Genomic DNA, 57,671 nt, shown 5'->3' on the forward strand with positions numbered 1-57,671 from the left:
CGGCCGCCTCCTCGGTGTGTGCGGACCCGCTCGCCGCCTACAACTTCTTCAAGGCCTTCCTCTCCTCGCACAAGGCGCTCCAGAAGTCGCTGGAGGCGCGGCGCCGCTATCTGGCCGGGCCCGCGAAGGGGAGGAAGGGCGAGGACCCGGCCGCCCGCGAGGCCGCGCTCAAGGTCGAGCGCGAGGCGATCGTGGAGCTGGAGCGGCTGGCCGGTGAGCTCGGTGACGAGGACTCCGCGAAGCTGGACGCGCTGGTCGAGCAGCTCGAGGAGATCGGTCTCGGCCCGGGGTCGGACACCCGCGTCGTCGTCTTCTCCGAGCGCATCCCCACGCTGACCTGGCTGGCGGAGACCGTCCCCGCCCGGCTCGGGTTCCAGAAGAGCGGTGCCGTCGAGGCGGGCGAGAAGAAGGACCGGCCCTGGCTGGCGTACGGCGGGGCGGTGCAGGTGATGCACGGCGAGGCCACCAACGAGGACGAGCAGAAGCGGATCGTCGAGAAGTTCGGGCTGCGTGACGACCCGGTGCGCATCCTGTTCACGGGCGACGTCGCCTCCGAGGGCGTCAACCTCCACCAGGAGTGCCACCAGCTCATCCACTACGACCTGCCCTGGTCGCTGATCCGTATCGAGCAGCGCAACGGCCGCATCGACCGCTACGGGCAGAAGGAGAAGCCGCAGTTCCGCGCCCTGGTGCTCACCAGCGACGTGGAGTGGCGGCGCGTTCCGGAGACCGGCGAGGCCCTCCCGCTCGACGACCGGCTGGTCGGCGCCAAGCTCCTGAAGCGCGAGGAGGAGGCGCACCGGATCGACGGCTCGGCCGAGACGGTCACCGGCCTGTACCGGGCGCAGGAGGAGGAGAACCGGCTCACGCGGGACCTGCTCGCCGGCCGCACCGTGGAGGAGTCCATCAAGCAGTCCAGCGGCGGCTCCTCGTCGCTGCTCAGGAAGATGATGGGCAACATCGGGTCCCGGTCGGCCCAGGACGACGTGGCGTCCGCGACCGTCCCGAGCGTCTTCCGCTCGACCTCCGCCTACTTCGAGGAGGCCCTGCGCCAGATCTGCCCGACGGGGCCGGACAACGAGCTGAAGCTGCGCCACGAGGACGACGGCACGATCGCGTTCGAGCCGCCGGCCGACCTGCAGTACCGCTTCAAGGCGCTGCCCAAGTCGTATCTGACCGAGCAGCACATCCTGCCCACGGGCAAGGCCCCCGGACGGCTGCGCATCACCTTCGACAAGGGGCTCGGGGAGAAGCGGCTGAAGGCGGCCCGCGAGTCGTCCAAGACCCAGTGGCCCAACGTCAGTTACGTCTCGGATGTGCATCCCGTCCTGGACTGGGTGACCGACAAGGCGCTCGCGTCCCTGCGGCACGACGAGGCGTTCGTCCTCGCCCACCGCCCCGACGCCGCGGCGGCGGCCAAGCTGGATCCCCGCCTGCCGGCGGAGCTGTCCGGGCCGGTCTGTCTGGTGCAGGGCATCCACTCCAACGCCGTGGGCCGCCCCACCGTGGTGGAGTGGATGGCCGTCGTCGGACTGCCCGACGCGCCCCGGGTCGTGCGCATGGACGCCGCCTTCCTCGCCGCGTGCGGTGTCGGACCGAAGATGCCTGGCCGCGCCGTGTCCGAGGAGGAGCGCAAGGCGCTGCGGGGGCTCGTCCCCCGGGCGGTCGACGAGGCCGCGCGCCACCTGCGCGAGCAGGAGGCCGAGTACGCGCGGCGCATCGACGACATGCTCGCCCCGTACGAGAAGCGGGTGACGCGGTGGCAGCAGGACGCCCTGTTCGCCTCGGCCCGCTCGGCGAAGGACCGCAACGACGTGAACCTCACGGCGAGCCGCCGCAAGACCCTCATCAAGTCGCTGAAGACCTCGGGGGCGCCCATGCTGCGCCTGCTCTGCGTCCTGCAGCCCCTGTCCACCGCCGCCACCGCCGCCGCCGCTGGGGAGACCACCCGATGAGCACCGACTTCGACTCCTTCTCCAACCGCGGCGAGTACCTGTCCGCCCACTACTTCGCCGAGCAGCTGGGCCAGGACCTCAAGAAGGGTCTCCTCGCCACCTGGACGGTCCGGGAGGGCGACGAGAAGGACCCGCGTCCCACGCCGAGGGAGATGCTGCGCGCCCTGCGCGGCACGTACCTCTCGGAGGAGTACCGCAACTTCTTCGCCGAACGCGCCAAGCTGGACGCCGAGGACGACGCCGACGAGAACAGCGCCGCCGCCGGAGCCCGCCTCAACACCTACGACGACGGCGACTGGCGCGAGCGGCTCAGCGCCTGGCACGACAAGGTGCTGGCGGCCCTCGGCTTCGCCGGCGCCGCCGAGCGGCGCCGGCTGACCGTCCACCGCGCCGGGCGCGAGCACACCGTGGCGACGGCCTGGCACGGCGACGGCATCGTGGCCCTCGAGTGCGGCTGGGCCGCCGGCAACGACACGGCCCTGGACGCGGACGGCCCCGGCCGGCTGCAGCACCCGCTGCGGGTGAGCGGCAGCGAGGTCTACGAGAGCGGCCAGTCCCTTGCCACCTGGCTCTTCCAGAGCGAACTGGGTGAGCCGGGCGGGGAGCCGCCCCGCTTCGTGCTGCTGCTGTGCGGCGGCGTGATCGTCCTGGCCGACCGCCAGGTGTGGGGCGAGGGCCGCTTCCTCGCCGCCAACCTGGATGCCGCGCTGGAACGCAACGACCGCAAGCAGGGCGGCGAGCTGGCGACCATCGCCGCCCTCTTCAGCCACGAGCTGCTCGCCCCCGCCGAGGACGGCAAGGGACCGGGCATCGACGCCCTGGTCAAGGCCTCCCGCGACAACGCGGTCGGCGTCTCCGGGGAACTGCGCGAAGGGCTGCAGCGCTCGGTCGAGATCATCGCCAACGAGGTCCTCGCCCGGCTGAAGCAGGCCGGCCTCGAGCCCCGGCGGATCGAGGACCCGAAGCTGCCGTTCGCCAAGGAACTCACCCGCGAGTCGCTGCGCTACCTCTACCGCATCCTGTTCCTGCTGTACGCCGAAGCCCGCCCGGAGCTGGGCATCCTGCCCGCCGACGACGGCACCTACGAGGCCGGGTACTCGGTGGCGCGGCTGCGGGAACTCGTCGAGCGCGACGAGCAGCTCGTCGAGGAGGAGGCCAGGAACGGCCACCACCTCTTCGCCTCCCTCGACGTCCTGTTCAACAAGGTCAACCGCGGCCACCGCCCCTACGGCACCGAACCCGACGATGACCTGCCGGACGACGACGAGGAGACCCGCAAGCTCAAGGCCAAGCGGCGCAGCGAGGACCGCGGCCTGCGCTTCGAGCCCCTGCGCAGCGAACTCTTCGAGCCGAAGTCCATCCGTCTCATCGGCCGGGGCGTCCTCGACCCCCGCAGCGACGAGGACACCGACCCGAAGTGGCTGGACCTGCGGCTGCGCAACCACGCCCTGCACGAGGTACTGCGGCTGCTGACCATGAAGAAGGCCCGGCGACGCGGGGAGCGCGGCGGCTTCATCTCCTACCGCAACCTCGGCATCAACCAGCTCGGCGCCGTGTACGAGGGCCTGATGTCGTACACCGGCATCATCGCCGAGGAGGAGCTGTGCGAGGTCGCCAAGGGCGGTGACCCGGAGAAGGGCTCCTGGCTGGTGCCCGCCCACCGGCTCAAGGAGTACCCGGAGAAGACCTGGGTCGAGTACGACGAGCACGACGCGGTGAAGGGCCTGCGCGGGCCGAAGAAGTACAAGGTGGGCGAGTTCGTCTACCGGCTGGCCGGCCGCGACCGCGAGACCTCCGCCTCCTACTACACCCCCGAGTCGCTGACCAAGGTGACCGTCGAGCTGGCGCTCAAGCACCTCCTCGACCAGGAGCGCGACGAGACCGGCGAGATCGTCCGGACGCGGGCGTCCGAGCTGCTGAAGTACAAGATCTGCGAGCCCGCGCTGGGTTCCGGCGCGTTCCTCAACGAGGCGATCAACCAGGTCGCCGAGGAGTACCTGCGCCGCCGCCAGGACGAACTGGGCGTCTCCCTGCCTGCCTCCTCCGCGCTGACGGAGAAGCAGAAGGTCAAGGCGTACGTCGCCCTGCACAACGCGTACGGCGTCGACCTCAACGCCACGGGCGTGGAGCTGGCGGAAGTCTCCCTCTGGCTCAACACGATGCACCCGGGGATGCGGGCACCGTGGTTCGGACTGCACCTGCGGCGCGGCAACTCGCTGATCGGCGGGCGGCGGGCGGTGTACGCGGGCGAGGACGTCGTCTCCCCGGCGAAGGCCTGGCTCGCGGCGAAGAACACGCTTGCTCCAACACCGCTGCCGTTCCTCAAGGACGGCGAGCCGCAGCCGCTGCCCAAGGACGCGGTGCACCAGTTCCTGCTGCCGAGCCCCGGGTGGGCGGCGGTGACCGGCTCGAAGGAGGCCAAGGAACTCGCCAAGGACGAGGTGGCGCGCCTGGCCGCCTGGAAGAAGGGCATCCTCCAGCGGCCGAAGCGCAGCACCGCGCACCTGAACAAGGACGGCACGCCCAAGCTCGACAAGGCGGGCAGGCCGAGGCGTGAGGCGTCCTCCCAGTTCACGCGGCTGCGGGACGCGGCCAAGCGGGCGGAGTTCCTGTGGTCGCTCGTCATCAAGCGCATGCGGCTCTCCGAGGCGGCGATCGCCCGCAAGATCGACGTGTGGGGCGCCGAGCCGGGCGATGCCGAGTACGACTTCCTGCGCACGGCGGCGGGTGCGGTGCCGAAGGAGCAGGTCATGGCCGACCTGTTCGAGGCCACCGAGACGCCGTACTGGCGCCTGAAGAAGGTCATGGACGCGTGGTGCGCGCTGTGGTTCTGGCCGGCGGACAAGGCGTCCCTGCTGGACGGCACGGACGGGGCCTACGACGCCACGGTGCCGGCGGTGGCCTCCGCCGACGCGCTCGGTGGACTGCTGGGGGTGCCGCTGATCGGCGGGGACGCGACGGGGCCCGGTAAGGGCAGCGAGGGCTTGACGGCGACGGTCCCGGAGCCGCGCTTCACCGAGCAGACCATGCTGTTCGCGTCGGGGCCGACGCAGGAGACGCTGGTGTCCGCAGCGGCGGAGGACGAGCCGCTCATCGCCCTGCAGGCGGTGGAGGCGAGCGGTCGGTCCAGGCGCGGTGCGCCGAAGCAGTCCAAGCAGCGGACGTGGCGGGACACCATTCCGCTGGTCGAGCTGGACGACTGGCTGGACTTCCTCGAGGCCCTCCTGGGCACCGTCGACCCCGACGAGCAGAACCTGGTCACCGAGTTCGACAACCTGGACGCGCTGAAGGACTTCGAGAAGAACCTCCCCCACCTGATGGGGATGGACCTCGCCGACCCGGAGATCCGCTTCCCCTGGATGCACACGGTCACCAACATCGCGGAGGAACAGGGTTTTCTGCACTGGGAGTTGGACTTCGCGCTGGTCTTCGCGCAGGGGGGCGGGTTCGATCTGCAGGTGGGGAATCCGCCGTGGGTGCGGCCGGAATGGAAGGAGAACGCTGTACTCGCGGAGCATGAACCATGGTTCATGCTCACCGAAAAACCTACAGCGTCAGACAAGGGGAAACGGCGCTCGGCAGAACTGGCGAAGCCAAAGGTGACCGATTATCTCTTGCGAGAGGTGACCTCGATTGCCGCTACCGCCGGCTACCTGGCCGCTTCACAGGTGTACCCACTCATCGCAGGCACGAAGCCAGATCTTTATCGCGCATTTATGAGTCAAACTTGGGGTCACGCAGCCCAGGGCGGGATCGTTGGCTTGGTGCATCCCGACACTCACTTTAGCGGCGCCAGTGAAGCACGCTTGCGGCAAGCCTCCTATCGCCGTCTTCGAGTTCATGCCGACTTCGTTAATGCTGGTAACCGATTTTTTCCACCGCCTGTCGGTCATTCCAGTCGCTTCGGTGTGCACATTTATGGCGACGCGGGCGAAGTTTCATTTGATCACCTGTCGTGGCTATTTTCCGTAGATGCTTTGCGCTTTTCGGCCACGCATGATGGAAGCGGCAATGCGCCTGGAGTGAAGTTCGGTACCGACTGGGATGAGCGGCCCCACCGGAAGCGGATTGTGCGCGTAACGCCGCACACTTTGGCCCGATGGCAACGGCTATCAGGAGAACAAGAAACTCCCGTAGAGCAGGCGCGTCTACTGACACCAGTGAGTACGGCGGAAGATCCGGCCATTGACGCACTCGCCGCATACCCATTGCGCCTCGAACGATTGTCGCCACAGATCACCATCGGATTCGATGAAGGCGCCGCAAAGAAGCCCAAATATGGCGCCACCAAAAATCTACCACTGATCGATTATAACAAAAACATCGAAGCAAAGGTGGATTACCAAGCCGAATCTTGGGGTGACGTGATCCTCAAAGGTCCCCAGATCGGCGTAGCCAATCCCCTATTCAAACAGCCGAGCCAGGGAAGTGGCGAGACCCGAGGACTTAACCATGGAGAGCTCGACACAAACGCCGTTCCCGAGTCAGAGTATCGACGAGTAGTCGACAACCCTACCTACATCGCAGAGCAAGACATCTGGCTTGATCATTCTCAATTGAAGGTACTGCAAGAATCGACAGAAGCGATCGAGAGCGCACGGTTGGAGCTCGCGAGAACCTCCAAATGCGAGCCAAGCGAAGTTACTGACGAAGCGGTTCAAGACCAACTCATCTCCAAGGCCACTAAGCCGTGCACCCGATTCTACCGCTTGGCATGGCGTAAGATGATTGCCCCTGATACAGAGCGAGCGCTATATTCTGCACTAATCCCTCGAGATGTCACCCACGTCGATGGCTTGTTCAGTTTGACCATGCCGACGAATAAAGAGACTGCTCTGGTAGCTGGATTCTGGACATCACTACCGTTGGATTATTTTCTCCGAACAACCAATCGCTCACAGCTTCAGTTTGCGGGAGCCCGTTCACTTCCCGCCCCGGACCTGACTCACCCACTTTCTTCCGACCTCCTTCTCCGCACCCTTCGCCTGAACTGTCTAACCAATGCCTACGCCGATCTTTGGAGCGAACTCTTCGATCCCACTTGGACGACCCGCTGTTTTTGGGCTCGCGCCTGGCCCGGCATCAAGACAGAACTTCACGCCGCTACGCGTGATTGGGAGCGTAACACTCCGCTCCGCACGGAGTACGCTCGTCGTGCCGCCCTGGTCGAGATCGACGCCCTGGTCGCTGTTTGTCTCGGCATCGATGCTGACACGCTAATCACCATGTATAGGTCCCGGTTCCCAATCATGCAGGATTTCGATCTGGTGACATGGTTTGATTCCAATGAACGGAAACTCGCGGCGAAGCGGCACACCTACGGCCACGGCCAAGAGAAGCAGCACTGGACACAGTTCGAAAAATATCGGAAGGACCCCGACAACGCCCCCGTCCCCGAGGGCTACACCGCCCCCTTTTACAAGGCCGAGCGGGAGAAGGAAATGCGCGAAGCGCACGCCTACTTCCAGAAGCGGCTGGACGAGGCCGTTGCCCGGGGTGAGTGGGACCCGGTGATGCAGGAGGTTCCCAGCCAGTGAGGCCGACGCTCGAGGCGCAGGGGCTCAAGGAGAGCCTGCTGCAGTACCTGTCGACGACGTACGCGCTGACCGACGAGGGCGCCCGGGAGTCGCTGCACCGGTTCCTGGGGGACGAGACGTCCGGGATGTTCCGGGGGCCGTTCCTGCGGATACGGACGCCGTTCACGCGGGCCGGCGACTCCTGGAAGGAGCTGCTGGACTGGCGGCGGACGGACGACTGGACCCCGTACGCCCACCAGGCCAGGGCGTTCGAGCGGCTGTCGTCGGCCGGCGGCCGCACCCCGCGGCCGACGCTCGTCACGACCGGCACCGGCTCCGGCAAGACGGAGTCGTTCCTCTACCCGGTCCTGGACCACTGCGCCCGCGAGCGCGACGCGGGCCACAGCGGCGTCAAGGCCGTGTTCCTGTATCCGATGAACGCGCTCGCCACCGACCAGGCGCAGCGCATCAACGACCTGCTGTGCGCGCACGACGCGGACCTCGGCAAGCTCCGCGCCGGCCTGTACATCGGGGACCGGGCGGAGACGACGTACGACCGGGTGTACACCCGCCGTTCCGACATGTGGGTGTCGCCGCCGGACATCCTGATCACGAACTACAAGATGCTGGACCTGCTGCTCCAGCGCTCCCAGGACGCGGCGCTGTGGAACGGCGCGGACATCCGGTACGTCGTCGTGGACGAGTTCCACACCTACGACGGTGCCCAGGGCACCGACGTGGCGATGCTGCTGCGGCGCCTGGCCGCCGCCGTCGGGGCGTCGGAGCCGGGGAACCCGCTGGGGCGGATCTGCCCGGTCGCCACGTCCGCGACGCTCGCGTCCGGCACGGACGGGGACGGGGTGCGTCAGCTCCTCGACGTCGCGACCCAGGTCTTCGGGACCGTGTTCACCGAGGACGCGATCATCGGTGAGGACCGGCAGAGCGTCGACGAGTTCATCCCGCCGGACGACTTCGACCCGGCGCTGCCGGACCCCTCCCCCGACGAGCTGGCGCTGCTGCCCGACCCGTCCCTCGGGAAGGCGGAGTTCGTCGACCTCGTCGAGACGGTGACCGGCACGCGCGAGACGGACCCGTTCCTGCTGGGCCGGAACCTGAAGCGGCAGACGCTGACCTCGGCCGTCATGCAGGCGCTGGACGGCGAGGTCCGCACCACCGGTGAAGTGCTCGACCTGATGTGGCGCAGGGGCGCGCGGTCGTGGGGCAAGACGATCACCGAGCGGCCGGAGGTCGCCGCCTCCGCCCTCGCCCGGTTCGTCGCACTGCTGGCCGTCGCCCGCGACCCGGAGTCCACGCCGAAGCGGCCGCGGCCACTGGTGCAGATCGAGGTGCACCAGTGGGCCCGCTCGGTCTCCCGCCTCGTACGCGGGGTGCTGCCGTGGCCGAAGGCGGAGTTCCAGTGGGACGCGGCCGGCGCGGCGGACCGGCCAAGCGAGCAGCACGCCCGGACGGCGCCGGTCACCACGGCGACGGCCGGCCAGACCGCGAACCTGTTCCTGCCCGCCGTCTACTGCCGTGACTGCGGTCGTTCGGGCTGGGCGGTGTTCTCCCCGGAGACGGACGACACCTACGTCCAGGTCGACTCGCACAAGATCCGGCGGGCCTCGGTCAGCCAGGACAAGATGCGGGTGCGCAACCTGATCGCGGCGACGGACGCCGAGGCCCGCGAGGGCTCCGGTGCCGCGCCGATGGCGTCGGCCGGCCGCGGGGCGGACGGCGGGCGGGCGGTCTCCGCGCTCTCCGCCGGCCGGGGCGGGCAGCTGCGCGTCCTGGACGGGCCGAACCGGACGCTGCGGCTGCCCGACCCGGTCAGGGACTACGCGCCCGGAGACGGACAGCCGCGCCCGGCCACCGGTGACTCGGCCTTCGTGCTGGTCAATCTGGGTGAGACGGCGAACACGGCGGCCGAGGAGGACTGGTGCCCGGCGTGCGGCTCGCGCAACGCGATCCGCTTCCTCGGCACGGGTGCGGCGGCTCTCGCCGCGGCCTCGGTGACCCAGCTGTTCACGGGAGGTGAGCTGGACGAGGAGCAGGGCGAGGACAAGACGCTGATGTTCAACGACTCGGTGCAGGACGCCGCGCACCGGGCCGGGTTCGTCGCCTCCCGCTCGTACACCTTCTCCCTGCGCGCCCTGTTCAAGAAGCACCTGTCGGAGGAGCGTCCGACCGCGCTCAACGACCTGATCGCGGACGTCGTCGCGGCCACCACCGACCGTACGACGCTCGCCGCCGTCGTCCCCACCGACCTGCACGACATCCGGGGCGTCCAGCGGCTGCTGTCCGGCCAGGGACGCGGCGGCGACCGCCCGACGTGGAACCTGATCGGCGAGCGTTTCGCGTTCGAGGCGCTGATGGAGTTCGGGTTCCGTTCCCGCAACGGCCGCACCCTGGAGCTGACCCGGACGGCGGCGGCCCAGGTGCGTATCGCGGACACGCGGGCGGCGGTGGCGCTCGTGAAGGGCGCGCATCTGGCGGAGGAGGGACGGCGCGGCGGGCTGCCGCCCGTCGAACAGGACGACGCCCGCTACCTCGCGTTCCTGCGGATCCTCCTGGAGCGGCTGCGCACCAGGGGCGCGATCGGCCACAAGTGGCTGGACGGCTATCTGAGGGAGGCCGGGACCAGCCGCTACTTCATCTGGGGCAAGCGTCCGGTGGGCATGCGCGCCTTCCCCCGCGGCGTCGCGGCCCCGGTGTTCCTCCTGGACCAGCCCAAGACCAACAGCGAGTTCGACTTCGCGACGGGACGGCTGTCCTGGTACGAACGCTGGGCGCAGCGCTGCCTCGACCTGCCCCGCGAGCAGACGGCCGGCTTCTGGAACCGGCTGCTGCCCGAGCTGGTCTCGGCGGGCCTGCTGTCGGTGCGCACCCCGGCCGACGGCAGCCTGCGGGTGTACGGGCTGCAGCCGGGCGCGGTCGACGTGCGGCTCCTCGGCGACGACGTCGTCAACGAGGCGTTCGTGCGCTGCCCGGTCTGCTTCTGGGAGCAGACCGTCCACCCGGAGCTGCTGGACCAGTGGCACGGGCAGCCGTGCCCGTCGTACCGCTGCCGCCGGGGCCGGCTGGTCGCCGGGAACCGCCCGGAGGAGCTGGGCGTGCACCACCGGGACCGCAACTACCGGGACGACTACTACCGACGGCTGTACCGCAAGGCGGGCACCTACCAGGTCGTCACCGCCGAGCACACCGGGATGCTCACCCGCCCGGAGCGGGAGCGGGTCGAGGCGGCGTTCAAGCACGGCAACGGGTTCAAGGACCCCAACGTGCTGTCGTGCACGCCCACCCTGGAGATGGGCATCGACATCGGCGACCTGTCCGCCGTCGTGCTGGCCGCGCTGCCGCGCCGGCCCGCCAACTACGCCCAGCAGGTCGGGCGGGCCGGTCGGCGCACCGGCAACGCGTTCCTGCTGACCATCCCCGACCGCAGCCGCCGCGACCTGTACTTCCTGGACCAGCCGCGCGAGATGATCGCCGGGCGGATCGTGCCTCCGGGCAGCCACCTGTCGGCGATCGAGATCCTGCGCCGCCAGTACCTGGCCCACCTGCTGGACCTGGCCGCGCGCGGGCGCCTGCCGCGCCCCGACGGCAAGCCCCTGGCCGCGATACCGGCCAGGGCCCCCGAGCTGTTCGGCCCCTCCGGCTACCTCGCCGACCTGGTCGAGGCAGCCCTCGCCCACGCCGATCAGCTGGTCGACGGTTTCCTGGACCTGTTCCCCGCAGGGGTGAGCGACCGGTCCCGGACCGAACTGCGCGCGTACGCCACCCGCGGGCTGCGCAGCGCGGCGGAGGAGGCCGAACGCCAATGGCGGCGCGGCGAGGAGGTGCTGCGCCGCCGGCTGAAGCTGATCGGCGAGGCGCGCGAGGAACTGCACGACAGCGACGACGAGCAGGCCCGGCAGAAGGCCGAACTGGACGCCGAGCACCGGTCGGTCGGCAAACGGCTGCTCTCCCTCGGGCTCACCACCGCCCAGCAGGCCCTGTGCGACCTCGGGCTGCTGCCGAACTACGCACTCATCGACGCGGTGACCACGCTGAACGCCACGCTCTACTGGCCGGAGGGCGTCGACGAGAAGACCGGCCGGGAGACGTTCAAGTCCAAGCCGCGCGCCTACGAGCGGCCCCGCCGCTACGCGCTGTCCGAGTTCGCGCCGGGCAACACGTTCTACGTCAACGGCTACAAGCACCAGGTCACCGGCCTGGAGATCGGGACCGCCACCGATCCCGACTGGCGGCTGTGGCGGTTCTGTGAGGAGTGCGGATACGTACGCACGGAGGACGCCGAGGCCGACCGCTCGCCGTGCCCGCGCTGTGGCAGTGCCCGGATCGCGGACGACGGCTCCTGCCTGCACAAGGTCGTCGAGCCCGCCGTCGTCACCTCCCGGGACAAACGCGAGGACGCCCGGATCAGCGACGACAAGGACGACCGGGAGCAGCGGTACTACACGGTGATCGACGCGGTCGACATCGCGAAGGAGGACATCGAACCGAAGACCTCCTGGCGGCACGAGACCCAGACGTTCGGCGTCGACTTCTGCCGTACGGCCGTCGTCCGGCGGGTGAACGTCGGCCCGATGCGCTTCGACGCCAAGGCCGAGGACGACTTCGCCGGGCACAGCGTGCGGATGGCGCCGTTCCACGTGTGCACGGGCTGCGGCGCGGCGACCGCCGACGGGCGGCCCGTCTTCGACCACGACACCGACGCCCTGGACTCCGCGGCGGCGCGCAACCCGAAGCTGAAGCACCACCAGCCGTGGTGCCCGCTGCGCCGGGGGAAGAACCCGCGGGAGGTGGCGCAGGAGCCGGTGCTGCTGGCGCACCAGCTGCGCACCGAGGCGCTGCGGGTGCTGCTGCCCGCCGCCACCGTCCTGGTCGACGAGAAGATCCACTCCTTCCGGGCGGCCCTGCGGCTGGGCGTCGACCAGCACTTCGGCGGTGACCCGCAGCACCTGGACTCGACCCTGGCGCGCATGCCCGACCACGGCACCGGTGAGACCCGGCACTTCCTGGTGCTCTTCGACCGTCTGCCGGGCGGCACCGGCTACCTGCACCGGCTCACCGACCCGGCCCACTTCCGGGCGGCGCTCTCCGACGCCCGGCGGGCGCTGCTGACGTGCCCGTGCCGCGACGAGGGCCGGCTCGCCTGCCACCGGTGCCTGCACCGCTACACCGAGGAGCGGCACCAGGACACCGTCTCCCGCCTCGAGGCCCTGGGCATCATCAACGACCTGCTGGGCCCGGTCGACCAGGACGGCGGGCCGGTGCTCGACGAGGACGGGCGGCCCGTCGACCTGTGGAAGGTCACCCGGCTGCCCAGCACGGACCTGATCGGCCTGGACAGGCAGGTCGAGTCCGACCTGGAGGCCCGGTTCCTGGCCGCCCTGCGCACCTGGACCGGTCAGGAGAGCGACGCCGTCCTGGAGGAGAGCAGCACGGCCAGCGGCTACCTGCGCTTCGGCCAGGGCACCAACTGGCGGCTCACCGCACAGCGGGACATGGAGTACACCCGGACCGACTTCACCTTCGAGTCCACGGACGGCCCCAAGGAGTACGTCACCGTCTACCTGGACGGCCACCGCTACCACGCCACCCGCGCGCACAACCGCATCGCCGCGGACTGCGAGAAGCGCAACCGGCTGCGGGACAGGAACCACGTCGTCTTCCAGCTCACCTGGGACGACCTGGAACTGTTCGAGAAGGGCGAGGCGGCGAGGGCCGAGCCGGTCTGGCCGCCGTACCCGCGCAGCGCGCAGGACGCGGCCAAGGACTGGTACGAGGAGACGGGCGGCGCGCGCGCCGACTTCGCGCAGGCCGTGTTCGCCAACCCCGTCGAGGCGCTCCTCGCCTACTTGCGCGACCCGGCCAAGGAGCGGTGGGGGCGCCGCGCCAGGGCCCTGGTGGCCGGCCTCATGGCCGAGCCCGCACCCCTGGCCATGCAGGCGGACCGTGCCCAGGCGCGGCAGGCACTGCGGTCGGCGCTCGACGCGTACGGCGCGGGCCTCGAGCCGTCCGGGGAACCGGTCACGGGCGACGGGCCCGTCCTGGTGCTGCGGGCGAGCGACGCGTACGGGCTCCCGCTCCTCTTCACCGTCGACATGAGCGACGGCGAGGAACCGCACGCGGTGCGGTGGAGCGCGCTGGCCGTGCTGGACGACCGCGACGAGGCCCTGGGCACCGACGCGCACAAGCAGCGCTGGCGGGCCTGGCTCTACTGGTCGAACCTGCTGCAGTTCCTCGCGTTCGCCGGCGGGGACGGTGTCCAGCTGGCCGGCAGCCGCGCGGCCGCCTTCCCGGTCGACGTGCTGACCGTCACCGGCGGCATCGGCGAACTCGACTCCCTCATCGCCGTGCACCGGCCGCAGGAGACACCGCCGGCCGAGGAGGCGGTGCGGGAGGCGACGCCCACCGGCGCGAGCGCGGTCGCCGAGGCGGAGGCCGGTGGTTCGGCGGCCGAGCGGGCCGTCGCCAGGCTGCTGCGCGATGCCGCCTGGGACGAGGAGATCCTGCCCCTCCTCGAGGAGGACGAGCCGGACTCGGCGCTCACCCGGCTCGCCCGCGCGCTCGCCGAACACGGCAAGCAGGCCCCCGTCTTCGGCTTCGAACTCGGCGAACGCGGCTGGCCGGCCGACTTCGCCTGGAAGGACTCGGGCGTGCGGGTGGCCGTCGTCGCCGTCCCGCACGGAGAGGACGACGAGGAAGCCCTCCGCCGCGACAGGGCCTACGCCGACGCGGGATGGACGGCCCGCACGGCGGCCGACTGGCTCGACGACCTTGACGCGCTCGTCGAAAGGCTCCCCGATGCCTCGTGAGCACCCGATACGAACGACTTCCCCGGTCGTGACGACCTTCGTGACTCCTACGGTCTCCACGATTCCTACGACTCCCCGGCGACGGAAGGCAGCACTCATCCCATGACCGCCCGGCTCAGCCTGTATCAGAAGGCCGAACAGGAGCTGTACAAGCTCGACCGCTCGGTCAAGGGCAGGTTCTACGACTTCTGCCACCGCTTCCGCGAGGACCCGGACCACCCCGGCCTGGACCTCAAGCCCCTCAAGGGCGACGGCCGCGTCTTCCGCGCCAAGATCGACCAGTCGTACCGCGCCCTGCTGGCCAGGGCCGGCGTCGACGACAAGGGCCAGGAGAACTGGCTCGTCATCGCGGTGCGCCACCGCAAGCACGTCTACGAGGAACTCTCGGTCGCGATCAACCGGATCACCGGCGAGATCGAGTTCGTGGACCTCTCCGTGGTGGGCGAGAGCGTGCTGCGGCGCGCGGGCGTCACCCTCACCCCCACCGAACCCGAGCCCGAGCCCGCCCCGCAGCCCGCGCCCGAGGCCGCCCCGGCAGCCGCCGAGCCCCTGCTCACCGGCGTCACCGCGGAGGACCTGCGGGACCTCGGCGTCGCCGACCAGCTCATCGACCTCGCGCTCGCCGTCACCGGCAGCGACGAACTCGACCAGCTGGTCGAGGGCGCGCCCCTGCTGTCCAAGGACATCCTGTACGGGCTCGCCGCGGGCATGCCCCTGGACGAGGTCCGCAAGGAGATCACCGCCCCGGTCAAGGTCGACCTCGGCCAGGACTACGCGCAGGACCTCGGCGCCGCGCTCGCCCGCACCACCGTCACCACCATCGACGCCGACATCCAGGCCGCCCTGGAGGAGGGCGACTTCCGCGCCTGGAAGGTCTTCCTGCACCCCACCCAGGCCAAGCTCGTCCACCGCGCCTACAACGGTCCGGCCCGCGTCTCGGGCGGCCCCGGCACCGGCAAGACCATCGTCGCCCTGCACCGGGTCAAGCACCTCGCGCAGCAGCTGCCGCCCGGACACGGCAAGCCCATCCTGCTGACGACGTTCACCAAGAACCTCACCACCGACCTGCGCGCCCGCCTCGCCTCGCTGATGGAACCCGAGCTCCTCGCCCGCGTGGAGATCGCCCACATCGACCAGCTCGCCGCGCGCGTCCTCAGCGAGAACTCCGTCAAGGGCACCGCCAGGCAGCGCGTGTACGACAGCACCGCGCTCACCGTGCTGCGCCGGCTCCTGCTGGAACTCGACGAGCGCCGCTGGGACGCCGAGTTCCTCTACGAGGAGTGGGACCAGGTGGTCCTCGGCCAGTCCATCGGCACCCGCAAGGCGTACTTCGACGCCCGCCGCGCCGGCCGCGGCCGTTCCGTCACCCGCCCCGAACGCGCGCAGATCTGGAAGATCCTGGAGCAGTTCACGGCCCGCCTGGACAAGGAGGGCCTGGAGACCTGGGGCCAGGCCGCCGAGCGCGCCGCCCGCCTCGAGACGGAACGCGACGCGAGGATCAGGGCCCGGCAGGAGCACAAGGAAGCCGTCGGCGGCAAGGACCTCATCCACCGCGACGACGGCTCCGGCATGCGCTTCCTCCACCACCGCTACCGGCACATCGTCGTCGACGAGGCCCAGGACCTGCGCGCCGCCCACTGGAAGATGCTGCGCGCCATGGTCGCCCCCGGGCCCGACGACCTGTTCATCGCCGGCGACACCCACCAGCGCATCTACGACCAGCAGGTCACCCTCTCCACCGTCGGCATCAACATCCGGGGCCGCTCCTCCCGGCTCACCCTCAGCTACCGCACCACCAGGGAGATCCTCTCCCGGGCCCTGCGGGTGGTGGACCTCACCGGCAAGGACCTCGCCTACGACGACCTCGACGACAGCACCGACACCCTCGACGGCTACCGCTCCGTCCTGCGCGGCCCCGCGCCCGACCTGGTCCGCTGCGACTCCTGGGAGGACGAACTCGACCGGCTCGCCACGACGCTGACCGCCTGGCGCGAGGAGATCGCCACCGGCAACGGCGGCGCCGGCCCGCGCCGCGACCCGCGCGGCAGCATCGCCGTGTGCGTCGCGGAACGGGACATGGTCAGCCAGGTGATGTTCCACCTGGCCACCAAGGCAGGGATCACCGTCGCCGAGCTCACCAAGGACGGCCCCAAGGGAGAGGGCGAGGTGCACGTCGGCACGATGCACCGCTTCAAGGGCCTCGAGTACCAGAAGCTCGCCATCGTCGGCGCCCGCGACGGCGTCATCCCCCGCACGGACATCCTCGAGCGCTACCGCACCACCGACCCCCGCCGCTACGCCCGCGAGGAACTCCGGGCCCGCTCCCTCCTCTTCGTCGCCGCGACCCGCGCCCGCGACGCGCTCCGCATCAGCTGGTACGGGAAGCCGAGCCCGTACTTGCCGGTCTGAGCCACTGCACGGTCCCGGAGTGGGCCGCGTTCGCGCGCTGCGGCCTCGAACGCGGCCCACTCCGACGGTCCGAACGCCACAACAGCCCGACCGTCACCCGCGACCTCGCCGAGGACCACCACCACGCCTTGTTGGAAGACGACATAACTCGGAGGTGGAACACGTTCGGGGCGACTCGGCTCGGGGTCGCGCTGCTGCCAAACTTCTCCAGGTGGAAGCCCGGTTCCTTCTGTCGGCCCAGGAGGTGCCGACCGCTGCGGTGGAGTACGTGGCCCAGTAGGTCAAGGTGCCCGCAGAGGCGTGGGCGGACTACGACTGGCAGAACAAGGCGGTCCAGCGGCACCAGGGCGAGATCCGTGCGGTGGATGATCTGCCCGGTGGCCGGCGGCGGAAGCCGTGGCGTACGAGGCCCGCTACAAGGCGCGGGTGCGTGCCGTCTCGGTGACGCGGGGGCGCGCGGGCCTCTGGCCGGTCACGGTGGTCGGGTCAGCCGGCCGTCGCCACGGCGGCGTGCAGCTCGCGTACGCCCGCGGTTCGCGGGTGCCGCTCGGCCAGTTCGTTGACGATGCTCCGGATCGCGGGCCGGTCGCGGACCTCGCCGGGGCTGGCCCGGTGCGCGTCCAGGAGCGCGCGGGCGGCCTGCTCGGGCCGGTTCCAGGCCCACCAGGCCCGTGCCATGTCCGTGCCCAGCCGTGCCTTGCGCTCGGCAGTCGGGAACTGGTCGGCCCGCAGGTCCTTCCCTGCCTCCAGGGCGGCACCGGCGTCGCCGAGCGCCCAGTGCACGCCGACCGCGTACAGGTCGACGGCGGCCGGGCCGATGGGGAACAGGCGGCCCGGCGGCGGTGTCCCGGGCAGACGTCGGGCGGAGCGTCGTGCCTCTTCGACCATCGACAATGCCTCGGCCCGCTGCCCGCCCCGCGCGGCCGTGTAGGCCAGGGTGCACAGCATCTGCGCGTAGGCGGCCGCGGAGGCGTCGGTGCGCAGACCGGTCGCTTCGACGTCGGTGGCTGCCGACGTCATGAGGCGCTGGGCTTCGCCGTGGCGGTCCTGGTGGCGCAGCACGATCGCCAGCTCCCGTGCGGCGGCCGCAGCCGCGAGCGGGGACCCGGACACTTCGGCCCAGGTACGGGCGCGGTCGGCGGTGAGCCGCGCCCGCTCGTACGAGCCGACCTTGCTGAGAACTGAGGAGGCCAGCGTGTAGACCGAGGACAGCCGCGCCTGGTCGAGATCCCGGCGGGAGGCTGCGGCGCGGTGCCCGTCCGCGATGAGGCCGGGCAGCACCGCCAGGAGCCGGCCGTGCACGCCCTTGTCGTACAGATCCCGGGCCGCGGCCAGGCGGCCGTCCAAAGGGCCCAGGCCACTCGTCGGCGCCGGGGTGGCGGCGAGAGCTTCGTCCAGCCCCATGAGCAGGGCTGCCGGTCCGGCGGCCGCCGTGGCGGTGAGCAACGTGCGGCGGCGCATGGGGTCCTCCTCGGCGTCACGCGGGCTGGCCGTCACTCTAGTGCCGCCCGGTGCCGCCGGGGACGGTGGCGCCAGAGAAGTCATCAGGATGGGTCGGGGCACACCGACCTCGGCCGCCGCCAGGTGTACGAGCGCCAAGTCGGCCACGCGTGAACGGCGTTCGAGCCGGGACACCGTTGCCGCCGAACAGCCGATCCGCTCACCGAGGTCGGTCTGAGTCCATGACCGGTGCTCGCGCCCCAGCCGGATCAGGGCGCCGGGGCATCGTTGCTCGCATAACTGGCGTGCCGTCGTGCTGTTCCAGAGCGGGTCTACGGGCACTGGACCCTCCCACGCCGCACTACCGGGGGCGTCCCACGGTAAAGGCGCCGCCGACTCGAGTCGAGACGGTTTGCAGGCCGTGCAAGCGCATTGCGCCGAACGGCAGACGACCACCATGCCGTCGGCTGCCGCAGTGTGCTGGACACGCCGCCCCGAGCCGCGGGGCACCGTCCACCGGAGGCATCATGGCTACCGTCACCGAACCCTCTCTGGCCACCGAGCCGACGACCGGCACCACCCGTGCGTCCCGCGAGGTCGTGCCGCCCGCGCTGTGGGACAAGCAGGTCGGACTCCTCATGCGGGACTACCCCTACGACTCCGTCATGGCGGCCCGCGTCCTCGAGCAGGGATACGCCTACCTGCTGACCGCCATGCGGCACCGGGGCGAAGGCCTCGGCCTCGCCCCGAGCGCGCTCGTCGACGTCGGTGTCCACGCGATCATCCTCGACACCGTCAGCTACCTCGAGCTGTGCGAGCGCTTCAACGGCGGGCACTTCCTCCACCACGTCCCCGAGGTCGAGTTCAAGGACGACGGCTCCGTGCTGCGCACGGCCGACCTGATCGCCGCCGACGGCTGGAGTGTCGACCTGCCCCTGTGGGCGGACGCCGCCAAGTGCGGCCCCTGCCACCCCGGCAACGATTCGCACTGACCCCCGCATGGTGACCGCAGGCCCCGGCCGGGCGGCCGGGGCCTGACGGCGCCCCCGGGTGACATTCCCGCGAACCGGCCCGTCGCGCGGTAGCGCCCGCCAGGATGGGCGGCGTGATCACCCCCACCGCAGACCTCTGGCACCACTACGGCCGCACCCGTCACGCCCTCGACCGCACCGTGCCCGACCGCTTCTTCTGGAACTGGGGCCAGAACGCCGGGCCCGGAGCCGAAGCCCTCGGCGACGTCACCGGGCGTTGTGTCGGCGACCTCGGCGCCGGTGCCGCCCGGCACGCCGCCCACCTGGCTGTCCACCACCGGCCCTCCCGCGTCTTCGCCGTCGACGCCTCGCCCGCCCAGCACGCCATGGCCCAGGACCTGTACGGCCGCCTTGCCTCCCGACTGCGCCTGGTCCACTCCGACGTGCCCCGGCACCTCCACGCGACGGCCGACTCCTACGACGTGCTCTACAGCCTCTTCGGGGCCCTCGACTTCACCGAGCCACATGAGCTGCTCCCGGCGGCAGCCGCCGCCCTGCGCCCGGGCGGCCGTCTCGTGTTCTCGACCCTCGCCCATCACCTCGGCGGCGAACCCGCCCACGCCGACGTGCAGCACACCGAAATCGGCGCGAAGACCCCTGACGGTGCGGCGGCCACCATGCACCGCTGGATTCTCCAGGAACAGGTGTGGACCAAGCTCCTCGACGAGGCCGGCTTCACCCGGATCAGCGCCGAGACGCTGCCCGGCGGGGCCGGACCGCGCGCCGCCGACACGCTCCTGGTCACCGCGTTCCGCCCCGGCCGTCCTGCCGTGTGACTTCGAACCGCGGGCCCGTGGGCAGGTCGGGCAGCTGCTGGCCCATTCCATCGCCGCTGCCACAGTGACACCCCGCGCGGAGTTCGCCCTCGCGGCCGTGGAGCGGAACACCAGTGCACTGATCGGGTTCGGCCGTCTGACCACCGACCCCCACCAGCAGCACGGAGCCAACATCGGCTTCGCGCTGCGCCCGGGTGTGTGGGGTGTCGGCTACGGGCTCGAGACCGTGGGCTTCTGCTCACCCTCGGCTTCGACGACCTCGGCCCTGCACCGCATCCGGGGAGCGCGGGCCCCGCGGAGCGAAGCTTCAGCGAAGACCACGGCGGCCGCGGGCATGGTCAAAGAGGGCACCATCCGCGAGCATGTCCTCAAGGCCGGCCAGTGGCGCGACTCCGTCCTGCACGCCGTCCTCGACCGTGAGTGGGCGGCCCTGTCGCGGGCTGCTCAGCCGTCACGACCCCTGTGACGTTGCCGGGCCCCTGGCGATGCTCTCTTGTGCACTTACACGGGAACGGCCCGGTACATGAGCCCCCGATCGTTCTGACAGCCACGTGATGGGCAACCATTCCCGCGATGTGATGGTCATGTGTGTGTTCCCCGCGTATCGGGGGGGCAGCGTCAGCTCCGCCTCGGGACGTTCCTGAGGCGCTGGAACTTGGGGACACGCCTTCATGCATCACCGCATCGCCGTGGCCGGCTTCGCCGGGGCTCTCGCCCTGTCCGCGCTCACGATTCCGGTAGCCGCCCAGGCGGACGACTACTCGGGCGACATCAAGATCACGAAGGTTGTCGTCAACGGAGGGAAGGACATCGTCCTGGGGACCACGGAGGTGAAGACGTTCACCATCGCGGTGACCGCTGCGGACGACTCGGGCATCGAGACCGGGAACACCTTCCCCGTCATGTGGCACACCCCGCTCCCGAACGGCGACTACTACGGTCTCGTTGGCCCGGAAGACATCGCGGGCACGTGCGTGGACCAGAGCGCCACCACGACCACCTGCACCTGGGTGCTGAAAATGAATCCGCGCATCCACCCCCAGGACAACACCACGGCCGGGACGTGGACCGTGAGTGCCCACGTCCTGGCCAACGACGGTGACTACCTCACCAAGGATTCCGCCGCCAAGGCGAAAGTCCTCCGCAACTCCAGGCTGACGGTCAACGCCACGCCGGAACCGGTGAAGAAGAACAAGACGATCACCGTCAAGGGCGCCCTGACCCGCGCCAACTGGGAAACCTACAAGTACGCGGGCTACACCAAGCAGCCGGTGAAGCTGCAGTTCAAGAAGAAGGGCACCAGTTCCTACAAGACCCTCAAGACCGTCACGACGGACAGCAAGGGCAACCTGAAGACGACGACGAAGGCCACGGCGGACGGTTACTTCCGCTACTCCTTCGCCGGCACGTCCACCACCCCGGCGGTCGCCTCCACGGCGGACTACGTCAACGTGAAGTAACCCTCTGGAAGGGCCTTCTGCCTTCCCAGCAAGACGCAGAAGGCCCGAACCGAAGAGCGGCCCTTCTCTCACGAAGCCTTTCAGCGTGACCACCGATCGGGTGCTGACCTCGGTGCCCGCAACGGACAGAGCTTGTGTCCGTTGCGGCGGAGGAGGGTGATGGCGAGTTTGCGCAGCCGACCATGACTCGGACCAAGGTCAACGTCCTGGCGCTCCGGGACAATCGGCGGCTTTCACCGGGCTGTTCGGTGGCTGGAGCATGGCATTGGCATCAGTCTCCCCTGATGAAGAGGTACAGACTTTCGCGCCAGGCGTATCGAGCTGCGTCGAGGATGTCGATGACAACCGCTGGAGGTCCCCCTTCGAGTGCTTCGAGCTCCTCGATCAACCTCACCAGCTGATTCCTGTTGAACATAGTGTCTCCGTATTTCATGACACCGCTGCGCACACTCTCCGGCGGGGCGGACTCGCAGATTCTCATGAAGCTGTTATTCACGTCATCGCTGAAGTATCTCGTTTGCCGCCCCGACCGATCCAATACGTACATTCCAAGACTCATGGGGCCTCGCTCCGGTACACGTATATCGAGACTCGCAGGGCTCACTTGGGATACATGGTTATCACTTGCCCGGTGTGCGCGTCCGCTACGACAGTAACGTCGGCCGTATCGGCTCCTCCATTGTTCGCGGATTTTACGCCTACATATTCAGAGAGGCCGCCACCGTTGGGATAATAGGTAAAATCTTTCTCGTAGTATCCCGAACTGGCCGGCTGCCACTCGGCACTGTCACCCTCAAGCGCCTTCAGAAGTATTTTTTGCAGACGACTCGGAGTGGTCCCGGCATAGAATGCCGACTTGTCTTGTGCAGGTTCTACCCCCGCCGGAACATCTACGTAGTGAATATTGTATATATCGGTCAGGGCTTTTTCACTCAGCCGTGGAACCTCACGCATGGCAGTGGGCAAATGCACGCAGTTGGTGGTCACTGTTTCGGTGCAACGTACTGGTTCCGGTCCGCTGAACAGGGCTGCCGTACCGGCCTTGGCGCTTGCCGTGCACGTAAGGATTTGACCTGCGACCTCACAGTTTGAATTCGGTGGAGCCCACTCAAAGCCGGGAGGAGCTTCATATATTGCTTCTGCGGTGACGTACCAGACGCCACTGCAATCCGATCCTGCACTACCATCCTGTATGCAGGAATATCCGGAGTTGATCGTCGCAAGAGTTGAGCATCCTGCACACTCCCCGGTGGCGATATAATGCGTTCCCCCATCAGGGGCGGTCGCCCACTGGTCGTACTGCATGAGCAGCATGGGTGCCGTACACGTAAGGGTACCGCCTCCCGCCCAATTGACGGACATCAAGTATCCCGGAGTTTCGGGCGTGAATTTCTGGCCTACGTGTATGTCACTGGTCGATCTACAGCTCCCCGGAGTTCCAGCGGATGCACTTCGCGAGGAGATTGCATCGCTGGGAATGAGGGCGGCTGGAGACGTATCGAGAAGCCCCTTCGGGATGCTCCAAGTTGCACTGCCATCGCTGCCTTGAGCAGCACTTGCGGATGCATCGAATAGAAAGAAGAAAAGTGCAATCGCAATGATCATTGCACTCCATCCGCGCATGCGTCTTAACATATGCTTCCATTCCAAGGATGCGAGGGAGCTGACCAGTGAATGATAGAGATGTAATCGGTCCACAGCTGCCCGAGGGATGAAAATGGCCAGAACTGGTCACGCGGAAGGATTGCAACTGGTTTGTTCGGGGCAATTCACTCACTTGCGTGGGCGCAATATGTGCGGTTCCGTTCGCCTTCGTGCCGACCTCCCCTGAGCGAGGGTCACGACGGTGCCGCCTTGCGTGACCGCGGAGACGGGTGTGAGTAGTTGAGGTACAGAAAATCCCGGTGAGAACGATCATGGTCGGCTAGCACACCGATCGGCGGCTCCGCTGGGGTTCACGGAATGAGGCCGGGCGGGCGTCGGTGCTGGCTACGGTCCACTTCGTGCCGGTGGAATTTCTGACTGATGAGCAGGCCGAGGCGTACGGAACGTTCACCGAGGTGCCCACGCGCCCGGAGCTGGAGCGCTTCTTCTTCCTCGATGATGACGACCGTGATCTGATCGCGCTGCGGCGTACGGACGCGCACCGGCTGGGGATGGCGGTGCAGATCTGCACGGTCCGCTACATCGGCCGGTTTCTGGGCGAGGACCCCCTCGCCGTGCCGTGGGAGGCTGTGGAGTATCTGGCCGGGCAGCTCGGCATCGAGGATGCTTCGTGCGTGAAGCGGTATCCGGAGCGCAGGTCGACGGTGTACGAGCATGCGGCGCAGATCCAGGAGCGGTTCAGGTACCGGGACTTCACCGACCGGCGGTGGGGCCGGGAGTTCCGCGGCTTCCTGTACGGGCGGGCGTGGACGCACGCCGAGGGTCCGGTGGCACTGTTCAATCACGCGGTGACGTGGCTGCGGAAGAACCGTGTGTTGCTGCCGGGCGTCTCGGTGCTGGCCCGGCAGGTGTCGGAGGCCCGCACGGCGGCCGAGCGGCGCCTGTACCAGGCGGTGGCCAGGGCCACCGGCCGCGCCGATCCCGCGCTCGCGCCGGCCTTGGCTGCGTTGCTGGCGGTGCCGGAGGGCAAGCGGGTCTCGGAGTTGGAGCGGTTGCGCACGCCGCCGGTGAAGTCGACGGGGACTGCGATGGTCCGGGCCATGCAGCGGGTGGAGGAGATCTCCGCGTTCGCGCTGGGCCGGGTGAACCTTTCCCGGGTTCCGGTGAACCGTTTGTCCACGCTGGCGCGGTACGGGCAGCTGAGCAAGGCGCAGACGATCGAACGGGCGCCGGAGCCGCGGCGCACGGCCTTGTTGACGGCGGTGGTGCGTCAGCTGGAGGCGCAGGCGGTCGATGACGCGCTGGACCTGTTCGCGGTGCTGATGGCGAACCGGCTGATCAGTCCCGCGCGGCGGGCCTCGGACCGCGAGCGTCTCGCGATGCTGCCGCAGTTGGAAAAGGCTGCGCGCATTCTGGCGAAGGCATCGAAGATCCTCACCGAGGAGCTGGACCTGGTCGCCGAGCATGAGACGGACCTGGACGTGGCCGCGCTGTGGGCGGCGGTGGAGGAGGCCGTGCCGCGTACGGCAGTGTCCGGGGCGGTTGCGACTGTCGAGGCCCTGGTGCCGGAGGACGACGGGTCGGCTGAAGCGGCAATGCGCGAGAAGCTGGCCCTGCGCTACAACACCGTGCGCCCGTTCCTCTCCCTGCTGGGCGAGTCGGAGGCACTGGGCGCGGCCCCGGCCGGGCGGCGCGTCCTGAAGGCGGTGCGCCGTCTTCCCGTGCTCTCGCGCCGCCGGGTCAAGGACCGGCCGTTGCTGCCCCGCGAGGTCGACGCCGAGCTGGTCCCGGCGGTGTGGCGTCGTGCGGTGTTCTCCAACGCCAACCTGCCGCAGGGAGCCGTCGATCGCGACGCGTACGTGGTGTGCGTGCTGGAGCAGCTGCACCGCGCCCTGAACCGCCGCGACGTGTTCGCTGCCCCCTCGAACCGGTGGGCCGACCCCCGCGCCCGGCTGCTGGACGGCCCGCGGTGGGAGGCGATGCGCACGGATGTGCTGGCGGGCCTGTCTCTGACCGAGGACGCCGGCGAGCACCTGGCCCAGCTCACCCGCGGGCTCGATGCGGCGTGGCGGCAGATGGCCGACCGGCTGGAGGAGGCTGGCGCCGACGCGAAGGTGGAGATCGTCGTTCCCGAGGGCGGCGGCCGTGCCCGACTGTCGGTCGACAAGCTCGGCGCGGTGGGCGAACCCGAGTCGCTGACCTGGCTGAAGACCACCACCGAGGCCATGCTGCCCCGCATCGACCTGCCGGACCTGCTGTTCGAGGTCCACTCCTGGACCGGCTTCCTCGACTCCTTCGGCCACGTCTCCGACCGGCGCACCCGTATGGAGGGCTTGCTCGTCTCCCTGGTCGCCCTGCTGGTCTCTGAGAGCTGCAACATCGGCCTGACTCCGGTCATCGACCCGGAGAACAAGGCGCTGACCCGCTCGCGCCTGTCCCACGTCGACCAGAACTATGTGCGCGCCGACACCATCGCCGCGGCGAACGCCGCGCTCATCACCGCCCAGTCCCGCATCGAGCTGGCCCAGATGTGGGGCGGCGGGCTGCTCGCCTCCGTCGACGGCCTGCGCTTCGTCGTCCCCGTCAAGAGCATCAACACGGGCCCCTCACCCAAGTACTACGGCTACAAACGCGGCGTGACCTGGCTCAACGCAGTAAACGATCAGGTCGCCGGAATCGGTGCGATGGTCGTGCGCGGCACCCCGCGCGACAGCCTCTACACGCTGGACACCCTGCTGAACCTCGACGGCGGAGTGAGGCCGGAGATGGTGGCGACCGACAACGCTTCGTACTCCGACATGGCCTTCGGGCTGTACAAGATGCTCGGCTTCCGCTTCGCTCCGCGCTTTCGAGACCTGGCCGACCAGCGGTTCTGGCGCGCGGACCTGCCCGATGGTGAGATGCCGGCCGCCGGGTACGGGCCACTGGAGGCTGTGGCCTGCAACAAGGTCAACCTCAAGCGGATCGCCACACACTGGCCGGACATGCTCCGCGTCGCAGGATCGCTGATCACCAACCAGGTCCGCGCCTACGACCTGCTGCGGATGTTCGGCCGCGAGGGACATCCCACCCCGCTCGGCGCCGCGTTCGCCGAGTACGGCCGCATCGACAAGACCATGCACCTGCTCGCCCTGGTCGACCCGGTCGATGACACCTACCGTCGGCTGATGAACCGGCAGCTGACCGTGCAGGAGTCCCGTCACCGCCTGGCCCGCGCCATCTGCCACGGGGGCCGGGGCCAGATCCGCCAGGCATACCGCGAGGGCCAGGAGGACCAGCTGGCCAGTCTGGGTCTCGTCCTCAACGCCGTGGTCCTGTGGAACACCCGCTATCTCGACGCCGCCATCACCCGGCTCCGCGCCGAGGGCCACGACATCAAGGACGAGGACATCGCCCGGCTCTCCCCGCTCAAGGACCGGCACATCAACTTCCTGGGGCGCTACCTGTTCAACTTCAAGGCCAGCGGCCCCGGTCAGGGTCTGCGCCCGCTGCGCGACCCGGACGCGCCCGAACTGGACGAGGAAGACGACGGCAGCCTGGACTGACAGGCCTGGCCGGACGCGTCAGTAGACCGATCGGCGTCCGCCCCGCGGAGCAGGACGACGAACGTTACAGTCGCCGGTCGCAGCCCGATCCTCAGCCCGGGGAGACGAAGCCGGACTCGTATGCCGCGATGACTGCCTGGGTGCGGTCCCGTGCGCCAAGTTTCGCCAGTACGGAGCTGACGTGCGACTTCACGGTCTCGGTCCCCACCACCAGGCGTGCGGCGATCTCTGCGTTCGACAGGCCTTGCGCCATGAGACGCAGCACCTCCTCCTCGCGCTCGGTCAGTGCGGCACGCTCCATGGCGGTCCGGGCGGCGGTATTGCCGTGGTCCCGGCTGTAAGAGGAAGCCAGCTGCCGCACCGCCGCTGGGAACAGCAGGGAGTCTCCCTCGGCCACCAGCCGTACGGCGTGCACGATCTCGGCTGGCCGGGCCCGCTTGAGCAGGAAGCCGTCGGCTCCCGCGCGCAGCGCCCCGTACACGTACTCGTCGTTCTCGAAGGTCGTCACCACCACGATCTTCGGCGGGTCCGCTATGGTGCGCAGCACCGTCCGTGTCGCCTCGATGCCGTCCATCAGCGGCATGCGTACGTCCATGACGATGACGGCGGGGCGCAGTTGCCGTACCAAGGGGATCACGGCGGCCCCGTCGGCGGCCTCGCCCGCCACTTCGATGTCCGGCTGAGCCTCCAGCACGGCGCGCAGCCCGGCCCGTACGAGCGGCTCATCGTCGACCAGGAGAACGGTGAGCGGCATCCGGTCAGCCTAGATCAACTACAGCGGCAGATCGACGTGCAGCAGCCAGTGGTCGCCGTGCTGTCCCGCTTTGGCTTCGCCCCCGAGCAAAGCGGCACGTTCACGGATCCCGCGCAGTCCTCTGTCACCGCCCGTGCCGGCCACCGGTGCCGGATCGGGCAACGGATTGCGCACCTCAAGCCGCAGCCGCGCTGCCTCGACGGCGATGCGCACGCCGATGCGGACAGGGCCCGCGTGCCGCAGCACGTTGGTGAGGGCTTCCTGAAGCATCCGGTAGGCCTCGCGGGAGACCGGCCCCGGAAGGTGTTCCAACGGTCCGGTCACTTCGGCGTCGACCTGCGCACCCGAGGACCGCGCGGAATCCAGCAGACGGCCCGCCTCGTCGAGAGCCGGGCGTGCGCCGGCTGGCTGTCCTGTCTCGCGCAGTAGGAGCAGGACGCGGTCCAGGTCCTCCAGCGCGGCCCGTCCCGTTTCCTCGATGGCCTCCAGCGCCCGGTCGGTGAAATCCGGGTCGCCTGCCGCCCGGGCGGCACCGGCCTGGACCACGGCCAAGGTCAGCGCGTGGCCGAGCGTGTCGTGCAACTCCCGTGCAATTTCGTTGCGTTCCAGCAGCTGATCGGTGCGCTTTTCCAACTCGGCCAGCCGCTCCTTGACCGACGGCCCGAGCAGTCGGCGAGCGGCTTGGGCCATGAGCGCCCCCGCCCCGGCGGCCACCATGACCAGCGCCAGCACGGGCACCGGTGCCAGCAGGACATACACCCAGCCCGCACCCGAAATGTACGGCAGCGGGTCGGCGAGGCCGGGCTCCCCGGCGGCCGTCCCGGCAAGCGACAGCGCGAGTGTCAGCAAGGTGTTGGTCACCAGTGCGAGGGCGAGCCCTGCTTCCAGACGCAGGACCAGCCAGGCACCGGTTCTCGCCCGGTCGGTCCACGAAGCGGAGAAAACGGTGGAGACACCAGGGTCCTCGACATTCCTCACGCGGGCGTGCGGCCCGGGAAACAGCATCAGCCGCGCCTGCAGCCCCTCCGCATGACGGACCGAGGGCACCATGCCAGCGGCCAGAGCCAGGGGGATGGGAAGGACCGCGACCAGCAACCAGTCGTGCGGTGACGGGTCGCTCAGCCCCGGATAGACCATGGCGCAGGCGAACGGCACGATCGCACCCACCAGCATGTGCAGCCAGCGCGTATAGGTCACCGCACGTGTCAGCGGCAGCAGGAAGCCCGGCATGCCGACATCGTGACAGAGCAGAAGGGGCCGCCGTCTCCCCCGTGCGGGGGAGACGCTCTCCCCGGGCGGGGGATGCCTGCCCACGCTTGCCGGACCACGCTGAGGCCATGACCAGCATCGACGTCAAAGAACTCACCAAGGAGTACCGCGGCATTCGGGCTGTCGACCGTCTGACGTGCAGCATCGAACCGGGCCGGGTCACCGGGTTCCTCGGGCCTAACGGTGCCGGCAAGTCCACCACCATGCGCCTCGTCCTCGGCCTGGACCGCCCCACCTCCGGCACCGTCACGGTCGGCGGCCACCCCTATGCGACGTTGCGCGAGCCCCTGCGCACCGTCGGCTCCCTACTGGACGCGCAGGCCGCCCACGGTTCCCGAACCGCACGGGACCATCTGCGCTTCCTCGCCGTCAGCAACCGCCTCCCGGCACGCCGCGTGGACGACGTCCTTCAGAACACCGGTCTCACCGCTGTCGCACACCGCCGTATCAGAACCTTCTCGCTCGGCATGCGCCAGCGGCTCGGCATCGCCGCCGCACTCCTCGGGGATCCACCCGTCCTCATGCTGGACGAGCCCACCAACGGCCTCGACCCAGAAGGGATCATCTGGATCCGCCACTTGCTGCGCCAGCTCGCTCGCGAAGGCCGCACGGTCCTGGTCTCCAGCCACCTGATGAACGAGACCGCAGCTTTCGCCGACCATCTCGTCATCCTCGGCAAGGGTCGACTCCTCGCCGACATCCCGAAACAGGACTTCATCGAACAACACAGCCACCCACGCGTACGCGTACGCACCAGTGACCCCAGCCGACTTCGGGCTGCACTGCTGGCCCAGGGACACACGGTCGCGGAAGACGATGACGGCCGATGGATCGTCGACGGCGCCACAGCCGAACAGATCGGAGCCGCCGCAGCCCGCGAGGGCATCCCCGTCCTCGAACTCACCGACGAACGTGCCTCCCTGGAGCAGGCCTACCTCGCTCTCACGGCCGCCGAGGCGGAATTCGCCGCCGAGGCCCCCGCGTTCCCGACCGCCCCACAGGAGGCCTGACCATGTCTGTCCCCGCGGTACTCCACTCCGAGTGGATCAAAATCAGGTCAGTCCGGTCGAGCTTCGGATCACTCCTCGCGGTCTTCGCCGCCACGCTGGCCATCACCCTGCTCGTGTTCGCCACTGTAGGCCGCGCAGAGGCGGAAGGCGGCGAAGATCCCGTCTTCGGAGCCTTCTACGCGATCAACTTCGCGCAGATCGCCGCGATCGCCTTCGGGGCCACCGCCGTATCCTCCGAATACGCGGGCGGTGCCCTTCGGATCTCCCTGTCGGCGGTGCCACGCCGGGGTCTCCTCTACGCGGCCAAGACGGCAATCGTGGCCACGGCCGCCCTCGTCGTGGGACTCGCCACCGCGTTCGCCACCTTCTTCGCGGGCCAGGCGTTCCTAGGAAAGTACGCTATCGGCCTCGGTGAGCCGGGAGCCTTGCGGGCCTGCATCGGCGGGGGGATCTACCTCGCTCTGATGGCCTTGTTTGCTACGGGACTCACTTTCCTCCTGCGCAGCGCCGTCGCTGTACTCAGCCTGCTCATCCCCTTCATCCTGATCGTGTCCTTCGTGGTCGGAGGCATCGCCGAGGGCGCCGCCTCCTATCTTCCCGACCGTGCCGGACAACAAGTCCTCCACCAGGACCCGGCAGGAGGCCTTGGCGCTTGGACAGGTCTCGCCGTGACTGCGCTGTGGGCGGCAGCCGCGCTCGTGGCGGGTTGGTGGGCAGTGCACCGACGTGATGCCTGACAACGCGGTAACCGGCACTCGCCCCGCGCCGGGGGCGGCGCCATGAATAAGCACACGGGTGGTCAGGTCTGGCTTCGCCGTCTGGGCGGGAACATGGCAGGCAGCGGCTCTCACAAATGACCAGTTGCGAGAGTTCTGCGAACACCCCGGGACCGCTCACGAATCCGCAGGTCGCCGTTCGCAGAACCCCTCTCAAAACCTGCGTGTTGTGCGAGACGTTTCTGACAGACTGCACGGGTGGACCTGACGCCCGATCAAGCCGCAAACGCGGTAGAACGAAACGACTGTCCGAAGTGTGATGCCCCGGCCGGGAGCCCATGCCGCACCCGCAGCGGAAAGTGCGCGACGAAGTACCACACCGCACGCTTCATCCTCGTGCCCGCGCTCCGTGAGGAGCTGGAGGTACTCGTACCGGAGGACCGCGGCCCCGGGCGGCCGTGGAAGGCGGGCCCGCCCGCCCCGGCCCTGCCGGCCGCCGCCGCGGCCAAGCCGATCCGGATCGGGTACGCCCGCTGCTCGACCGCCCAGCAGGAACTCGCCTCCCAGCTCGCCGCGCTTGAACCGGTCTGCAAGCGGATCTTCTCCGAGAAGATCTCCACCCGCATCAAGACCCGGCCCGAGCTGGAGAAGGCCCTCAAGCTGGCGTACGACATCAAGGAGGCCGCCCCCGACCAGGAGGTCATCCTCACCGTCCACGAACTCAAGCGCCTGGCCCGCAACGCCGCCGAGCTGATGACTCTCTCCGGCCAGCTCCAGGACGCCGGCGTTCAGCTCGAACTCCTCACCGGCCCGCTCACCGGCATCTACGACCCCAACGGCATGGGCGCGATGTTCTTCGCCGTCCTCGCCGTCGCCGCCCAGCTCGACCGCAACTACATCCGAGAGAAGACGCTGGAGGGACAGCAGGCCGCGGCCGCCAAAGGCAACCACGGCGGACGGCCCAAGGTCATCGATGACGACTCGCTACTGTTCGCCCGCGCGCTGCGGGACCGCGGCGTCCCCGTCCCCGAGATCGCGGGCAAGCTCACCATCAAGACCGGCAAGAACGCGGGCAAGCACCCCTCGGTCGCCTCGCTGTACCGGGCGCTCGCCGAGGACGAAGAAACCGCCGGGTCCGACGATGCACAGGTCATCGGCCCGCGCCGTCCGGTCCGCGCCCGCATCACCGGGCCCGGCAGCGGCACCGACCCGGCGCTGATGGAACGGCTCACAGCGCAGGTCCTCGACGGCGACACCGTGCTGGACGACCTGGCCCGCCAGGCCGAAGGCGGATCCGACGACCTGGTGGCCCAGCTGCTCGCACAGGCCCGGAACGGCGACCAGTAGGAGAATCCCAGCAAGATCAATCTCACCGGGATTTCCTGTACCTCAACTACTCACACCCGGGAGAGCAGATGCCGGCGTATCCCGATGAGACGGGCTGATCCCCTCGGTGCTTTGCCATCGACGCGATCAGCCGCGGACGCCCGGCCCCGGACGACAACGGCGCTTGGGCGGCCTCAGTGCAGCGCGATGCCGGTCGGCCGGGGCGGCGCCCACCGCCCGGTCCAGAGCGGCACCGTCAACAGCTCCCGCACACGGCCGATCGTGGCCAGGTGACGGAGCGCGCCGCCATGCGAACAGGTGGCGATGGGTCCCGACGACTGTCAGAAGCGCGGGTAGGGCACCAGGTCCAAGTCCTCACCCTGGAGAGGCAACGCTGAAAATGCTCACCGAGCGCAGATTCCAGGCCTCCGCGCACAACGCGGCCGGCCTGGAATTCTGCTCGTCACGCCCCTACAGCAGGCCGAGCAGGGCGTTGTCCTCCCACTGGTCGACGACTTCGAGGTAGCCCGCGAGGACCTTGGAGTGCGGTGCCCATCCGCCCTGCTTGGCGATGACGATCTGGTCGTGGCCCTTCAGACGGGACGATGTGGCGAGGCCGCGGCGGGGGCTGTGACCGGTGAAGCGGATCTCGATCCCGGCCCGCTCGCCGGCGCGGGTGACGATGTCGCCGATGGACTCGGGCGCCAGGCCACCCTTCAGGACGGTGTTCCAGCGGTTGTGCAGGCGACGCCAGGCGTAGCCGTCCGGGTCGGTGAGGGCGGCCGCCTCCTTCCATGCCTGCCAGGCGCGGACCGGGCAGATCGAGGGTCGGGAGCCGTAGGGGACCGGGACGACGCGGGGGCGAACCTTGGAGACACGCAGGTCGGCCTGGATGCCGCCGGACGTCTCGGCGTAGTCGCGGACCCGGTTGAAGGCGAGTTCGTGCTCGCGGCCGGCGACGGCGAAGTGCATGAGGACCAAGGCGCGGTCGCGGATGCCCCGCAGGTTGTCCGGGCAGGCGGCACTGATCTTCACCAGGTGCTCCACGAGCAGCGGCGGAGCCTGGCCCCGGCCGCGGGTCTCCCCCTTCTCCTCCATCTCCTTCATCAGTTGCTTGAGGCGTTTGCGGGCGAGGCGCGCGATACCGTCCTCCAGCCGTACGCCGTGCTCGGCGCGGGCGGTCACCACGGTGCCGGAGATCCGCCGGTCGATGGTCGACGGCGCGGTGCACGTCCCCTTCTTTGCTCCGGGCTGGGTCCACAGCCACTCGACGAACATCACCAACGTGCCCTGAGTGACGGCGAGTACGGGCACGCCGGAGTCGGCACAGAACCTGGTCCAGCTCGTCCAGTCCTGGGCGTAGCTTCGACGGGTGCTTTCCGGACGGCCGTCGGTGACGACGCGCACGGCCTGGCGGTCGATGTGGTCGAGTACGGCGCGGGTCGCCGAGTCGTACTCCTCCGGCAGGGTCGACGCCGCCGGGACGACAACCGGGTCAACCGACTTCTGATTATCTGACACGTCTGGCCCCGTTTACCGGATATGGCAGCGTCCGCATGGACTCTTGATATGGGGAGCTTATCCGGGATCCATGGCGGCCGCGCCGTACCTCGCACTCCGAGCATGAGCAGATGAGCCGTCCTCGGTTACTGTGCTCCCGTCATAGCACCGTTAGGTCTCGTCCGTTGCAAGGGGAGCCCGTTGAAGATCACCGTCACCATCGATCACCCCACGCACGACTTCCAGCAGCGCCTCCTCGCCCTCCTTGCCGAACACGCCTCCGAGGTCGAGGTGGGCGCGACCTGGACCCCGGAGAGAGCCGAGCAGTACTACCGGTCACTGCCCCAGCGCGCCCGCCGCATCGTCAAGCTCTGCGTCGCCGGCGACGGCTACGTCGCTTCCGAGGACCTCCGCGACGACGAGACGACGAGTCTTCGCGGACACAGCGCCGCCCTGAAGCGGCTCCTCCAGCGCGGCGCCCTGCGTGGCCTGTGGCCCGAGAGCATCCATCCGCCGATCACTCCCGTCGGCCCCGGCTTCGGCAAGGTGGTCGGGTACGACATGGACGAAGACCTCGTGCCGGCGTTCTTCACCGCGATCCGGAACGTCGAGACCGAGCCCGAGGAGTGGGCGGAACACCGCCTTACCCAGGCCGCCGCCCTGGAAAGGGCCGTCCGGGCGCAGGGCGGCACCTGGGACACCCGGCGTGCCGTCACCGCACTCGATGACGCCGGCCACAAGGCGAGTGACAAGCGGGCTCGTCAGATCCTCAGGGACCTGGCCGCATCCGGCCTCCTGGTCAGGACCGACTCCGACCGGGCCGTCTACGACACCCGTGCCTGATCTCGACCGGCGTCGGCAGTCGCAGGTGCGTTTGGCCGGGCGTTCACGGCGATACCGGGCTGTACGAAGAGCGCACGCCCCCCAGCATCCGCCCTCCGCCAAGTTGGCCGTGCAGGCCTCCCGCACCCCGTGCCGTGTCGTGTCGTGTCGTGTCGTGCGGAACGACCGGGGTGCCCGTGGGGGTGCACCGGACCGGCGATGCTCACCTTGCCGCCGTCGACGCGCGTCAGTCCAAGATGGAGAAACGCTTAAGGATTGTGACCCGGGCCGACCGGTGACCGGACGGCTCCCCCACCGCCGACACCGCCCATGACCGCACCCACGGGGCGCGCGCAGAGCGCCTCGCTCGCCGCCGGCCCCGCGTACGGCGGCCCCGCCCACCCCGCGGTCAGGCAGGCCCGGTCGCAGCGCGGCGGCGCGGAGACCACCGGGAGCCGGAGGCTGGTCGGTGCGGGCCCGGGCCGTGTCTCACGGGCCCGCACCGACGCAGCGGAAACCGGTGTCGTTGTCGAACATGGTGGCGTCGGCGTCGTTCACCAGCGAGGGGGCCGCGCGCGTGAACGGGGAGGTGAACGCGCTGCCCTTCAGCTCGTGTCGGCCGGGCTGCGTCTCGTCGGCGCACCACTCCCAGGTGTTCCCGCACAGGTCGAACACGCCGTACGGGCTCACTCCGGACTGGTAGCGGAAGACGGGGGTGGTGCGCCCCATCCCGCTGTCCAGGACGTTGCACTTGGCGGCCGTCGGCTCGTCCCCCCAGGGGTAGGTGCGCCCCTTGGAGCCGCGGGCCGCCTTCTCCCACTGCCGGCTCGTCGGCAGCGACTTCCCGGCCCACTTGGCGTAGGCGGCCGCGTCATGCCAGGTCACCCACACCACAGGATGGTCGCACAGGCTGTCGGGGCACCTCCCGTCGGGCCAGTGCTGTGGGACGCGGTGCCCGGTGGCGCGCACGAACCGGGCGTAGTCGGCGTTCGTGACCGGGTAGACGTCGATGAGGTACGCCTCGGTCCAGGCAGGGGTGTTCTTCGGCCCGGACAGGTAGATGCCCTCGTCCACGGTCACCATGAGCTTCCCGTCGACGGGGCTCTTCGTGTACCGGGGTTCGCGGCGCAGCAGCTCCTCGGCCCGCGCGTCCTGGACGGCCGCGGCCCGCTCGGTGACGGCCGCCGCGAAACGCTCCTGCGCTTCGAGGCCGGCGGTGGCGAGCAGGGTGTCCAGTGCGGCCTGGTTCCCGGCCCGCGGGGTGATCTGCTCCCCGCGGGTTTCCCACTTGGTCAGCATGCGGTGGCTGACACCGACTTCGGCGGCGAAGTCCCGGCCGGTCTTGCGCAAAGCCTTGCGGAGGGCAAGGACCTCGAGCCCGGTCCACCGTACGACCACCGTCATAGTGGCTCCCTACAGGCGCTCGCCCGGGAGGGCGAGGTAGGCGTCGCGCAGTTGGGTGAGCACGGGGTGGTCCGTGGCCAACGGCGAGCCGTCGATCTCGGACAACGCACGCACTCCGACGCTGGTGTTGGTGGCGAACGCGGCCTGCATGCCCTGAGCCTGGGCGAGAGTGACCGGCGCGGTGTGGTGTTGACCCATCTGCTGCAGGAGGGCCATCGTCACGCCGGGCAGGACCTCGGCCTTCGGCCACACGATGCCGTCCTCACTGATGAACCCGACGTTCCAGGTGCCGCCCTCGGACACGAGATCGTCAGGGCCGATGAAAAGGGCATCGTCGTAGCCGGCCAGTATCGCGGTACGCCGCGCGTGCAGAGCGCCGAAGAGACCGGCGTGCTTGACCGCGGGCACGTCCCGTTCGAAACGGACGGACTGCACGCGCAGCGGAGGCATCGGCAGATCGGCGGCCGGCCGGAGCGTCACGAGGACGCCGGGGTTCTCCGCCTTGTCGGGGTGGGCCATCTCCACGGCCGGGTCGAAGACGGTGACGCGGACGACGAACGAGCCCATCCGGTCGCCGACGGCCTGGCGGACATGGCCGCGCACCAGCTCCGGGTCCAGGTCCGCGCCGAACACGATCCGGCAGTCCCGGACCAGGCGCTCGAGGTGAAGGCCCAGGCCACGAACGTGCTGGTCGTCCACGCGCATGGAGGTGAAATGGCCGTAGTTCGTGAGTGCCAGGGGCAGCAGGTCATCAGGAGTAACGGGTCGTCCGTCGAGTTCCGCCATGCCTCCCAGGATGGCAGCCGGAGCAGCAATCACCGAAGGCCGCAGGGAGTATGACGGCACGTAAGTTCGCCAAAAGTTCCTTCCACCGAATCGACGCCCGGGTGTTCTCTGGTGACCTCACCACCACTCACGGTGACGAGGCCTCGCGCGTGCGTCTCCGCCCTCACTGACTGAGTGCATGATCGAAACGGAACCTGGAGCCCCCCTGTGAACCCGCCAGAGCAACAGCGCGCCGTCCCGGCGTCCGGCGCCGAGCACCCCGGCCGGCGGCACCCGAATGCCGCGGTCAGCCTCTTACCGTCGCAGGAGGAGCAGCGGACGCCCCGGCTCGACTGGACGAGCAGGCTCCTGGCGAACCGCGCGGCCGGCCCCAACGCCCGGCTGCGGGTGCGCCCGCGGCTCACGATCGCCTTCTGGCCCGGCGATGTCGACGCCGCCGCGCAGGTCGCCGAGAAGCTCGTGACCAATGCCGTCCGGCACGGCACGCCGTTCAGTGACGGCTGCGTGAGCATCCGGCTGAGGGTGGCCTCGGACACCGACGACCTCGAGATCGGCGTCACCGACGCCGGCCCCGAGTTCGCCGACTTCGACGCGGTGGCCTGCGCCCCGCCCGCGCGGAGCGGACTGTGGTGGGTGCGCCACCACAGGGGTGACCTGACGTGGGAGCCGCGGCGGGATGACGACGGCCTGGTCCACGGCAAGACCGTCACCGCGCGTCTGGCCGCCCGCCGCGGGGAGGGCACGGCGTGAGCGCCGCACGGGAGCCGCACCGCCGCCGCCAGGTCGACCCGGCTCGCGTACTGCCGGACGCCGCGCCGGTCGGCTTCCTCGAGAGCTCCGGAACCGTCGCCCCGGGCCAGGTCGCCACCGACATGGGGGACCTGGCCGGGCGCGTGCGGGCCCTGAGGGCGCTCCAGCGGCAGGGCGTGCTCACTCTTCCGCTCGGCGGCCGCTTCTTCGACGTCGTACTCACCGCCGGCGGCGCCCAGGCGCACGCGGCCGTCGCGGTCATGGACGGGATCCAGCGCTCCCGGAGCGAGCAGGGCGCCGCGTGCGGGCCGGTGGTCGAGGACCCGCACCGCTCCTGGCTGATCTGGCTGGTGCCGCCCGGCACGAGCGACCAGTGGCAGCCGCACCGGTACGCGACGTGCCTCGGCCGCCCGCACAGCCTGGCGCTGCCCGCGGTGACGGCGACGAAGCCGCCCGGCCCGTACTGGCTGCGCCCCTTCCGCGGGGACCGGCTCGTCCCCGCCACAGCGCTGCGCGGCCTGCTCGACCAGTGCCGGCCCGGTCCGGCCCCGTACGAAGCGGTGATCGGCTCGATGCTGACCACGATCCAGTGAAGGAGCGCCATGCTCACGTCTCTGAGATCCAGCCTGCGCACGGCACGCCTCGAAGGGCTGCGGTGCGAGCACAGGGCGGCGATCCTGGGCCGTCTCGAGGCCTCCGGGCGGCCGGTGCGGGTCGCCGCGTACGTCCTCGCCGGCCCAGGCAGGGAGCGGCAGGCCGACGTCGAGCTGCTCGCCCGCCACGCGGAACGGATGGGCTGGAAGGTCGCCGGAAGCTCGTTCGCCGACATCGGGCAGCCGCCGCCCCTCGCGGAGCGGGCCGGGTTCGCGGCCGCCTGCCGGTACGCGGCGCAGGGCTACGCCCACGGCATCCTCGCCCCCGCCCGGCCGGCCCTCACGACCGACAACGACGCCTACGCGCACGTGCTCGAGTACCTGCACACCCGCGGCGTGTTCCTCGACTACCCGCCGCCGGCCGCCGCCCCCTGATCCCCCGCCCGGTGGCCAGGACGAACTCCCCCTTGGCCATCGGGCGGGCCCAAGTTCCGCCCGACAACCGACCCCCGTCGCCGACCCCCGTCACCGGCAGTCGGCACCGGCAGTCGACACGGGCGGAAGCGCGGCGCCGGGACCGCGCCCCCCTGACGCGCCTCGGCGCCGCACGTGGAGGACGCGCATGCGCCGCCCCCGAGACTCCCGCACCGCCTCACCCGGGGAAGCCCCCGGGCGGGACGGTACGGAGGGCCCGGCCGACACCCGGGCATCACACGAGCACATGGAGGACACGTGACCACACCACTCATTCCGTTCGGCGCGCAGGCGGCCGCGCCCCCGTGCCTGGTCACCACGTCGATCAAGGGCGTGACCTGGGACTTCGAGCGGCAGCTGAACGTGCGGGCCGACGGCACGCCGTGGCACACGTCCGACCTGGCGGCGTCGACCACCGACACCAACCAGGACGGCAAGGGCGACGACGTCTCCGACCCGTACTTCGCGCCCGCGTCATGACCCGCGCCGCCCGCCCTGTGCTCGTCGTCGCCGAACGACTCGACCCGTCAGCGGACATGGTCGTGGATGAGCTCAACCAGCGCGACGTTCCCGTGATCCGTTTCGACGCCGCCGAGTTCCCCCAACGGCTCACGCTCACAGCCGGCCACGCGCCTACTGAGACGGGCTGGACGGGACTCCTCGACGACGGGCGCCGGACGGCGCGGCTGGAGGACGTCCGGGCCGTCTACTGGAGGCGGCCCGGACGCCCCGTCATCGCCGACGCCGTTCCCGAGCCCTACGCCACGTGGGCGCGGAACCAGGCCGACTGCGCGCTGCTCAACGTGGTCGCGGCTCTGCCCGGCGCCCGGTGGATCAACGATCCGCACCACGACCGCATCGCCGCCCACAAGCCCCAGCAGCTGGTCGTCGCCACGCGCTGCGGTCTCCGCGTGCCCCGCAGCCTGATCACCAACGATCCGGATGCCGCCCGCGACTTCGCCGAGCAGGTCGCGGGGCCGCTGATCTGCAAGCCGGTACTCGGCGGACGCCTGCCGGTGGACGAGGGCCGAGAGCTCATGGTGGCCACCCACTACGTCGATCCGGCCACGTTCGACGACACCGTCCGCACCACCGCCCACTACTTCCAGGAAGCGATCGAGAAGGCCTACGAGGTGCGACTCGTCGCTGTCGCGGACCGGGTGTTCGGCGGCACCCTGCACACGTCCTCGGAGAAGGCCCGCACCGACTGGCGCACCGACTACGAGCACATCGCCTACGGCACGGTCGACGTGCCGGAGGCGGTCGCCACCGGCGTGCGGCGCTTCCTGGCCCACTACGGCATCGTGTTCGGCAGCTTCGACTTCGCCGTCACCCCGGCCGGAGAGTGGGTGTTCTTCGAGAACAACCCCGCGGGGACCTGGGCCTGGGTGGAGAACCGCACCGGGCTGCCGATCGCCGCCGCACACGCCGACTACCTGCGAGGAGCCTGCGCATGACCGAGCCGGACAACGACACCGCGGCCGTGTTGCGGAAGGAGTTCGCCACCGGCCTCGCGCCCGCCCGCACCAGCAGGTGGGTCGAGGCGTTCGCCTCGGTCCCGCGCCACGCGTTCGTGCCCGCCTTCTACACCCAGGGCCCGGACGGCGCGTGGGAGCGCGTCGGACCGGCCGATCCCGGATACCTGGAAGCCGTCTACTCCGACCGGGCGCTGACGACCCAGCTCGACGAGCGGGGCATCCCGACCAGCTCCTCCAGCGAGCCGTCCGTCATGCTCACCATGCTCGACGCACTCGATGCCGCCGAGGGGGACACCGTCTTCGAACTGGGGACCGGCACCGGCTACAACGCGGCCCTGCTCTCCCACCGGCTCGGCGAGCAGAACGTCACCACGATCGACGTCGACCCGGACCTCACCGAAGCAGCCGCGCGACGACTGGCCGGCGTGGGCCTGCGCCCGTTCGTCGCCACCGGCGACGGCGCCGGCGGCTGGCCGGGCCGCGCCCCCTACCAGCGGCTGATCGCCACCGCCGCGCTCCGCTCGATCCCGGACGCGTTCTTCCGGCAGGCCGCGCCCGGAGCGGTGATCGTGGCCCCGGTCGGGTACGGCATCCTCCGGGTCACCGTGACCGACCCCGGCTGTGGCACCGGCTATTTCCTCCCGACTCCGGCCTACTTCATGCCCCGCCGCACCCCGTCCGTCCCGCCCGCGTTCGCCCAGGCGGAGACGGCGGAGCCCACCACGACCACCGCGGCGCCGAGCGACATCCTGGGACGGCTCCGGTTCCCGCTCGCGCTCGCGCTGCCCGGGCACACCACGTGTTCGTGGCGCGACGACGACGGCGACGTCACGGCCGTTGGCATCTGGACGGAGGACGGGTCGACCGCGACGGCTCACGTCTCCGGCAAGGTCCGCCAAGTCGGGCCGCGCCGCCTGTGGGACGTCGTGGAGTCCCTCGCCGAGACCTTCGCCGGTGAGCCGGAGCGGCAGGAGTTCCGCGTCAGCATCACACCCGGCCGGCAGACCGTCTGGTACCGGACGCAGGACGGGCCCGCCTGGGACCTCCCGCAGCTCGGGTAGCACCCCACCCCAAGACGGCCCCGCTCGTCCGCTCCCCCCGTGGCGGATGGGCGGGGCCTCATGGCGGATGGGCGGGGCCTCGCCGTTCTTCGGGGGCAGCCGGCTGCGACCTCGCCGACGCGCCGTGGCATCCGGAGCCCAGCTGTCCACAGCAGGGTGGTTGTCCGCAGAGTGCCCGATCTCGCCCGTCTTGAGTGAGATGATCGCTGCGCCGCCGACCGAGTGAGCAAGGAGGGGCGCGATGTCCCTGACCGACGTGCTGAAGCCCGTGGCTGTGGCCCTGGACTCGACGAGCCGGTCCGAGGTCGTGGCGGCCGCGTGGGAGGTGTTCGACGTGGCTGAGCGGGTCGCGGACGCCATCGCCTTCGAGGACGGCAGCGATGAGCTGCAGGCCCTGATCGCCGCGCAGGCGAGCGCGGCGGGCCGGAGTCTGCTGCCGTTGCCGGAGTCCGGCCGTCCTCTCGATGTACCGGCCCCATCACCCGGCACGGAGGGACTCGCCCCGTACGTGGACCTGCTGCGCCGCGCCCAGGCGGCCCTGGAGCGCGTGGCGGCCGGGCCCGGGGCGGAGGAGGACGGCCAGGCGGTGCTGCGGCAGGCGGCCGGCGAGGCCGGGACCGCCGCCGAGGCGCTCCTCGTCACCCGGGAGGGGTAGTCGTGCCCACCACCCTGGGAGAGCTGTACGACACGGCCGGCCACCACCTGCGCGTGGCGGCCGCCGCACCTCCGCTGCCCGGCGACGTCCAGGAACAGGCCGTCGTACTGCGGCTGTTGGACGAACTCCTCGGGCACGTGCAGAGCACGCTCGAGACCGCCGGGGAGCGGCCCCGCCGATTGAATCCGGGCCCGGCCACACCTCTGGCCGTCGCCCGGAATGCCCTACGCCGTATGGCCAGGCGGCTGCCCGCTCCCGCTCCCCCGGACGGGGCCGGCCCGCACAGCGCTTCCCCGGACGGGGCCGGCCTGTACGACACTCCCCTGGGCCGCGCGGTACAGGCCGCGGCCGTCGTCCGGGACCTCCTCGCCGGCCACCACGGACAGGACGGCGCTCCGCTGACGCCGTACGCCCTGGCGTTCACCGAACGGTCCGCCCGCGCCTACCTGGTGCACCGCTCGGCGGATCTGGCCGGGGGCGCGGCTCACGTGGTGCGGGCTCTGGGACGGGCCGCCACCGGCGAGGCCGCCGCGGTCCAACTGCACCTCGCGCGCACCAACCTGGATCACGCCTTCGTCTCCGGCCGTGCCGCCGGCGAACACCGGAACCCTGCTCTCGCCGCGTTCCCGCTCGCACTGCCGCTCGCTCCCCGCCCGGCCCTGCCCACCGACCCCGCCGGCACCCTTTCCGCGCACCTCTCCGACGACTGCGAACGCCTGTCCCGGGCCGCCTTCGAGTCCCTCCACGGCCGCGGCGAGCGGGCCCTGAGCGGATCCGACCTCGGGCAGATGGCCCGGTGGCTCGCGATGGGCAACCTGCTCTCCGGCCGCCTCCTGCTGCACGTCGCCGCGCACGCCGACGCGGAAACCGCCGAGGGACTGCGAGAGGCCGCCGACCGGCTGCGCACGGCCGCACAGGCCTGGCAGCATTCCGCGTCCCGATGGCACCGGATCGTCGACCTCGCCGACCCCCGCGCCCACCCCTCCCTGCCGCTGCCCGACTACCAGCTGGTGCGCAGCGGCCGGTTCACGCCGATGCCAAGGACGCCTCCGCATTCCGCCCTCCTCGTCGCGCGTGCGAGCACGACGCGCCTGGGCCAGCTCCTGTACGGCACTGACTGGACCCCGGAGACGCCGAAGCCCAGGTCCGAGCAGCGGGACGCCCTCGCGATCCTCGCCGACACCGGCGGCCTGGCGGGGCTGACGCAGACGCTGTACCGCACGACGGCGACCGGGTGGCAGCTGGCCGCCGCCATGCCCGTCACCGTCCGGCGTATCGAGTCCACCCTGGTGACCGACAACATCGATCACCGGCCCGCGGACGCCACCCACCGCTTCTACCCGTTGCCCGGTCACCAGGCGCGGCGACTGGCGGAGCACTACGAGAAGGTCACCGAGGCCGAGCAGGCGGCCGCGGCGAGCCTCGTGCGCACGGCACCCCGCACAGGCATGGACACCGCACGCGCCCGACTGGACATGGCCGCCCACCGGCACATCCGGTCCGGCCAACCGTGGCTGCCCCTCGAGACGCCGGCACCCCGGGGAACGGAGACCGAGCGTCCCTCGGCTCGAGCCGCCCGGGCCCGTTCGACGACAGTGGCCAGGACCGCCCTGGGATCGGCCGGAGGAGACGCTCAGCCTCCGCACCTGCGTGAAGCCCGGGGACCACAGCTTCCCCGGCGGAGCCACGGCCGTTGAAGGGTCAGCGACAGGCGGACGCTGAGGAGAAGCCAGGACCGGAACGGGTCGAGATCCGCGACCACCCACACGGCAAGAGCCGCCCCGGTGGCCCGGCCGTACGTCAGCAGCCGGCCGAGGTGCCTGTGATCGGCAGGGCCGTACTGGGCTTCGACGACGACGCGCCGCCCGGCCTCGTCCCGGGCGGCGATGTCCGGCCGGACTCCCCCGCATACGCCCCGAGCCAGGGCCCGGCCCAGCCAGATCGGTGGCCTTGGCCCTGGTGGGGACAGCGGTCGGCGCGCACGAGCAGTGAGTCGGTACTCAACACGCCGATGGTGTGCTCAGCCGGTTTTGAGGGACTTCCCTGCCGCGTCGTACACCTTCCCGGTCACGGCGTTCACGCGGTACATCTCAACCGCTGCCTGCTCCTGCGCGTCCTCACTCTTTCCGCTGCTGGGCCACGTCACGTTCACAAGCCAGTTCGGCTGCCAGTCACCGTCTTGTTCGACGGCTTTCACGGTGACCGCTTCGGTATGGAATTCCGCGCCGGCGTTTCCGTTGGATCGCAGGAGGGTCGCCACCGCCTTGCTTGCCGTCTTCTCGGCCTGTTCGGCATCAATCCGGGCGTCGGGAAGCTTGACCCGGGTCGGGCCACGAGTGACGTCGATCTGGGACACATGGCCAGCCCTGTCCACCTGCACGTCCAGCATCCTGGGCATGAGGACGTCGTTGTGAGTCCATCTCCAGTCCGTGACCCAGCCGAGCTCGGCCTTCGTACCCACAGGGGACGTCTCGCTGACGGTTGCGCTCATCGCCCACGGATACCTCTGCTGGGCGTACGACGTCGCGATCCGAGAGGCTGCGGCATCGCTGGACGGCGGTTTCGCTGCCCCCACCGGGTATCCCATGACGGTGGTGCGGTCGCTGTTCTCCAGCTGTACGTTCAGGTGTTTCCTGTCCGGCCAGGAAAGGCTGCCGGTGCCGAAGTCGTCGGAGTGCCCCCCTTCACGACTGTGCAGGTTGAAGATGATGTTGGTGCACGGTGAGTCCCCGCACGGCTGCTCGTACAGCTGGCCGATCCTGTAGTGGTCGCCGAAAGCCTCTTTGACGGCGGCCTCGACTGCCTGCTTCTGGCCAGAACTCGCGTCGGCGAGGCTGCTGCCGTCCACGTTCGTGAAATCGAGCATCGGGCGTGCCACTCCCGAGCCCAGCAGGACCAGCGCCACGAAAGTGATCAGGGCGCCCTTGACGCCGGCCTGCCAGGCGAGCGAGTGGCGGACTGCGAGGACGACCGCGACGGCGGTGAGTCCGATCAGCCCGCCGATGATGTTCATCTCGGCGTCCGAGCTGTCACACACGCGCCCCAGGCCGTCGACTGTGGCCTGGGTGAATTCGATGGCCAGGGGCAGCGCGAGGACACCGATGAGAACAGGCACCGGGCGTCGGACGGCCAGTAGAGCGAAGGCACCCACGGGCACCGTCATGGCAAGGTTCCACAGCCCTTGCGTGGTGTGGAAGGGCTCGGCGAACTGATGATTGAGCACGCACACGCCGCTGGCCGAGCCACCACCCATGAAAGTGACACCGAGGACACCGGTGAGAGTGAAGGCGAGCGCGACCCACCATGCCCCGTGCGGATTCCCCCGCTTACGGGCGAGCGCACCTGCTGCGCCACCGAGAACGAGGCCGATCAAAGTGCACACGGCCAGATAGCCGACATGGTGTTGGAAGATGGCGGAAAACACGGCGCGGTTCCTTGCGTGGTCATGGCGTGGAGAGCGGGGCCGGGAGAGGGGAAGGCCCCGCCTTTGCAGACGGGGCCCGTGAGGGACCGGTTCAGCAGTGCGAGGCAGGCGTCTGGTACGTGCCGCCGCTGTAGCTGAGCAGGCCATATATGCTCGAGCAGTAGGCGCTGGCCCCGAGCGACCACGTGTGGCTCTTGGTCGAGCCCTGGCTGATGGAGACGGCGCTGGCGTAGTGACTGGTCCCCGAGCGGGAGTAGCCCAGCTTGGCGGAGATGGTGGATCCGCCCGACTTGTAGTACGACGTGCCGACGTTGCCACTGGAACTCTGGTGGACGGTGAGGATGCCGTTCGACAGTGAAGTACACCGCTCCATGGGCTGGTTAGTGGAGGAGTAGCCGGAGCTGTCACAGTAGCTGGCGGCCGAGGCGGCCGGTGCGCCGAACATGACAGACCCTGCAGCGATGGCGAGGGCGGCGAGCGTGACGTTGACTCTACGACGCATGGGATCCCCTTATATGTAATGCGCATGTCACCACCTCCCCCGTAGGAGAGGCGGGCGCATGCGACTGATCTTGTGAGTACTTGATCACGCAGGGTTCGCCAGGTGAAGATCCTTTCTCGCCATGTGAAGAACTCTGGGCAACTCCCTGGTCACTATCTGCATGTTCAGGACATTGATGATCAAGTCCATCGGTTCAGAGTCAGTGCTCCACAAGGCGGAGACAGTAGAGACAGCCAGCGGTGGTGAGCTGGGCGACGGTGAAGGTCAGACACGACAATCACCTTCCGAGGTCAACTGGGCCCGGTGGCCGTGGTAGTGCTACAAGAGCGTGCGGCTGTTCGATGATGGCCGGCCGGAAGCGGGCGCCGGCAGGGAACAGAAGCGGCCGGGCTTCCCCTGAGCTGCGCGCCAGAGATATCCGGCTCCCCGGGGTGACGAGCCTGGACCGGGAAGCGGTCGTGCGGGAGTCCGGCAGGCGCGCCTTTGCGCGGACCGCAGGACATCAACCGCTCAGACCCGAGCAGCGCCGAGGACCGAGCAGATAGCGGGGATGGAGAAACATCAACGCCAGATCATGCGCCTACGCATTCCCGGACCGCCACACCATGCCTCGCCCCACCACCACGGCGATGCCTGACCACTATCCCAACCGTTAGCTCTCATCAGCGCCTGCGGGCGAATCCACCCCTCCTGTCAGGAGGGCTCGGTACGGTACTTGGTCATGACGAATCCTCAAAGACCCCCGCATCTGCGCATCCCCGGCTCTCGCCCCGGCGAGGACCCTTACGAGCTGGTCCACCCCGCCGACATGGTTGGCCTCGGCTGGCGGAAGGTCCCGGCGGAGGAGCAGGAGTTCAAAGTGGCGTCCTGGATCGCGCGGATGGAAGCATGCATGGCTTGGGCAGAGAACAACGGGGTGCGCCTGGGCCCGGGCAGTGACGATCCTGCTTGGTTGCTGAAGGCGACAGCGCGTCGAGAGTACGGGACACGCCCCAGTTGGGTGGACCATCCCCTGTGCTGGGTCCGAGGCCGGCAACCGGCCGCCATCACGGCTTCCCCTTACTCTTACGAACACCACGCGCCGGAGATCCACCAGTGGCTGGCTGACAAACCTGGCATCGGACTGGCTGTCGGGCCCGGCTGGTACCACAACGGGGTGGAGCAGATAGTGTTGTGGCGGCGCGATGTCCTCGGCCATCAGGTGGCAGCAGCCGACGCTGGCGCAGATGCCTTGAACTGGCTAGCCAAGTAGATCATGACCAGAACCGGGAAGGGCTAGAAGTCGTCGCGACCGTCGGGTCATCGTCGGTGCCGTGGCACCTGATGATGCCGACGACCGCTCACTGGCGGTTCCGGCCGGTCCTCCTGCGCCCGACTGCGTTCCAGGAACCGGATGAGGGCCAGCCAGATGTCGCGCTTGTGCTCGGAGTCCTGCGGGACGACGGCATGGACGAAGAAGATCCACGCCGGACGTCACGATCGCGAGCACCACGGCGATGGCGGCCACCCACCAAGGGGCGCTTACGAAAGTGAGCGCGCCGATCGCGGCGCCTCCGCCAAGCACGGGGCGCCCGTCACCCGCGTCGTGCCCGGCCGGGCGTCGGCGGTACGGCAGACGGCCCCGGCTGCTGCATCGGGGTGCTCATCAGGCGGCTTTCTTCTTGGTCTTGGCCTGCGCGCGAGTGCGGGCCCACTCGGCTTCGACGCCCGGCGGGGCGTGCGGTTCGCCGTTGCGTCTGCGCGTCCTGACCTGGCTGCGCAGGCGGTAGCGGGCGTTCTCGACGTCGCCGACCGCGATGCCGAGCACGTCGGCGATCTCGCTCTCAGGGTTTCCCCGTAAATGATCTACGAAATGCTTGCTGCCTGCTTGTTTCCTCGTCACCCGCTGGAGAGCATGGCGTTGTGGACGCCGTCGCCTTGCAGCCGGCAGTCGCGGAGAATCGTCCAGGTCTTCATGCGGGCAAGGGCGTGCTCGACGCGGGCGCGGATCTTACGGTTAGGGGAGTTGTGTTCCTCTTTCCACTCGGGGAAGTCGGCCTGGCCTCTCTCACGGCGGTGCTGGATGACCAGGCTGGTTCCGCGGTAGCCGCCGTCGGCGATCACGGTGGTGGCCGAGGCGGCCTTGGCGCCGGACAGCTTCCATGTCTTGCAGTCGTTGCGATTGCCGGGCAGCGGTCGGCCGACGGCGACGACGAGTTGGGTGTCGTCGTTGATGATGACCTGGCGGTTGGCGGAGTACCAGTAGTTCTTCAACTGCTCGGCCACCTGGTGATCGCGGGTGGGGACCACCAGGTGGCCGTCCACGATCAGCACGGTTTCCTCGCGGAACCTCTTGCGCTGCTGTAGCGCGAGTGCCGGGCCGAGGTCGTAGATGATGCGGTCTGCGGCAGACTCCGACACACCGAACAGCGGGCCCAGTTCCCGAGCATTCTGGCTCACAGGGGAACCCCGAGCCTTCCTACCTGGGACTTCCGATACGCGGCCTAGCCTCGCACTGCGTCAGCCGTTCAGTCCTTGACCGGCCACCGCAGTGGCTCGGAGTAGAAGCCCTGGGTCAGCTCGACCGCTGCGGCCTTCTGGCCGGCCGGGATGAAGAAGACCTTGCAGATGTCCGCCGACTTCCCCGCGCTGAGCTGTTCCCCGGTGTCGGGTTCTGGGCAGTTCGGCCATTTGGCCTGCCCCATGAGGACGAGGAGGGCCCGGGCGCGTTCGTCCTTGTCGGTCTTGACGATCAGGCCCTCGTCCATGTCTCCGACCGTCATGGCCTTGCCGCTCTGGTGGGTGAGGGTGACCGATACGTACACCGGGACCTGGTCAGCCTCTTTCTTGTCCAGGTCGAGGCCGGAGTTCTTCAGGTCGGTCGGCGTTCCGGTCCGCACCTTGGTGGGGGTGACGGTGTACTTGGCTCCCTTGCTCTTCTGCATGGTGGATTCCTGGGGCGGGCTGGCCTCGCCCAGGCTGTAGGTCGTCTTGCTGTTCGAGGTCTCCTTGGCCTGGGATCCGGAGCCAGCCGCCCCGGAGCCGGAGGGCTCCTTGGTGCAGCCGGTCAACGCGGCCGCCAGTGCCAGGGCGCCCAAGGTGACCGTTGCCGCTCGAGTGCTGAACATGTTCCTCATCGTTCCTCTGTGATCGCTTGCAGGTGGTGCATGGACGGGGGTGATGGTGCTCAGGAGGCCAGGTCCCCCTCGGTCCGCCAGGCGCTGGGGACCAGGCCGGGCATGCGGTGGTCGATCTGGTGCTCGCCCTTGACGCAGCCGCTGAACGGGCCGTTGGAGGCGCGCAGCTCGCGCACCGCGGGGTCGAGGTGGTCGCGGTGCCAGGTGCTGGGGCCGGTGTGGCCGCAGGTGGCGGGGTCGGTGAGTTCCTGCCAGGCCAGCCAGCAGGCGTGGAGGCGGGAGACGGCGACGGGGTGCTCGAACCACAGGTGGCACCAGCGGGCGTCCGCGCTGGGTTCGGCGAGGTAGCCGGGGACGAGGACGCCCTCGACCCACTCGATCAGGGCGCGCAGTTCGTCGTCGTACTCCGGGGATTCGAGCAGCAGGATGAACGGCGGGTACCGCCACTCCTCCTCGTCCTGCTCCGCGTCCGAGGCCGGTGCCGGCCCGTCGTCGGCCGGAGGCGGGACCGGTTCGCCCGCCTCCCCCGTCTCGCCCGCGGTGAGCGTCCTGACCAGCGCTGTCAGGCCGGCGACCTGGGCCTTGAGGTCCTCGATGTCCTCGAACATGCCGACCGGCACGTCCAGCTCCGGGACGTCGTCGGGTTCATCGGCCACTGCGCGTTGCCTTCCGTTCCTCGTAGGCGGCGACCGCGCGTTTGGTGATGGCCTGCTCCTCGGCCTTCATCTGCGGGCCGATGTGCGCCATCGGCTTCTCGGCGTACCAGGGGCGCAGGCTGATCTGGGCGACGGGCATGCCGGTCGCCAGGAGCAGGGCGGTGCCCTTGCGCATGGCGCGGATCTCGGCCGGGTCGAGCACCTGTTCGCGCTGCTCGGACCAGCTCCGGCTGCCGCCGTCTCTGGACTTGGAGTACGAGCCGCGCTCGACGTAGTGGGCGCCGGTCAGCGTGGAGACGTCCTGGGCGAACTTGGCGTCGTCCAGGCCGACGCCGATGACCTTCTTCGTGGCCGCGCTCCACAGGGCGTCCATGCCGACCTCGCCCCAGGCCTTCACGCCCTGCCGGTAGGACTGCAGGATCACGAACGGGGTGATTCCCCGGGACCCGAGGTGGGAGTAGAGGTCGGGGAGGTCGGCGATCCGGCAGATGTTCGCGGCCTCGTCCAGGACGGCGCGCATCGGCTCGGGCAGGCGGCCGCCGTGGCGTTCGCCCGCCTCGGCGCCGGCCGTGAACACCGCGTCGGCGAGGGCGGCAACGACCGCGCTCGCCGGGCCGCCCTTCTTCGACAGCAGGTAGAGGGTGTCTGTGCTGGTGGCGAAGTCCTCGGGGTCGAACCGCGGGTGGCGCTTGTCGGGGGTGACCCATGCCAGGACGTTCTCGTCGCGCAGCGCGGAGACGGCGGTGCGGGCGTTCTGGTAGATCCCGGACTGCGTCTCCTCCGCGATGTTGATCGAGCTGTCCACCTGCTCGGCGAGGACCGGCTCGTTGGCGTACAGGACGCGCAGCGGCGCCTTCTCCTTCGGGTCGCTCAGCCACTTCATGACGTCGCGGACGGTGCCGCCTTCCCAGTAGGCGGCCCGGAACAGGCCCACCAGCAGGTCGCCGGCGGCCTGGCTCCAGAAGGGGTCCGCCTGGTCGCTGGTGATCTGGGTGACGAAATGTGAAGCCAGCCGCTCGGCGCCTTCCAGGGTCTCCGCCTGGGCGACCATGTCCCACCACATCTGGCGCTCGGCCTGGGCCACGCCCTGGGTGTCGAGGATCCAGGCGTGGCCGGCCTTCGCGCGGCTGGCGAGGGTGGCGGCGTAGACGTCGGCCTTGTTGCTGGTCATCAGCAGGGCGCCGGGCGCCTCCTCGGCCACCGGGATGGCCAGCGAGGTGGACTTGCCCGCGCGGGGCGCCATGATGGCGACGTAGGTGTCCTCGTCCGACCCGCGCAGCTCGACGCCGGACGGCAGGTGGTCGCCGAGGAGCACGCCCCGGTCGCGGGCCGGGAGCGTGGACGGCTTCGTCTCCTTCAGCGAGGCCCGTAGGCGGGTGGCGGTCCGGGCGGCGTGCTTCGGCGTCAGCTCCCGCACCTGGTGCAGCGTGGCGAGGCTGGAGGGGTTGCGGAACCAGCGGAAGGCCCAGCGCAGCCCCCACACGAGGAAGACGACGACGGCCAGGTCCGCGATCGTGGCGCCGACGACGGAGGCGGTCTGCGCGTGCGGCCACACCGCCGACCAGTCCTTCGTCATCCGGTAGACGGTCAGCGGGGAGGCGGGGGCGGCGTCCTCGCCGGTGGCCAGCGCGCCGGCGGCCGCCCCGGCCCATGTCGTGGCGGAGAGCGTCACCGCGCCGCCGAACAGGATGCCCGCGCCGGCCCATGCCCGGTCGTTGTCCGTCATCATCGGCTCTCGCCTCCCTCGCTCGTCGTCCTCCGGCGCCGGTTGGTGTCCGTGCGGTAGAGCCGCAGTTCCGTCGCGGTCAGCTCCAGCGAGGCCGCGATCCCCGGCCGGGTGCCGATCTTGATCAGGTACTTGCCGCGGCCGGGGTGCCGCGCACCCTCGTCCTCCAAGGGCACGTCGCCGCCGCTGTCGTCAAAGCTGGGATCGATGTCCAGGCCCGTCGACGTCGCGGACGACCAGGAACCGATCATCATGCGTTCCTGCTCGGTGAGGCTGCGCTTGCCGGTGACCCGGCGCAGCTCCTCCTCGGAGGACGCGCCGATCACCCAGGTGTCGCACCGGTCCATCAACCCCCGGGCCTTGGCCCTGTCCTGCTCGGTCGGCAGCGCCTCGACGTCCAGCAGGGAGTGGGTGACGTAGATCGTCACGTCATTGGTCGTCCGGTTCAGTCGGCTGATGGCGTCCATCGCGTCCACCAGGCCGGGCCCAGAGCGCAGGGCCCGCCACATCTCGTCCATCGGCAGCACCAGCGAACGGTCCATCAGGCCGATGCTGCGGGCGGAGTCGATCGCCGAGTACGTGTACGCCCACGTGGCGATCATGCCCGCGCTCACCACGTCGTTGCCGCGGGCCCGCAAGGCGGAGATGTCCACGGACACGGCGGGTGCCGAGATGTCCAGGGGCGTCGTCGTCGGGCCGTCGAACAGGCCCTTGAGCGGCCCGCCGATCAGGTTGTCCAGTCCGGCGACGACCGACCTCGTGAGGTCCTGGTACCGCTCGCCCTGGGCGGCCAGCTTCGTGCGCAGTTCCTCGGGCGCCTCCCGCAGGGCCCGGACGACGTCGGCGACCACGGGGTCGCTGCCGGACTCCTGCGCGGCGGAGGCGAGCTGCACCGCGGTGTCCAGCGCCGAGCGTTCGATCTCGTTCGGGGACCGGCCCAGCCCGTGCTTCGTGGACAGCAGGGCGACCAGGGTCTCCAGGCGTCGGCCGTTGAGGACGTCCAGCAGGGCCTCGCGCCGGTCGACGGGCAGCGTGTGCACGCGCCCCTTGAGCGGGCCGGAGTCCAGCGGATTCAGGCGGCCGATGCCGTCGCCGATCCGCACGACGGAACCGCCGAGCTCGCGGATCAGCTCGCTGTACTCCCCCTTCACGTCCCCGGGGACGCAGGTGAGGAACCCGTACGCCGCATAGACCAGGCACATGCGCTTGACCAGCGCCGACTTGCCCGCACCCGGCTGCGACATGACCCACACGCCGGGGTTCGTCGTCAGCTTGCCCGTCCAGCCGGACGGATCGATGCACACCAGCTCGCCGGTGAGGACGTCCCGGCCGACCGGCACACCGCGCGGCGGCAGGCCGCTGCCGAGGAGGAAGGGATAGATGCCGCCCGCCTGCGAGGTGGGACCGGTGTAGACGGTGCCGGTGTCCTCCACCGGTGCGCGGCCGCTGAACCGTCCGCCCCAGCCCAGCCGCGGGGCGAAGCGGCCCTTGAGCTTTCTCTCGGCCCGCCGCTCCTCGCGGCTGGGTGCCTGGGCGCTCTCCTGGACCACGCGCTTGGGGGTGGTCACCGGCACCGGCTTGGCCTTGCGTGCCATCGTCGTCAGCCCCTCTTGTCACTTCACCAGCGGCGAGTAGCCGATCGGCAGTCCGGCCGCGAACACCGCGGCCTGCGCGCCGAACGCGGACCGCATCCGGATCCCCCTCGTGGCCTTGACCGCGCGCGCCAACTCCTGGCGCGCGGCGGGCAGGTCGGCGGTGCGGCGGGCGGTGGCGGTGACCATGAGGGTCCAGTCGACCACCTGCGCGCCCCCGGCCACCTGCGCGGCGGCCCGCTCCGCGCGGGCGGCATCCGCCCGCTGGCTGTACTTCGCGCGGCCCTTGACCTCGGCGGTCGCCTGCGCTCGCTGGTGGGCGTGGGAGATCTCCCGCTCCAGCACCGCCTCGCCCTCGTACGGGTCGAGCACGCGGTAGGACAGGGTGATGCGCCGCTGGTACCGGCCCGGGGCCAGCAGCGGCAGCAGCACCGAGTAGGGCAGAGGACGGCGCGGCATCTCGCGCAGCACCCAGCTGAGGGACACCCCGCCGTCGTGCGCGTACTCCTCCCAGCCGTCGTCCGCTGCCTGCGGACCGCACTCCGCCCAGGACAGCTCCTCGAACTCCTTGTCCCGGGCGTTGAACACCTCCGGGTCGTACGCACTGCGGACGATCCGGCGCAGGTCGATGTCGGTCGCCCGGCGCTCGATGTCCGTGCCCGTGCCGGACAGGTCGAGCGAGTCGACCACCCGCAGCGCTTCGGCGACCTGCTCGGCGAGGTCCGCCGGCGGGTTGGCGCAGGCGTTCGGGTCGACGGTCACGCTCATCCACGGCGCCACGCTCGCGGTGGCGTGCGGGGTCGTGCGCACCAGCTCGTCAATGATCTTCTTGGCGAGCCGCGGGGCGTTCGGGTCCTTGCGGGAGGCGACGTCGTCGCCGAGGGCCTCCCCGGCGCCCGGGGTGATCTGGATGGTGACCGACGCGCCCTTGACCTGCTCGTCGGTGCTCATCGCGTCCAGCACCGACGACCAGGTGCGCAAGCTGCTCTGCACCGCCCCGGTGGGCGCCATGAGGCTGCCGCCCGGGGCGAGCAGGGTGGTGATGGTCATGTAGCCCGTCGTCCGGTCGTGGACGACGCCGACGGGCCGCCCGCTGGTCGGGTCGTGGGCCTTGATCAGGGTGGAGCTGGCACCGACGCCGGGCAGGTCCAGGGCGTACGGGTGCGGCAGCAGCAGCCGCCGGTAGGAGGTCGCGTCGTACTTCGCCGCCCGCTTCCAGGCGACCTTGGCCCAGTAGTAGCTCAGCGCGGACATGCCGTGCCGCTTCGCGGCGGCCAGACCGAAGACCGCCCCGGTCGCTGGGAGCGTGACCAGCAGGGACAGCGGGAACTGGGTGGCGATCAGACCGTCCGCCATGAGGATAACCGCTGCGAAGATCGTCGCGTTGCGCGACAGCCCGCCGAACCCGAAGGAACGGCGGGCCCGGAAGCCCTCGACCATCAGCGTCTGGGGCACCTCGTGGGTGGTCACTGCCTGTCTCCGCCCATCTGTCCGCTCGCGCTCTGCAGTGCGTCGTTGACGCCGTCCAGGACCTGGATGCCGACGCCGACCGGGCCCGCGGCCGCCGCGGCGCCGCCTCCCGCGGCTGCCGCACCGGTGCCGCCGGCACCTGCGGCGCCCACTCCCCCGCCCGCTCCCGCACCGGCTGCCGCAGCGTCGGCTCCGGCAGCACCTTCGGGCCCGGTCTGGCCGGGCACGCGGGCACCGGCCTCGTTCCGGGCGGCCTGCGCCTGGGCGTCGCCGCCCCGGCCGCCGTCCTCGCCGGAACCGTCGGCACCGTCGTTCCGGCGGCCCATGCTCTGCTCGACGTACTGGGCGTGCTCGACCGCGCTCGTCGGGCTGTCTCCGCCGCCGCTGTCCTCGCCTCCGGCCTTGCCCGAGAAGTAGCCCGCGGCCGCCGTCAGGGCGCCCCCGGCACCGCCCGCGCCCATGCCCGCGCCGACCGCCGCCCCGAACGGGGCGAAGATCCTCGTGAGCGGGCCCGGGGCGATGACCGCGAGGACGAGCGTGGCGCAGCCACGCAGCCATTCGGCGAGGGTCGCGGAGTGCCCGAACTCGGCGAAGCCCGTGCAGATGATCACGGCGACCATCGGCTTGTACGCCACGATGACCATGCCGGAGGTGATGAGGCTGGGCGCCCACTTCCGAGTGGCCTCACCGCCCGTCCGGCCGCCGCCGGCCACGGGGATCAGCAGGCAGATGATCGGGATGGCGCTCTGCCGAAGGAAGATCATCACCATGAGGACGAACCCGATCAGCAGCAGCACGGCGACGACGCTCAGCATCGTGATCGGGTTGGAGACGGTCGTGACGCTGGGCAGCAGGACCTTGATGATCCGCTCGTAGGCCTGGTTGTCATCCTTGAACGTCGCGTTGACCAGACCGGTGCTCAGCACGTCCCCGAGCGTCAGCAGGAACGCGAACAGCGAAACCCCCAGGGCGGACAGGAAGAGGTTCTCCACCCACCCCCGCATCGCCGTCCCGGCATGCTGCGCCTTGCCGGTGACGGCCATTTTGGCGAGCTGCCAGATCACCCCGGCCACGGCGACCACCAGCCCGAGCCACACGAGCATGCCCGCCAAGGTCGCCTTGCCGGTCCACAGACCAGTGCCCTTGAGGTCCACCGAGGGCGCCAGCAGGGAGAACGTCAGCGTCTTCTTGATGACCCACTTGGTGACGTCCCGGGCGGACTTGATGACGTCACCGAGGACGGAGTTCCATACGTTGTCCCACTCCTCTTTCATGGCCTTCTCGCTCGCGTCGCCGACCTTGTCGCACGCGTCCGAGCCGGTCAGGCCGCCGACGCCGGTCGCCTTGCCACCGCCGCCGCCCGTGATGACGCCCGCAAGGGGGCCGGTGATGAACCGGCATGCGCCTTCGACCGCATTGCCTGCGATTCCATCGGCGGCCGCGGGCTGGGGCGCGCACACCGACACACCGAAGACCGCGACCAGGGCGAGCAGCAGCGCGGCGAGACGCCTGCTCACGGTCACGAGGCCTCCCTGATGGCCGTCCATCCCGCCTGGTTGAACTCCGGGTCACCCGGCGCCATGATCGCGGGCCTGCTCTTGCCCCTGACGTTCTGCAGGGCCCTCGTGGTGGCGGCACCGGTCATCTTCCAGTCGCCGTCCTGCCACTGGACCCCGGCCAGGGTGCGGGTGTAGGAACCGGCCTCCTTCTTCATCTCCCCGTCCTTCTGGACCACCCGCTCCAGCACCCACGCGCTGACCTCGGTGTCCGACTTCTTGATCACCTTGAAGCCGATCGCAGTGCTGCGGACGTACGCGCCCACCGGCAGCGGTCCCCCCGGCCTCACGCCCATCTGCTGGGCGAGGTCCTTGTCGGTGTCCACCGCCTGGTGCTCGATCTGCTCGGCGTTGTCCGCCGACCGGTCGGCCTTGCCGACGTACGAGTGGTAGATGCGCAGCTGCTCGTCGACCGTGGACCTCTTGTCCTCGATGACGGTCGTGTTCATGGCCGCCATCATCGCCACGGCCCCCTCGATGGACCGGGGGAAGCCGACCTCGCTGCCGTGCTCGTCGGTGCGCTTCCCTCGCGGGAGCGCCGCCCATGAGTTGGGCTCGGTCCAGTCCTCCGGCGGCGCGTACGTCGCGCTCGGGCCGGGCGAGGCGGACGCGCTCGCGCTCGCACCGCCCGATCCCGCCGGCGTGCTCCCGCCGTCGCCGTCGTCGCCGCTGAGCACCGCGTACCCGGTAAGGGCGAGCACGGCCGCGAGCACACCGCCCGCGAGCCACATGCCCCGCGTGTTGAAGGTCCCCCTGGTGCGCCCCATCTCCGCCCCGCCCTCAGCCCGCGATGCCGTTGAGGATGGCGATCAGGGAGCTGGACAGGATGATCGCCGCCAGTCCGCCGCCCATCCATTTGAAGGGCTCGCTGCCTCCGCCGTTGCGGCTCTTGTCCGAGACGGCGAGCTTGTAGACGCCGAACCCCACGCCGCCTACCCCGGCCAGGATCAGCAGCCACAGGCCGTAGCCGAAGATCTCGCTGACCGGGCCCTCCATCCCCGGGATCTTCGTCGGCTTCGCCCCGGGGATCAGCCCGGCGGCGAGAGAGAGGTCAGCGGCAGCCCGCCCGATGGCCATGCTCATTTCCCTTCGATCGTGCGCCGCAGCTTCGCGGCTGCGCGCTGGACGTCCCTGTACGCGAGGGCCTCGTCAGGCCCCTTAACGGTTCGCAGAACGGGCAGATACGGCACGCGCGCGACGCCGGCCAGGCGCCCTTCCAGGGCTCGCAGGAGGAAGCGCGCGTCCTGCACGGGCCGGGCCGGGGCATCGGCCAGCCACACCAGCCAGGGCCTGGGCAGCGCGCCCCAGCGCCGCAGCGTCTTCTCCAGCTGCATGACGCCGTGCACGGTCGTGTCGGTCAGCAGCACCGGGACGACCCCGTAGGGCAGGGTCTCCCCCGGCGGCAGGACGCGCGCCCGTGCGCCGCCCGCCCCGTCGTCGAGCATGGCGGCCACCGTGGCCACCTGGATGCCATTACCGTCGACGGGCATCAGCGCATATCGGAGCGCAACGGGTGCGATGACGCGCGGGGTCGGAATCACCGGTTGGCTGGTCAAGCCGCAACTCCCCCTGCATGCCTGAAGTCTGAGTGACGCTCTTGGGTTTCTGGGACCACTGCGGCTAGCGTGACCCACTGCCGCACCCAGCGTGTCCGACCCTACGCGAAGAGTGATCACTCACTCGTCCGGCCCTGCGGAACCGCGGCGACTCCGGTGGACAGGACGTGATCCGCTACCGCGGAACGTCCCGCAGGCCACCGCAGCGAAGAGAACAAGACGGGGGGATGGCGCGTGAAGGTGCTCGTGGCAGCCGCCGCCGCGGTGACAGGCCTCGTCCTGGTGGTGACCCTGTCACTCATGGGGCTCGTGATCGCCGACGAGGAAGCCTCCGCCGCCGAGACGTCCGACGGCGGAGGCGGGCTGCGGGGCGTACCCGAGGAATTCCGCACGTGGATCCTCGAGGCGGACAAGGCCTGCAAGGAACCGGCGATGACCCCCTCCCTGCTCGCCGCGCAGCTCTACCAGGAGAGCAAGTTCAAGACCACCCGTGAGGAGGCCACCAGCAAAGCCGGCGCCGAGGGCCCGGCGCAGTTCACCCCCAGCGCCTGGGCCACCTGGGGCAGGGACGCCGACGGCAACGGCGAGTCGAGCCCGTGGGACATCGGCGACGCCGTCATGGCACAGGGCCGCATGATGTGCTCCCTGCTGAAGCAGGCGAAGAACTCCGGCCTCCCCGGCGACGTCCGGGCCCTCGCGCTGGCCGGATACAACGCCGGCTGGCACCGCGTCGAGCAGTTCGGCGGCGTCCCCCCGAAGTCCTTCGCCAACGGCGAGACCCACCACTACGTCCAGGTCATCCTGTCGACCATGTCGCGGTTCGAGGGCCCCGGCCTGCTGCAGGTCTCCGGATCCGGCACGGGCGTCACCGCCCTGCGCAAGGCAGTCACCCGAACGGGCACCCCGTACGCCTACGG

43 protein-coding genes and 1 pseudogene (2 of these 44 cut by a window edge) are annotated in these 57,671 nt (G+C 70.0%); 23 read left to right on the plus strand and 21 right to left on the minus strand.

Features of this window, described 5'->3' with window-relative positions; genetic code table 11:
* From OHB09_RS32795 to OHB09_RS32810, 4 genes are all read left to right on the plus strand, one after another.
* Positions 1–1,955: the 3' portion of a DEAD/DEAH box helicase gene (locus OHB09_RS32795; protein WP_328923163.1), read on the plus strand. Its footprint begins 1,174 nt before the window's first position; 1,955 of the gene's 3,129 nt are visible here — the last part of the coding sequence; its start codon lies off the left edge, out of view; its stop codon occupies positions 1,953–1,955.
* Entirely contained in the window at positions 1,952–7,492 is a 5,541-nt protein-coding gene (locus tag OHB09_RS32800) for a hypothetical protein (protein WP_328923164.1), read from the plus strand. Before OHB09_RS32795 ends, OHB09_RS32800 begins: the two co-directional genes overlap by 4 nt.
* Positions 7,489–14,292 carry a DEAD/DEAH box helicase gene (locus tag OHB09_RS32805; protein WP_328923086.1) on the plus strand — a complete coding sequence of 2,268 codons (6,804 nt, stop codon included), beginning with the start codon at positions 7,489–7,491 and terminating at the stop codon, positions 14,290–14,292. Before OHB09_RS32800 ends, OHB09_RS32805 begins: the two co-directional genes overlap by 4 nt.
* Positions 14,293–14,394: 102 nt before the next feature.
* A complete protein-coding gene (locus OHB09_RS32810; RefSeq protein ID WP_328923087.1) occupies positions 14,395–16,701 on the plus strand; it encodes a UvrD-helicase domain-containing protein in 2,307 nt (768 codons plus the stop codon).
* A 486-nt stretch (positions 16,702–17,187) separates the two neighbouring features.
* On the opposite strand, the gene OHB09_RS32815 is transcribed toward OHB09_RS32810, so the two are convergent.
* Positions 17,188–18,483, minus strand: coding sequence for a helix-turn-helix transcriptional regulator (locus tag OHB09_RS32815; RefSeq protein ID WP_328923088.1), 1,296 nt, complete (start codon positions 18,481–18,483; stop codon positions 17,188–17,190).
* A gap of 185 nt (positions 18,484–18,668) precedes the next feature.
* Here OHB09_RS32815 and OHB09_RS32820 point away from each other — a divergent pair, with 185 nt between their 5' ends.
* The 4 genes from OHB09_RS32820 (at position 18,669) to OHB09_RS32835 (ending at position 21,408) form a co-directional block, all read left to right on the plus strand.
* Positions 18,669–19,133, plus strand: coding sequence for a glycine-rich domain-containing protein (locus tag OHB09_RS32820; protein WP_328923089.1), 465 nt, complete (start codon positions 18,669–18,671; stop codon positions 19,131–19,133).
* A gap of 104 nt (positions 19,134–19,237) precedes the next feature.
* A complete protein-coding gene (locus tag OHB09_RS32825) occupies positions 19,238–19,948 on the plus strand; it encodes a class I SAM-dependent methyltransferase (RefSeq protein ID WP_407077371.1) in 711 nt (236 codons plus the stop codon).
* On the plus strand, positions 19,938–20,414 hold the full coding sequence (locus tag OHB09_RS32830; protein WP_328923171.1) for a GNAT family N-acetyltransferase: 477 nt from the start codon (positions 19,938–19,940) through the stop codon (positions 20,412–20,414). The genes OHB09_RS32825 and OHB09_RS32830 overlap by 11 nt, the downstream gene beginning before the upstream one ends.
* Positions 20,415–20,619: 205 nt before the next feature.
* Positions 20,620–21,408 (plus strand): calcium-binding protein, encoded by a 789-nt coding sequence (locus OHB09_RS32835; RefSeq protein ID WP_328923090.1) that lies wholly within the window; start codon positions 20,620–20,622, stop codon positions 21,406–21,408.
* 271 nt (positions 21,409–21,679) lie between these two features.
* On the opposite strand, the gene OHB09_RS32840 is transcribed toward OHB09_RS32835, so the two are convergent.
* Positions 21,680–21,967, minus strand: a complete 288-nt coding sequence (locus OHB09_RS32840; protein ID WP_328923091.1) for a hypothetical protein — start codon at positions 21,965–21,967, stop codon at positions 21,680–21,682.
* 41 nt (positions 21,968–22,008) lie between these two features.
* Positions 22,009–22,713 carry a hypothetical protein gene (locus OHB09_RS32845; RefSeq protein ID WP_328923092.1) on the minus strand — a complete coding sequence of 235 codons (705 nt, stop codon included), beginning with the start codon at positions 22,711–22,713 and terminating at the stop codon, positions 22,009–22,011.
* Positions 22,714–23,411: 698 nt separating this feature from the next.
* Here OHB09_RS32845 and OHB09_RS32850 point away from each other — a divergent pair.
* Positions 23,412–26,558 carry a Tn3 family transposase gene (locus tag OHB09_RS32850; protein WP_328923093.1) on the plus strand — a complete coding sequence of 1,049 codons (3,147 nt, stop codon included), beginning with the start codon at positions 23,412–23,414 and terminating at the stop codon, positions 26,556–26,558.
* A gap of 91 nt (positions 26,559–26,649) precedes the next feature.
* Here OHB09_RS32850 and OHB09_RS32855 read toward each other — a convergent pair whose 3' ends face one another.
* Entirely contained in the window at positions 26,650–27,312 is a 663-nt protein-coding gene (locus OHB09_RS32855; RefSeq protein ID WP_328923094.1) for a response regulator transcription factor, read from the minus strand.
* Between the two features lie 18 nt (positions 27,313–27,330).
* A complete protein-coding gene (locus OHB09_RS32860) occupies positions 27,331–28,542 on the minus strand; it encodes a sensor histidine kinase (RefSeq protein ID WP_328923095.1) in 1,212 nt (403 codons plus the stop codon).
* Between the two features lie 107 nt (positions 28,543–28,649).
* On the opposite strand from OHB09_RS32860, the gene OHB09_RS32865 reads away from it, so the two are divergent.
* From OHB09_RS32865 to OHB09_RS32875, 3 genes are all read left to right on the plus strand, one after another.
* Positions 28,650–29,591, plus strand: coding sequence for an ABC transporter ATP-binding protein (locus OHB09_RS32865; RefSeq protein WP_328923096.1), 942 nt, complete (start codon positions 28,650–28,652; stop codon positions 29,589–29,591).
* A gap of 2 nt (positions 29,592–29,593) precedes the next feature.
* On the plus strand, positions 29,594–30,328 hold the full coding sequence (locus OHB09_RS32870) for an ABC-2 transporter permease (RefSeq protein WP_328923097.1): 735 nt from the start codon (positions 29,594–29,596) through the stop codon (positions 30,326–30,328).
* Positions 30,329–30,565: 237 nt separating this feature from the next.
* The gene (locus OHB09_RS32875; RefSeq protein ID WP_455363907.1) at positions 30,566–31,654 is read left to right on the plus strand and encodes a recombinase family protein; all 1,089 of its coding nucleotides are present in this window, start codon (positions 30,566–30,568) and stop codon (positions 31,652–31,654) included.
* Positions 31,655–32,104: 450 nt separating this feature from the next.
* Here OHB09_RS32875 and OHB09_RS32880 read toward each other — a convergent pair whose 3' ends face one another.
* Entirely contained in the window at positions 32,105–33,154 is a 1,050-nt protein-coding gene (locus tag OHB09_RS32880; RefSeq protein WP_328923099.1) for a site-specific integrase, read from the minus strand.
* 180 nt (positions 33,155–33,334) lie between these two features.
* Here OHB09_RS32880 and OHB09_RS32885 point away from each other — a divergent pair, with 180 nt between their 5' ends.
* Positions 33,335–33,976, plus strand: coding sequence for a hypothetical protein (locus tag OHB09_RS32885; RefSeq protein WP_328923100.1), 642 nt, complete (start codon positions 33,335–33,337; stop codon positions 33,974–33,976).
* A gap of 468 nt (positions 33,977–34,444) precedes the next feature.
* Here the strand turns inward: OHB09_RS32885 and OHB09_RS32890 are convergent, their stop codons facing one another.
* Positions 34,445–35,359 (minus strand): SUMF1/EgtB/PvdO family nonheme iron enzyme, encoded by a 915-nt coding sequence (locus OHB09_RS32890; RefSeq protein WP_328923101.1) that lies wholly within the window; start codon positions 35,357–35,359, stop codon positions 34,445–34,447.
* Positions 35,360–35,368: 9 nt separating this feature from the next.
* Entirely contained in the window at positions 35,369–36,145 is a 777-nt protein-coding gene (locus OHB09_RS32895; RefSeq protein ID WP_328923102.1) for an aminotransferase class IV family protein, read from the minus strand.
* 207 nt (positions 36,146–36,352) lie between these two features.
* Between OHB09_RS32895 and OHB09_RS32900 the strand changes: the two genes are divergently transcribed.
* From OHB09_RS32900 to OHB09_RS32935, 8 genes are all read left to right on the plus strand, one after another.
* Positions 36,353–36,895 carry an ATP-binding protein gene (locus tag OHB09_RS32900; RefSeq protein ID WP_328923103.1) on the plus strand — a complete coding sequence of 181 codons (543 nt, stop codon included), beginning with the start codon at positions 36,353–36,355 and terminating at the stop codon, positions 36,893–36,895.
* A complete protein-coding gene (locus tag OHB09_RS32905) occupies positions 36,892–37,488 on the plus strand; it encodes a hypothetical protein (RefSeq protein WP_328923104.1) in 597 nt (198 codons plus the stop codon). Before OHB09_RS32900 ends, OHB09_RS32905 begins: the two co-directional genes overlap by 4 nt.
* Before the next feature lie 9 nt (positions 37,489–37,497).
* Complete coding sequence (locus tag OHB09_RS32910; protein WP_328923105.1) at positions 37,498–37,923, plus strand: hypothetical protein; 426 nt, start codon at positions 37,498–37,500, stop codon at positions 37,921–37,923.
* 297 nt (positions 37,924–38,220) lie between these two features.
* Positions 38,221–38,442, plus strand: a complete 222-nt coding sequence (locus tag OHB09_RS32915; protein ID WP_191890030.1) for a hypothetical protein — start codon at positions 38,221–38,223, stop codon at positions 38,440–38,442.
* Positions 38,439–39,419: an ATP-grasp ribosomal peptide maturase gene (tgmB, locus tag OHB09_RS32920; protein ID WP_328923106.1), complete on the plus strand. Its 981-nt coding sequence runs from the start codon at positions 38,439–38,441 to the stop codon at positions 39,417–39,419. Before OHB09_RS32915 ends, tgmB begins: the two co-directional genes overlap by 4 nt.
* Entirely contained in the window at positions 39,416–40,501 is a 1,086-nt protein-coding gene (locus OHB09_RS32925; protein ID WP_328923107.1) for a methyltransferase domain-containing protein, read from the plus strand. Before tgmB ends, OHB09_RS32925 begins: the two co-directional genes overlap by 4 nt.
* Before the next feature lie 241 nt (positions 40,502–40,742).
* Positions 40,743–41,156 carry a hypothetical protein gene (locus tag OHB09_RS32930; protein WP_328923108.1) on the plus strand — a complete coding sequence of 138 codons (414 nt, stop codon included), beginning with the start codon at positions 40,743–40,745 and terminating at the stop codon, positions 41,154–41,156.
* A gap of 2 nt (positions 41,157–41,158) precedes the next feature.
* The gene (locus OHB09_RS32935; protein WP_328923109.1) at positions 41,159–42,853 is read left to right on the plus strand and encodes a hypothetical protein; all 1,695 of its coding nucleotides are present in this window, start codon (positions 41,159–41,161) and stop codon (positions 42,851–42,853) included.
* Between the two features lie 323 nt (positions 42,854–43,176).
* On the opposite strand, the gene OHB09_RS32940 is transcribed toward OHB09_RS32935, so the two are convergent.
* Positions 43,177–44,580, minus strand: coding sequence for a VanZ family protein (locus OHB09_RS32940; protein ID WP_328923110.1), 1,404 nt, complete (start codon positions 44,578–44,580; stop codon positions 43,177–43,179).
* A gap of 91 nt (positions 44,581–44,671) precedes the next feature.
* The gene (locus OHB09_RS32945; protein ID WP_328923111.1) at positions 44,672–45,082 is read right to left on the minus strand and encodes a hypothetical protein; all 411 of its coding nucleotides are present in this window, start codon (positions 45,080–45,082) and stop codon (positions 44,672–44,674) included.
* A 721-nt stretch (positions 45,083–45,803) separates the two neighbouring features.
* Here OHB09_RS32945 and OHB09_RS32950 point away from each other — a divergent pair.
* On the plus strand, positions 45,804–46,334 hold the full coding sequence (locus tag OHB09_RS32950) for a hypothetical protein (protein WP_328923112.1): 531 nt from the start codon (positions 45,804–45,806) through the stop codon (positions 46,332–46,334).
* A 393-nt stretch (positions 46,335–46,727) separates the two neighbouring features.
* On the opposite strand, the gene OHB09_RS32955 is transcribed toward OHB09_RS32950, so the two are convergent.
* From OHB09_RS32955 to OHB09_RS33005, 11 genes and pseudogenes are all read right to left on the minus strand, one after another.
* Positions 46,728–46,964, minus strand: a complete 237-nt coding sequence (locus OHB09_RS32955; RefSeq protein WP_328923113.1) for a hypothetical protein — start codon at positions 46,962–46,964, stop codon at positions 46,728–46,730.
* Positions 46,961–47,506 (minus strand): annotated as a pseudogene (locus tag OHB09_RS32960) (transposase); the annotation flags it as partial. The gene OHB09_RS32955 and the pseudogene OHB09_RS32960, both read right to left, overlap by 4 nt.
* Before the next feature lie 83 nt (positions 47,507–47,589).
* Positions 47,590–48,189 (minus strand): hypothetical protein, encoded by a 600-nt coding sequence (locus OHB09_RS32965; protein WP_328923114.1) that lies wholly within the window; start codon positions 48,187–48,189, stop codon positions 47,590–47,592.
* Positions 48,190–48,248: 59 nt separating this feature from the next.
* The gene (locus OHB09_RS32970; protein WP_328923115.1) at positions 48,249–48,854 is read right to left on the minus strand and encodes a DUF4913 domain-containing protein; all 606 of its coding nucleotides are present in this window, start codon (positions 48,852–48,854) and stop codon (positions 48,249–48,251) included.
* The gene (locus tag OHB09_RS32975) at positions 48,844–50,583 is read right to left on the minus strand and encodes a type IV secretory system conjugative DNA transfer family protein (RefSeq protein ID WP_328923116.1); all 1,740 of its coding nucleotides are present in this window, start codon (positions 50,581–50,583) and stop codon (positions 48,844–48,846) included. Before OHB09_RS32975 ends, OHB09_RS32970 begins: the two co-directional genes overlap by 11 nt.
* Positions 50,580–52,175 (minus strand): ATP-binding protein, encoded by a 1,596-nt coding sequence (locus OHB09_RS32980; RefSeq protein WP_328923117.1) that lies wholly within the window; start codon positions 52,173–52,175, stop codon positions 50,580–50,582. Before OHB09_RS32980 ends, OHB09_RS32975 begins: the two co-directional genes overlap by 4 nt.
* 18 nt (positions 52,176–52,193) lie before the next feature.
* On the minus strand, positions 52,194–53,642 hold the full coding sequence (locus tag OHB09_RS32985) for an SCO6880 family protein (protein WP_328923118.1): 1,449 nt from the start codon (positions 53,640–53,642) through the stop codon (positions 52,194–52,196).
* Entirely contained in the window at positions 53,639–55,159 is a 1,521-nt protein-coding gene (locus OHB09_RS32990; protein WP_328923119.1) for a hypothetical protein, read from the minus strand. The genes OHB09_RS32985 and OHB09_RS32990 overlap by 4 nt, the downstream gene beginning before the upstream one ends.
* A gap of 2 nt (positions 55,160–55,161) precedes the next feature.
* Positions 55,162–55,965 (minus strand): hypothetical protein, encoded by an 804-nt coding sequence (locus tag OHB09_RS32995; RefSeq protein ID WP_328923120.1) that lies wholly within the window; start codon positions 55,963–55,965, stop codon positions 55,162–55,164.
* Positions 55,966–55,978: 13 nt separating this feature from the next.
* Complete coding sequence (locus OHB09_RS33000) at positions 55,979–56,281, minus strand: hypothetical protein (protein ID WP_328923121.1); 303 nt, start codon at positions 56,279–56,281, stop codon at positions 55,979–55,981.
* Positions 56,278–56,754 carry a hypothetical protein gene (locus OHB09_RS33005; RefSeq protein WP_328923122.1) on the minus strand — a complete coding sequence of 159 codons (477 nt, stop codon included), beginning with the start codon at positions 56,752–56,754 and terminating at the stop codon, positions 56,278–56,280. The genes OHB09_RS33000 and OHB09_RS33005 overlap by 4 nt, the downstream gene beginning before the upstream one ends.
* A 234-nt stretch (positions 56,755–56,988) precedes the next feature.
* Here OHB09_RS33005 and OHB09_RS33010 point away from each other — a divergent pair, with 234 nt between their 5' ends.
* Positions 56,989–57,671, plus strand: the 5' portion of a protein-coding gene (locus tag OHB09_RS33010; RefSeq protein ID WP_328923123.1) for a C40 family peptidase. It continues 382 nt past the right edge of the window; only the first 683 of its 1,065 coding nucleotides appear in the window; its start codon is at positions 56,989–56,991; its stop codon lies off the right edge, out of view.

Source organism: Streptomyces griseoaurantiacus, assembly GCF_036189845.1.
GTDB lineage: Bacteria > Actinomycetota > Actinomycetes > Streptomycetales > Streptomycetaceae > Streptomyces > Streptomyces griseoaurantiacus.

Coding starts and splice junctions, on each gene's coding strand:
- OHB09_RS32800 (WP_328923164.1), top strand. CDS start 1,952: ATGAGCACCGACTTCGACTCCTTCTCCAACCGCGGCGAGTACCTGTCC.
- OHB09_RS32810 (WP_328923087.1), top strand. CDS start 14,395: ATGACCGCCCGGCTCAGCCTGTATCAGAAGGCCGAACAGGAGCTGTAC.
- OHB09_RS32820 (WP_328923089.1), top strand. CDS start 18,669: ATGGCTACCGTCACCGAACCCTCTCTGGCCACCGAGCCGACGACCGGC.
- OHB09_RS32825 (WP_407077371.1), top strand. CDS start 19,238: ATGGGCGGCGTGATCACCCCCACCGCAGACCTCTGGCACCACTACGGC.
- OHB09_RS32835 (WP_328923090.1), top strand. CDS start 20,620: ATGCATCACCGCATCGCCGTGGCCGGCTTCGCCGGGGCTCTCGCCCTG.
- OHB09_RS32840 (WP_328923091.1), bottom strand. CDS start 21,967: ATGAGTCTTGGAATGTACGTATTGGATCGGTCGGGGCGGCAAACGAGA.
- OHB09_RS32845 (WP_328923092.1), bottom strand. CDS start 22,713: ATGCAGTACGACCAGTGGGCGACCGCCCCTGATGGGGGAACGCATTAT.
- OHB09_RS32855 (WP_328923094.1), bottom strand. CDS start 27,312: ATGCCGCTCACCGTTCTCCTGGTCGACGATGAGCCGCTCGTACGGGCC.
- OHB09_RS32860 (WP_328923095.1), bottom strand. CDS start 28,542: ATGCCGGGCTTCCTGCTGCCGCTGACACGTGCGGTGACCTATACGCGC.
- OHB09_RS32865 (WP_328923096.1), top strand. CDS start 28,650: ATGACCAGCATCGACGTCAAAGAACTCACCAAGGAGTACCGCGGCATT.
- OHB09_RS32870 (WP_328923097.1), top strand. CDS start 29,594: ATGTCTGTCCCCGCGGTACTCCACTCCGAGTGGATCAAAATCAGGTCA.
- OHB09_RS32890 (WP_328923101.1), bottom strand. CDS start 35,359: ATGACGGTGGTCGTACGGTGGACCGGGCTCGAGGTCCTTGCCCTCCGC.
- OHB09_RS32895 (WP_328923102.1), bottom strand. CDS start 36,145: ATGGCGGAACTCGACGGACGACCCGTTACTCCTGATGACCTGCTGCCC.
- OHB09_RS32910 (WP_328923105.1), top strand. CDS start 37,498: ATGCTCACGTCTCTGAGATCCAGCCTGCGCACGGCACGCCTCGAAGGG.
- tgmB (WP_328923106.1), top strand. CDS start 38,439: ATGACCCGCGCCGCCCGCCCTGTGCTCGTCGTCGCCGAACGACTCGAC.
- OHB09_RS32925 (WP_328923107.1), top strand. CDS start 39,416: ATGACCGAGCCGGACAACGACACCGCGGCCGTGTTGCGGAAGGAGTTC.
- OHB09_RS32930 (WP_328923108.1), top strand. CDS start 40,743: ATGTCCCTGACCGACGTGCTGAAGCCCGTGGCTGTGGCCCTGGACTCG.
- OHB09_RS32945 (WP_328923111.1), bottom strand. CDS start 45,082: ATGCGTCGTAGAGTCAACGTCACGCTCGCCGCCCTCGCCATCGCTGCA.
- OHB09_RS32950 (WP_328923112.1), top strand. CDS start 45,804: ATGACGAATCCTCAAAGACCCCCGCATCTGCGCATCCCCGGCTCTCGC.
- OHB09_RS32965 (WP_328923114.1), bottom strand. CDS start 48,189: ATGTTCAGCACTCGAGCGGCAACGGTCACCTTGGGCGCCCTGGCACTG.
- OHB09_RS32975 (WP_328923116.1), bottom strand. CDS start 50,583: ATGATGACGGACAACGACCGGGCATGGGCCGGCGCGGGCATCCTGTTC.
- OHB09_RS32980 (WP_328923117.1), bottom strand. CDS start 52,175: ATGGCACGCAAGGCCAAGCCGGTGCCGGTGACCACCCCCAAGCGCGTG.
- OHB09_RS32995 (WP_328923120.1), bottom strand. CDS start 55,965: ATGGGGCGCACCAGGGGGACCTTCAACACGCGGGGCATGTGGCTCGCG.
- OHB09_RS33000 (WP_328923121.1), bottom strand. CDS start 56,281: ATGAGCATGGCCATCGGGCGGGCTGCCGCTGACCTCTCTCTCGCCGCC.